This is a genomic window from Tateyamaria sp. Alg231-49, from assembly GCF_900143535.1.
Classification (GTDB): Bacteria; Pseudomonadota; Alphaproteobacteria; order Rhodobacterales; family Rhodobacteraceae; genus Tateyamaria.
Window position 1 is genome coordinate 1 of the sequence record NZ_FRFA01000021.1, and the last position, 57,671, is coordinate 57,671.

Genomic DNA, 57,671 nt, shown 5'->3' on the forward strand with positions numbered 1-57,671 from the left:
GGACAAAGGCATGAAGCACTCTCGCGGCGCTCCATATCATCCTCAAACCCAAGGCAAGATCGAAAGGTGGCATCAGACCCTGAAGAACCGCATCCTGCTAGAAAACTACTTCTTACCGGGTGATCTCGAAGCCCAGATCGAAACCTTCGTCGATCATTACAATCACCAACGCTACCATGAAAGCTTGAACAACGTCACGCCCGCCAACGTCTACTTCGGCAGGGACAAAGCCATTCTACAGGAAAGAGAAAGGATCAAACGAAAGACACTCGAAGCGCGGCGCTTGCATCACGGACAACGCGCCGCATAATGCAACCAACCAGATGAGCCAAACTCTCTCTTAGTTCAAGCCGCCATTGGTTCCAAAAACCCTGACGACGGACACACCCTCGCAGCGAACGGCCGATAAAGGGAAATCGACAAAACCAAGGCCAGGATTCCGCCCCGGAGCAGCCTGCCTTACCGAAAGCGCGTGACGGTGGGCTGTTGAACTGCTTAAACTGATGCAACTCAGTCAATGAGGCAGTTCAAGAGAAAGGGAGATTTCAATGAAATTCCGAACTACGATTTCCACGCTCGCGTTGATCACAACCGCGAACACAGCATTTGCAGCCTGTGAAGAGGTCCGCTTTTCCGATGTCGGATGGACAGACATCACGGCGACCACCGCCGCAACTTCCATCGTACTCGGAGCACTGGGGTATGACGCATCGACCGATATTCTGTCCGTGCCTGTGACCTATGCTTCCATGGCAGAGGGTGACATTGACATCTTCCTAGGCAACTGGATGCCCACAATGGAAGGCGATATCGCCACTTACCGCGAAGCTGGCACAGTAGATACTGTGCGCACAAACCTTACAGGCGCCAAGTACACCCTTGCCACCAATGCCGCAGGTGTTGCTGCTGGAATCACGGATTTCGCCTCAATTGCGACCGCTGCTGACGCCCTTGATGGTAAGATCTATGGGATTGAAGCAGGCAATGACGGCAACCGTCTCATCCAAGACATGATCGACGGCGGTGTTTTCGGCCTGTCGGATTTTGAAGTTGTTGAGTCCTCAGAGCAAGGCATGTTGGCCCAAGTTGAACGCGCCGTTGATCGCGAAGAACCCATTGTCTTTCTTGGCTGGGAACCGCACCCGATGAACGCAAACTTTGATCTGACCTACTTGCCCGGTGGAGATGATTTCTTCGGCCCAGACTTGGGCGGCGCTACGGTTGCAACAAACACGCGGGCCGGTTACGTGAGCGAATGCCCGAATGTTGGCAAGCTGTTGACGAACCTCGAATTCACGCTCGCGATGGAGAATGAGATCATGGGCGCAATCCTAAATGACGGTGTTGATCCAGAGGATGCCGCCAAAGCTTGGCTGGCCGCCAATACCGATACATGGATGGCATGGGTCGAAGGAGTAACAACGCTGGATGGCGGCGATGCTGCCAGTGCCGTCAAGGCCGCGTTGAGCAACTAAAAGTAACGGGCGCGCATGGACTGGTTAGAATCATATAGAATCCCGATGGACGACATATCAGAGGCCATCGTGGATTGGCTCAAGTCCAATGCGCGCCCGTTCTTTGACACACTCTCGGACGGTTTAGAGTGGATGATCGACTGCATTGTCTGGGCACTGCAGTCGCCGCCTGCCTTCCTCATCGTCCTACTGTTTGTTGCTTTGACCTGGGTGTTGCAACGCTCGTGGAAGGTCTGCCTTCTAGTCACGTTGTGCCTGCTTTTCATCATCAACCAGGGGTATTGGGAGGAAACGACCGATAGCCTTGCGCTCGTCCTGTCCTCCTGCGTGGTTTGCATGGGACTGGGTGTGCCGATCGGCATATTCCTCGCGCACCGCCCCCGCGCCTATCAGTTCGTCAGCCCTGTTCTGGACCTGATGCAAACGCTGCCCACTTTCGTCTACCTGATACCTGCGATCGTCTTTTTTGGCCTCGGCATGGTGCCGGGCCTGTTTGCAACGGTGATCTTCGTTATCCCTGCCCCAATCCGGCTGACATACCTTGGCGTTTCCAAAACGCCCACCGCACTGACCGAGGCGGCCGAGGCTTTTGGAGCAACCCCGACCCAACTGCTCTGGAAGGTCGAACTGCCCTATGCAGTGCCGCAGATTATGGCTGGCTTGAATCAGGTGATTATGCTGTCCCTGTCGATGGTTGTCATTGCCGCCTATGTTGGTGCGGATGGGCTTGGAAAGCCTGTAGTGCAGGCGCTTGGGCGCAATGACCCGGGATTGGGTTTTGAGTCTGGTTTTGTCATCGTCGCAGTCGCGATCATGCTCGACCGCATGCTGCGGGTGAAAAGATAATGAACGCCGTCGAGTTTGATAATGTGAGCATCGTCTTTGGGGATCATCCCGCCAGTGCGTTACCCCTGATGGACGCTGGGCAAGAAAGGGCTGAAATAAGAGCCGCCTGTAACCAGATTCTAGGAGTGCACAACTGCTCGCTCGTTGTGGAAGAAGGCGAGATTCTGGTGCTGATGGGCCTGTCCGGCTCTGGCAAGTCTACATTGCTGCGGGCCGTGAATGGCTTGAACCCTGTGGTCCGCGGCGAAGTACGGGTCAGGACCGGCGACGAGATGACGAGTGTCTCTGCGGCCAACCGTCAGGCACTGCGAGACCTGCGCCTGCGTACAGTTGCGATGGTTTTCCAGCAATTTGGCCTGCTGCCTTGGCGAACGGTGCGTGACAACGTTGGGCTGGGGTTAGAGCTGGGTGGCCAATCTGCCGCCACGCGCCGCGCCCGTGTCGACGAGGAGTTGGACGGCGTCGGCCTGCTAGACCGCGCCGACGCATTGGTCGGCGAACTCTCTGGCGGGATGCAGCAAAGAGTTGGGCTTGCCCGTGCCTTTGCCACAGATGCACCGATCCTGTTGATGGATGAACCATTCTCTGCCCTCGACCCCCTTATCCGCACCCGACTGCAAGGCGAATTGCTGGAACTGCAAGCCAAGCGCGGGCGTACGATCATCTTCGTTTCTCATGATCTGGACGAAGCTTTCAAACTGGGCAACCGTATCGCAATAATGGAGGGGGGGCGGATCGTACAATGCGGCACGCCTCAAGACATCTATTCGAATCCGGTTAACGGCTATGTTGGCGATTTCGTCGCTCATATGAACCCACTTGGCGTGCTTTGTGCACGCGATGTCATGGAGCCTGTGACTCAGACACCTACAACGACCGTACCGCCCGAGACGAGCATCCGCGATGTGATGGGCCAGATCGGGGAAGACGGGGCGACGATTGGCGTCATGGAAGGCGAAACCATGATCGGACAGATTTCAACCGACCTCATACTCGCAAAACTCCGCGATCCACGGAGCTAATGGGCAGGACGAGGGCAAGTGGCGGCTTGGTCCGCACAGCGGTCGTTCAGCCTGAGTGCCGCGAATGGTCTTGTCAAAAAGTCTCAAGTTAAGACGGGCAGGGCGGCCTCGTAGCGTCTGAACATGACCAAACCTAACCCTTTCAATGGCTTCAAAGCAGCCCGGAAATCATTCGCCTGGCGGTGATGTTGCACATTCGGTTCCCGCTGTCTCTCCGCAACGTTGAGGATTTGTCGCACGAACGCGGCGTCGAAATCAGCCTTGAAACAGTTCGGTCTTGGTGGCGCCATTTCGGCCCGATGTTTGCATCGGAGATCCGAAAGCGCCGGATTGAGGGGCTACGATCCAGTCGATTGAGATGGCACCTCGACGAGATGTTCGTGAAGATCAATGGTGAGAGACACCACCTTTGCCGGGCGGTCGATCATGAAGGCGAGGTGTTGGAATGCTATGTGACGAAGACGCGCGATAAGAAAGCGGAATCAAAATTCCTCAAGAGAGCAATCAGAAAGCATGGCCTCCCCGAAGTGATCGTGACTGACAAGCTGCGCTCTTATGGTGCTGCGCTCAAAGAGATTGGTGCTGCAAGCAGGTGGAAACGAGGCGTTGTTATTGGGACATCCGGTTCGGTAAGCAAAACCATTAGATTCCGGGTTGATATGGACACGCTTCCGATCCCCAACTGTAAGTCGGTCTCAGGATCCGCGCAGTTCCAGAATAAGTTGGCGGACCAAACGTGCCAGAAAAAAGACAAACAGTACCAAGCCGCAAGCCAAGGTGGCCGCTTCGGCTCGAAACACTGCGGTCTCAGTCGTTGGGGAGGACGCGAGAATAATCCCGGCCGACATTAGAGCAGGTGATACAGAGCGGGCTGACGGTAGATAACGCAGGCCAATCAAGAAGAACGCAACTGCCACAACTCTGTACCAAACGAGAGTTATGGGAAGCATCACCAGAACAGAGGCGACACCGGCGCCGAGCACCATAGCAAGCCCTCTGCGTCCGGCCTGCTTGGCGTGGCTTCCGGGGGGATCCAAAGCGCGTGCTGCAAACAACAGTGCAATCCAGTGAGAGTTTGCGTTGTCGAATTGACTTGCGATGAGGTGCGCCAGCACAAGCCCAAGTGCCAACGCGCAGCCATGTGCGATCGCGTAACCACGCTCGACGTGCGTGCTGGGAACACGTCCCTCAACTTTCAACACAACCGCCATGGCTGTCCCCAACGCGGCCGATGTTGAAAACGCGAGTAGTAGGGGAATAAGGTCTCCACCAGACGCTGCGGGACCGTTAAGCAGAATCCATGACATGATCGCAAAAACGCTGACACGGGTTCCGAAGCGCGCGAGTTCTGTTCCCGCAAGCATCGCAAAGGCCGGCGCCAAAGCATAGAAACTGACCCAACTTGGGATAATCGTGCTCGCAACGCTTGCTAGTACTACGCTTGCAATGGCGCAGATCGTTTTGGTGCGCCCGCCAAACACCGTGCCAAAAAACCCTAGGATCAATCCCGAGATCGCGCCCGGAACGTATTGCGAACCTGCGCTCACAGCCGCCAACCCACCGGCAAGACACACAGCGACGAACAGCAAAGCAACCAACCGCCAGGGCAAAAGAAATACCGCTCGCGGTTTGGTACTGGCCGGTCCACTCATGATTGGACCGTGTGCGGGTAAAACAGGTCTGGTGCAAACTGAGATTGGCTTGAATTGGTGCTGACAGAGCCCGCCCCGGTGCTGCGACACTGTGGTTGCCTGTGATACTGGGTGGCATGGTCAGAAGAAATTGATTTGAGGTGCCCGACGTCAGAGACGATTGTTCCTGCGGCTAAACAATTGGCTTGCCCTGCCGAAGACACTGGATCCAATAGCCGAGTGGACGACGAAGACATTTGCCGCTCACCCGACAGCGCGCCGATCACTGATTTGCCCTGCAGGCTGAAGCGATGATGGGCGCCAGATTGCGCAAACCCCATTCGCGGTAAATCAATCGCGACGACGTGAAGTTCCTTTGCCAGAAGACCGCTCATATATGTGAAATAGTGCGTTGGATCGCCAGAGCCTTGCAATAACGAAATTGTCTTGGCCCGGCCGACCTTTTGCTTCTGTCAACTCCTTTCTGGCCCCTGCACGCGGTGCGACAGGCCTGAGATCATTGAAAAAATGATGATTTGGGCCCGGTCCATCTTAACCGTCCAGAGCGGCGTTCACGGCGCACTACAACATGAATGCGTCAGCACTCGAAAACAGAGGCGTTGGGTTCGCCCAAGATGCCGCTGAGCATGGACAGTACCGGGTGTGGGTGGGTTCGACATATAGATGGCAAGATTGGCCGTCCCGGATGCGCGCTGTCCTTGGGCGATGTCGATTGCGTCAGTACCCGCGTGCAGCCTGTTCGAGGTTCTGGACCTGCTCTGGTCACCTTGGAAATGCGAGAAGCCTTTGTCTCAACCCTGATGAAATCGTCGATCACGTCCCGAGTGCCATCAGATTAACAAGTGATAGCCAGGCCGCATGGATCGCGCATTGCGGTGGGCTCCGGGACCTCAGATTGGGTGTTTGGCGGCAAACCGGCGCACGTGATTGGCCACGTGATCCGGCGCATCCCAGTGGATCGAATGCCCGGCCCCTTCGACCAAATGATGTGGCAGGTGCCCCAGCACGGCAAGGGCGTGGTCAGGTGGGATGATCAGATCAAGTGCTCCGACCAGCGCCTGTGTGGGACAGGTCGGCGAGGCGAGGTCGGTGCCGTCGAAATTGCGCAAAGCCTCAAGCTGGTGTGCCATGGCGTCTGTTGATTGAGCGTGGGGATAGGCGAGGCTGTCGGCGAGGGCTTGTTCTATCGCTGAAGGGTCCGCAAAAACGCGCGGGTTGAACAGCCACGGGAAGAGCGCCCGCAGCCACGTGTCAGCTGGTGCGTTAGAACGGCGGATCGTGATGAGCGCCTCAAAGAGAGCGGTGTTACGCGCCAACCGGATCGGAGCAGAGGCCGCGACATGGGCGGACGCCATCCGCTCGGATGCTTCCTTGGCCATATGCAATGTGATGATGCCGCCCATCGAGTGCCCTATGACGTGAAAACGCGCGTGCCCGAGGTGATCCATCACAGCGAGTGCGTCTGCACACATCAATTCGATCGAAACGGGCGCGTTCCACGGGGTTGTTTGACCCGTGGTCCGATTGTCGATGCGGATGCAGGTAAACTGGTCTTCCAGCAGCGAAACGAGCGGCGTCCAGCTGGCATGGTCGGACATGAACCCGGCGAGCATGAGGAGAGGCGGGCCCGACCCGCTGATCTCGTAGTGCAGGGACACATCACCGTGTTCATGTTTTGGCATTGAGGCATCCCCAAGTCGGCAAGAGATCATTTGGGGCAGGGACAGCTGCGTGCACGCCGCGCGCGATTGCCCGGGTCAGGCAGAGGGCAGCGGCATGTCCGATCACGCCAAGTTCGCTCGCGGCGGACATCTGTTTCGCTCCGGTTGCAACGCTGAATACCAGATCACCGTCGCCGGGGCTGTGTGCAGGCACGCACGCGCGGGCGATCCCGTCATGTGCGGCAATCGCGACGCGCTGGCATTGTGCTTTGTCCAACGCGGCGTCTGTGGCGACGATGGCAATAGTCGTGTTGGCCCGCTCCAGCATGGCTGTAAGCTTGCGGCTGGCGAGGCTGCGTCCGAGGCCGGTATTCGGGTCTGGTCCAAGCCCTCCAAACTCACTTTCGATCTCGTAGGGCGCGGCCCAAAAGTGTTTTTCCCCCGGTGTAGTGACGCTGCCCATTGGATTTACTGCGACCAGCGCTGCAACGGTGATTCCACTGTCGAGCACAAGTGAGGCGGTTCCAAGCCCGCCCTTCATCATTGCAGTCATCGCCCCGGTACCTGCACCGACCGTACCAATTGGGGTTGATGTAGTCGCGGCTTCATATGCGGCGCGCCCAAGGGCGGGGTAGGGGGATGAAACCCAATCCTTGTCGCCGCCCGACAGCAGATCGAAGATAATTGCGCCGGGCACGAGCGGGATGACGGCCTCTCCAACGCGGTAGCCGCGCCCCGCAGCGCGCAATCCTTCGACGACGCCGGAACACGCATCCAGCCCGTAGGCAGAGCCGCCTGACAGCACCAGCGCGTCGACCGCGGCCACTGATTTATCTGGGGCCAGTAAGTCGGTCTCTCTCGTTCCCGGTGCGCCGCCCAGAACTGAAACCGCGGCGGTAAACGGCGCATCACCTGTCACTACGGTCACGCCGGACTTGAGTGTATCGTCTTGTGCGTTGCCGACCTTAAGGCCCGAGATATCCGTGATCGAATTTTGCGGGCCTGGGATCATTTTGATTTTGCGCCTCCGGCGGTGGTATTTTTGGTCAGAAGAAGATCAGATGCGTGGCTTGGACGCTGCAGTTTCTGGATCGCCCGTGTTCGGCACGCCTTTGGGTTCGATCAGCAGCACTTTGCAATCCGTTTCGGCGCGGGGCCGGTGCGTCACGCCTTTGGGCACTATGAACAACTCACCCGCTTTGACGGTGTGTGATGCGTCCTCGATATCCATGACCATTTCGCCATCGAGAACCAGAAAAAAGTCATCAGTATCTTCGTGCAAATGGAACGGGAATTCGCCTTGGAATTTGACAACCATCACGTCGTTGTCGTTGTAATCGGCCACAACATGTGGGTCCCAATGCGTATGGAACTGGGCCAGTTTGGCACAGAGGTTGACGGACCTCATATGCACCGCCCTCCATCCACTTCCATCGCGACACCTGTAATCATTGAGGCCCCGTCAGAGCACAGGAAAGTGGCCGCAGCGCCCATGTCTTCGGGCGTGGAAAAGCGACCCAGCGGGATGGTGGAGAGGAACTTGGCCCGGATTTCTAGGGTGTCTTCGCCCATGAAGGATTTGAGCAGAGGTGTTTCACCCGCCACCGGGTTCAGCGCATTGACCCGAACGCCATGGGGCGCAAGTTCGACGGCCATCGCTTTGGTGGCTGTGATCATCCACCCTTTGGAGGCGTTGTACCAGTTGAGGTTGGGCCGAGGAGAAACGCCCGCAGTCGAGGCGATGTTGAGAATTGCACCCGCCTTGCGTGCCTTGAAGTGCGGCACAAAGCTGCGCGCGCTGAGGTAGACCGATTTGGCGTTGACGGCGAACACGCGGTCGAACTCATCTTCGCTGACCTCTTCCATGGCTTGAGGCAGGTGGGTGATCCCTGCGTTGTTCACGAGAATGTCGAGATGGCCGAAGGCGTCAAGCGTGTGGTCTGCCATGGCCTGAACTGAAGTGCTGTTGGAGACATCCACCTGAACGCTGTGCCCGCCCAACTCCTTGGCTACATCCTTGGCACCATCTCCGTTAATGTCAGCGACCATAACCGTGGCCCCTGCGGCCACGAACGCCTTCGCGATCCCTGCTCCGAACCCGCTCGCAGCCCCCGTGACAAGGGCAGTTTTTCCGCTCAGTTGCATTGCGTTCTCCTGTGTCCGTGGTGCGTCATGCTTTCCCAGATGGGCGCGCTTTTCAAGGCGCGCTTTAGGCCGTGGCGCGGCCGCCCGATTGGTCAAAGCAGAAGCCGGTGGAAAAGCTTGCCTCGTCACTGGCCAGCCAGCAGGCCATGGCAGCGATTTCCTCAACCGTGCCGAAGCGGCCCATGGGAATTTTGGATTGCATGAAGTCAATGTGTTCTTGTGTCATCTGATCGAAAATCGCCGTGTGCACGGCGGCAGGTGCGATGGCGTTGCAGGTAACGCCTGTGGTGGCCAGTTCCTTGCCCAGCGATTTGGTAAGGCCGATCACTCCGGCCTTGGATGCTGAATAAGCGGGTGCGTTTGGGTTGCCCTCTTTGCCTGCGATTGAGGCGATGTTGACAATGCGCCCCCAGCCTTTGGCCTTCATCAAGGGCGCGGCAGCACGGCAGCAGTAAAACACCGCGTTCAGGTTCAGATTGTGCACCGCCAGCCAATCGTCCACTGCATAATCCCATGTGGTTGTGTTGGGCCCTGTGATCCCAGCCGAACACACAAGGATGTCTGGATTTGCGTCTTTCATTGCCTGCGCGACAGCATCCGCGTCGGTTACGTCGATTTGACGGGTGGCGTGGTCCGTGATCCCGGCCAGAGCGTCGCCGTCGATGTCCCAGACTTCGACAGAACCGCCTTCGGCCTTGATGCGCGCAGCGATCCCTTCGCCAAGACCTGCGGCCCCTCCCGTGACGACAGCATGGCGGCCCTTAAAACGGTTTTCAAAGATCATGAGTAGTCCTCTTCAAAGCGGTAGGCGGTGGACATGGCGCAACTGCCCGTCTCCGCCGGTGGTTGATTTTTCGTGTGCAAAATTCAGGCGATGCCAAAAGTTGCGCGCACGCGGATTGCTGTCCAAAACAGCGATCCGCAGGCAAGTGGCCGCGTCGCTGCGCGCCTGATCGATGACGTGTTGTGCCATGCGTTTGCCAAGGCCTGTGTTGCGGGCCGATTTGGCAACCAGCAACAGACCGAGATACCATTCATTTGGGGCATAAAACCCTTTGAGGCATGTCGCCATCGCGTCGAGCGATTTGTCTGCCGCGCTATGTCCCCAGCACCAGACATGATCGGGTGAGACGTTTGGTGGTGCGTCGGTCATGTTTTCCCGAACGTAGTTGCCGTCAGGATCTTTACCGGTTTCAAGACGCACATAATCGTTCGCGCGTTGGCACAGATCCAACACTCGGGCACTGTCCTCTGGGTATGCCAATGCTGTGATCTCAGCCATGATGTGCTGCCACAGTTTTGAGGGTCGAAAAGCCGTAGAGTGCTTCGAACCCTTTTTCCCGGCCATGCCCCGATTTGCCGACTCCGCCAAAGGGAAGTTCGACCCCACCGCCTGCACCGTAATTGTTGATGAACACTTGCCCGGCGCGCAGCTTCTTGGCCAACCTCATCTGGCGCGCGCCATTGGCCGTCCAGATGCTGGCCACAAGGCCGTAGTCAGTGCCGTTGGCGATGTTGATTGCCTGTTCCTCCGTGTCAAAGGGGATGAGTACCTGCACGGGGCCAAAGATTTCGTCGCGTGCCAGAGAGTGATCGGCGAGGACATCATCAAACAGGGTCGGCAGGACATAGGCGCCGGTGTCTGGTGCGATTTGCAGTTTCCCTTGGGCTGCGATGTTCAGGTCGGCCCCTTTGGCAAGAAAACCCTCAACGATCTGCTTTTGTCGGGTCGAAATCAGGGGGCCGACGCGCAAATCGTCCATCGCAGGGCCAACCGTCAGGGAGCGATAGGCCTCTGCCATACGCTCTCGAACATCTTTGTAAACGCTCCGCTGGACGAGGATGCGTGAGGATGCGGAACATGTTTGCCCCGCGTTTTGGATGCCGGCATTCACAAGAAATGGCAGGGCTGCGTCCAGATCGGCATCCTCGAATACGACCTGTGGGGACTTGCCTCCCAATTCGAGCGTGACCGGGACAACATTGGCCCCGGCGGCCTGCTGCACCAGCGCGCCAGTGCGCACTGATCCCGTAAAACTGATGTGCTGTACGCCCGGATGGGCGGCGAGGGCGGCCCCTGCCTCTGGCCCGCGTCCCGGCACCACGTTCAGGGCGCCGTCCGGCAAACCTGCTTCCCGCGCGATATGAGCAAAGGCCAGTGCGGTTAGGCAAGCCTCTTCCGCTGGTTTCAGCACGCAAGCATTGCCCATGGCCAGTGCGGCCCCCACGGAGCGTCCAATGATCTGCATAGGGTAGTTCCAGGGAACAATGTGGCCCGTAACGCCATGAGGTTCACGCAAAGTGTAGACCGTATAGCCATCAAGGTACGGGATCGTTTCACCCATGACCTTGTCCGCCGCACCACCGTAAAACTCCATGTAACGCGCAAGCGCTAGAGCGTCAGCACGGGCCTGACTCAGCGGTTTTCCGACATCATGTGCTTCTATCTCGGCCAGCTCATCGACACGCTCCAGAACAGCGCGGCCGATATCTGTCAGGATACGGCCCCGTTCGGTCGCACTCATCCGCCCCCATTCACCGTCCAGCGCGGACTGGGCGGCACACACGGCGTCGTCAATGTCGCCCGATTGTCCCGCCGCGATGTCGGCCAGCGGAGATCCGTCCGAAGGGTTGACCAGCGTCAGAGTGTTTTGCGCGGCCCGCCACGTATCTCCGATCAGCATGAGGGAAGGGTCGAACCAGATGGCGTTTGTCATGTGTTGTCTCGGATCGTGAAGGTGTAACTGTGTGACTGATAAGGGGTCAGAGCGGGGCCACGCGCAAGCCCCTCAATTCCTGGCAAGCTGGGCAGAAGGCGATCCCAAAAGCGCGCCGTGCCGGGTAAAGCAGAGGCCACCCCAAGGGACCACGGCCCAGGAAACCTCTCTAAACATACGGTTGCCGCTTTGGTTCCGACGCCAGCATCGCGCCGATTGGGCAAGACACAGAGTTCGGCCAGTTCATGGCCTTCTTCGCCCCTATCGATCAGGGAAAAACCTGCGCGCTCGGTTTCGACAGAAATCAAGAGAACGTAACAATCCGGGTCTTCAAACCAGTGATCAATTTCTTGCATTGGGGGACCGGGCACATCTGGAACCAGTTCGGCAAAGTAGTCTAGGGCGACTCCGTGCAACCACGCCGCTTCGCATCGCGGGAGAGGGGTCACTGATACGTCTGGCCTCATGATCCGGTTCTTGGCAGTTTTGGCGCCGCCTCGATCAGAGTTTGGGTATAGGGGTGTTTGGGCGCATCAAAGACATCGTTTGTGTCGCCCTGTTCCACGATCATTCCGTGCTGCATGACCATCACCTGATCCGTGATCCCGCGCACGACACTCAGATCGTGTGAAATAAACAAGTAGGTCAGATCGTACTGCCCGCACAGATCGGCGATCAGATCGAGGATCTGGGCGCGCACTGACACATCGAGCGCGCTCACGGCCTCGTCAAACACGATCAGTTCGGGGCGGATGATCAGCGCGCGCGCGATTGCGAGGCGTTGGCGTTGTCCTCCGGAAAACTGATGTGGATACTTGTGGGCATCATCGGGTGACAAGCCAACGGCGCTCAGGGCCTCTGCAATCCGCGCGGCACGATCTGCCGGGGGTGTTTCCAGCAAATGGAATGGCTCGGTGATCAGGCGGGACACGCGGTGGCGGGGATTGAAACTGCCATAGGGGTCCTGAAACACCACTTGCATCTTGCGCCGCACGGAAAGGTTGGGCGCGCCACTTGCAAATACTGGTTGGCCGTCCAAGAGTATTTCGCCGGCCTGTACCGGCTCCAGTCCCAGTATGGCGCGGGTGAGGGTGGACTTGCCACACCCCGACTCTCCAACCAGCCCGACCCGTCCCCCGCGTGGGATGTCAAAGCTGACGTTGTCCACCGCGCGGTGGGTTCCCGGAGGTGCAAACAGTCGTGTGCGGGGCAGAGTGTAGTCGCGCACCACGCCGCGCACCTGAAGCAGAGGTTGATGTGCCGTCTGATCTGGCAGAGTGGCTTGATGCGCTGAGGCGGCAAAGAGCGCCTTGGTATAGGGATGTTTTGGCGCCTTCAGTAATGCAGGGGTGTCCCCGGCCTCGACCACGGCACCATTTTGCATCACGACGATGCGGTGGGCCATGTTTGCCACCACGGCCAGATCGTGGGTGATCATCAGCAGGCCCATCCCGTCCTCCTGGGCCAATTGCACCAACAGGTCTAGGATTTGCGCTTGGGTTGTAACATCCAGAGCTGTCGTTGGCTCGTCCGCGATCAGCAGCTTTGGTCCGCAGGCGATTGCAATGGCAATGACAACGCGCTGACGTTGCCCGCCCGAAAGTTCATGGGGATAGCGGCGGGGTGATATGCCCGCCAGTCCAACCCGCTCTAGTACCTCTACCGTGCGAGTCTCGGCGTCCAGATCGGGGCGATGCAACTGAACTGTTTCGCCCACTTGGGCGCCGATGGTTTGCACGGGGTTCAGGGCCGTCATCGGCTCTTGAAACACCATGCCGATGTTGTTGCCTCGCAGCGCGCACATACGCGCCTCGGTTGATCGCGTGACATCCTCACTGTCAAAGTCGACCGCGCCGGTCGTCTCGCTGCCATCGGGGAGCAGTTGCATGATCGCCAGAGCCGTCATCGATTTGCCCGATCCGCTTTCGCCAGTAACGGCCACGACTTCTCCCGGCGCTACTGTCAATGAAACATCCTGTAGGATCGGTGTGCCTTGGATCGACAGCGACAGGTTTTTGACCTCAAGCAGGCTCATGCTCGGGCCACCCGCAAGCGTGGATCCAAAGCGTCACGCAGGCCATCGCCCAACAGGTTCAGACCCAAAACAGTGATTATGATGGCAAAGCCGGGCACCAAAGCCATGTGCGGAGCGATACTGACCAAAGTTTGTGCATCTGCCAGCATCCTCCCCCAGCTTGGGGTAGGAGGTTGCGCGCCAAGACCAACATAGGACAGTGCCGCCTCGGCCAGAATGCCGAGAGAGAATTGGATTGTTGCCTGAACAATCAGCAGGTTGGCGATGTTGGGCAAAATATGTTCAACGCTGATCCGCGCCGGTCCTTTTCCGGCCACACGCGCGGCCATGATGAACTCGCGCGCCCAAAGGGGCAGGGCCCCACCGCGCGTCACACGGGCAAAGACAGGAATATTGAAGATACCGATGGCGATGATGGCGTTGATTGCCCCTGCGCCAAAGATGGCGGTGATCAGGATTGCAATGACAAGGCTGGGAAAGGCAAAAATCAGATCATTGCCCCGCATGATCACCTCGTCCACCCAACCACCCTGCCGGGCTGCTGCCCAAAGGCCCAAAGGCACACCAAGCCCGATCCCGATGCCAACAGCGACGAAAGCAACGGCGATTGAGGTGCGTGCACCGACCATGATCATCGAAAACATGTCCCGCCCAAAATGGTCTGTGCCGAACCAGTGCACCGCATTTGGGGTCTGCAACTTGGCCGGAATATTCATCGCGGTGTGATCAAACGGCGTCCAGACAAAGGACACCAGCGCGGCCAGCACCATCAGTGCCGATAACGCCCCGCCAAGGATCAAAGTCCGGCTCATGTGCGCGCCCTCAGCCGTGGGTCAACGGCCGCATAGGCCAGATCAACGGCGAAATTGACAACGATCACCGCAAACACCAGCAGCATTGTCACGCTTTCAACCACAATCAGATCACGCGCCGAGATGCTTTGGAAAATCAGTCGCCCCAAGCCGGGAAGGTAAAACACCTGTTCAATGATGATCCCACCGGCAAGCAGGAAGGAAAATTGCAAACCAAGGATCGTCAGCACTGGGATCATCGCATTGCGAAGCCCATGTCGGCGCAGGGCCTGACCACGGCTCAATCCCTTTGCCCGCGCTGTGCGCATGAAGTCCTCTCCCAGCACATCCAAAAGGGCCGAGCGCATCACCCGTGCCAATATCGCGGCTTGCGGCAAGGCCAGCGCAATCGCAGGCAAGGTCAGAGATTTGAGTGCTGCGAAGATGCCCTCATCCCAACCTGCAAAGCCCCCTGCGCTGAACCAACGCAGATTGATCGCAAACACCAACACCAGCATCATTGCAAACCAGAAATTCGGGATCGCAACCCCTATTTGGGTCGCGCCCATCACTCCGATGTCACCTGCCTTTCCACGACGAGAGGCGGCATAGATGCCAGCTGGAAAGGCGATTAGCGTGGACAGGATCAGCGCATAAAGTGCGAGCGGCAGCGACACCCAAAGCCGGTCACCGATCATCTCGGCAACTGGTGTACGGTATTGATACGAGGTGCCAAAGTCGCCCTGCACCATCCCGCCGACCCAAGCGAGGTAACGCTGTACTTTTGTCTGATCGAGGCCCAATTCAGTGCGCAAGGCCGCGAGCGTGTCTTCTTGCGCGTTGATCCCGAGCATGAACGACGCCGGATCACCTGGTGCCACCTCAATCACAGTGAAAATCACCAACGACGCAATCGCGAGGCTGATCAGCAAAGAGAGCAGACGTTTCAGGGCATAGCGCAGCATCATGGCGACGTTAGGCGCGGCCTTCAGTGTGCGCAAGCATGTCAGTGAGCGCGCTGGTGTCTAGAGTCTGAGCGGCCACATCCAATCCGTAGATCGTGTCGAGGTTACAGTCCTGTCTCCAACCGCAGGTCTGGATTAGCTATTCCCAGATGCGCACGAACAACAGGATCCAACCTTCTGGCGACGGAGCATGCCGTACGGTTTGAGGCAAAGGTTGCTTAACCTATCGTCCCGGACCGGAAACCATCTATGTAAGGGCCATGGACAGGCCCCTTTTCATTGGTTCCGAGATTTATCGCGGCTCAAGCTATGGTGGTTGGCATCCGCTTCGGGTCCCGCGCGTTTCTACCGTGATGGACCTCAGCCGTGCCATGGGCTGGCTGCCTCCGGAAGTTTTCATGCCCAGCCCCAGGGTGAAACCCGCAGCCCTTACGATATGGCACACCCCTGAATACGTCGCCGCCTTACATGCCGCCGAGGAGGCGCAAACTGTGAGCGATGCCGTGCGGACGCGCCACGCCCTCGGGACGCCCAACAACCCCGTTTTCCCCGAAATGTACCGCCGCCCGGCAACGGCTGCGGGTGGGTCATTGCTGGCCGGTGAGTTGCTCGCCATGGGCGGGGTTGTTTATCATCCGGCGGGTGGAACACATCACGGCATGCCGGATAGGGCGGGGGGGTTTTGCTATCTCAACGACCCGGTACTCGCCATCCTGTCTTTGCGCAGGAATGGGGCCAAGCGTATTGTTTATATCGACATCGACGCACACCACCCCGATGGGGTCGAGCACGCCTTCGGCACAGACCCGGATGTGTTGATGATTTCAGTGCACGAAGACGGGCTCTGGCCACGCACAGGGGCCTTGGGCGCAACAGATAACCTGATCAACCTGCCGGTTCCACGCGGCCTCAATGATGACGAGATGGCGTTGATCCGGGACGATGTGATCCTGCCACGCACCACCGCTTTCCGCCCGGATGCTATCGTGTTGCAGTGCGGCGCTGACGGGGTCGAAGAAGACCCTCAGGCCCATTTGTCGCTGTCCAACCAAGCCCATTGGGCCATCGTGGACAGTCTGATGGGCCTTGCGCCGCGGCTGTTGGTTATGGGGGGAGGCGGGTACAACCCTTGGTCTGTGGGGCGTTTGTGGACAGGCGTTTGGGCCACGCTTAATGGCTTTGAGGTGCCCACCCGTGTCACTCCAAAGGCTGAAGAAACGCTGCGCGCGCTCCGTTTTGACGGGAACCGGAGAGGGAAAAACCCGCCGGAACACTGGTTCACAACCTTAGCTGATGAACCACGCCATGGCCCGATCCGAGACGGCCTGCGATCAATGGTCACTACCCTTTGATCCCGCCCTATTACCTCGCGAAATGAACTGTGAGGGGGCGGCGCCTCTACGTCGGTTCCATCCCGTAATCCGCATCACTCACATGCTCCAGCCAAGTGGCGGCTGATCCATCCTGCATTTCCTGCATCGCGATATGGGTCATTGTCGTGTCTGGCCCGGCGCCGTGCCAATGTTCCGCATCCGCCGGAATCCAAACAGTGTCTCCGGCCCGGATGACGCGCGGTGGTTCACCGCGCAGACACACCAGCCCGGCACCCTGTGTGACATGCAATGTTTGACCAAAGGGATGCGTGTGCCATGCGGTGCGTGCGCCGGGTTCAAAATGCACGCAGAGAGCATGCAAGCGGGCAGGAGCCTCGGTTGAGATGATCGGATCCTGCCAGACCGTACCCGTAAAGTAGTCGGAATTGGCACGCATCGACGGGCGCGTTCCGGCAGCAAAAATCTGCATCAAGTTCTCCTGCAATTGCGAAGAAACGTAAGGCGCACCGGACGGTGCGCCCCACACTCCTCACTCAGCCCAGCTTACGCCTGTGAGGTCCGTGGCTTGGGTCGGGGCATTGGTCCACAAACCCTGAACATCTGCTTTTGCGACGGACAATTGCGCCAACTGAAACAGGTAACCATTTACCGCATCGCCCGCGATGATCTGCTGGGCTTCGGCCATCAGACTGTTGCGCGCCTCCGGGTCCGTGGTCGCGTTCAGGGTGCTCATCAGCTCTTGGAACGCAGGATTGTCATATTGAAAGTAGTAGTCAGGATTGGCGTAGATACCGATGTCCATCGGTTCGGTATGGCTGACGATGGTCAGGCCAAAGTTCTTGCCTCGGAACACAGTCTCGAGCCACTGGGCCCATTCTACATTGATGATTTCTGCTGTGATGCCAACCTCGGCCAGTTGAGCGGCGATAATCTCGCCCCCACGCCGGGCATAAGATGGGGGTGGCAAATGCAGCGTGGTTTCAAATCCATCTGGCATACCCGCCTCGGCCAAAAGTGCACGTGCCTTGTCCGGATCAAAAGCGGACTCACCGGTGAGATCCACATAGGCGGGATTGTGAGGCGCGAAATGCGTTCCAATCGGTGTGCCGTAACCAAACATGGCACCGTCAATGATCGCCTGACGGTCAATGGCGTGCGCCAATGCCTGACGCACACGCACATCATCAAAAGGGGCCTGTTTGTTGTTGGTCGACAGGATCGTTTCCCCCTCGGTCGAACCAATTAGAACCTGAAAGCGGGGATCAGCGTCAAATTGAGGCAGGTTTTCAGGTGCAGGGAAGCCAGTGAAAACGTCCACGTCTTCGGCCATCATGGCCGCAAAGGCCGCCGTGGGGTCAGAGATAAATTTGAACGTCGCTTCGGTCAGCGCGGGCTGTTCGCCCCAATAATCGCCGTACTGGCTGATCTCGATGCTGTCACCTTGTGTCCAGCTGTCAAACTTGAACGGGCCGGTGCCGATGGGTTGTTGTTTGATGTTTTCAATCGACTCCGGGGCGACAATGACGGCATCCCCCCAAGCGAGGTTGAACAGCATGTTGCCGTTAGGCTCGGATAGAGTGACGCGCACAGTCGAGGGGTCAACAACCTCAACACCGCTGATTGCGGCATAAAGCGCCTTTTGGGCATTCGCGCTCTCTTCGTCGAGGATACGATCAAGGGTGAACTTCACATCCTCTGCGTCCATTGTGGTGCCATCGTGAAACGTCACGCCCTCGCGCAGCGAAAAGGTGTAGGTCAACCCATTGTCCGAGATTTCCCAGCTTTCGGCCAGTCCCGGCACAACCGATCCGTCGCCCATGAACCGGGTCAGTCCCTCAAACACGTTGGAGTAAAGGACCGAATCGATCGCCCCAGCGGCTGCAGATGTTGGATCAAGATGCGGGGGCTCGAGCTGCATGGCGACGGTGATGTCGGTTTTGGCGTTGGCCATGCCAGCCAATAGCACAGCACTTGCCGCAGCGATGAACAGGGGGCGAATATGAGTCATAGGTGTCTCCCTCAGATGACAGTTGGGAAAAGGCTAGCCAAATCTGCGCAACTTTGCCAGCGCACAACCCTTGGCACGCCCGTAACGCTGCGATAGGCGGGCAGCTTTCAGCGCAAGGGGCAGGGTCATGGCAGTTTTGGGTGTGGATTTCGGCACGTCGAATTCGGCGGTCGGGATATGTGTGGATGGGGCCGCTCAGTTGATCCCAATTGAGAGCGGTGCAACCACTCTGCCGACGGCCGTTTTTTTGGATTTCGAAGCGCGGCGCGCAATCTACGGAAGCCCGGCAAACGCAGCTTTGATCGCGGGGGACGAGGGGCGTTATATGCGCGCGCTCAAATCCTTGCTTGGGACATCGCTGATGCGAGAGCGGCGCACCTTTCTCAATGAATCCGTCGACTTCATCACCATCGTCGGCCGCTTTTTGGCCGAACTGAAGTCCCGTGCAGAGCGTGCAACCAACCTCGAATTCGATACTGCGCTGTCAGGGCGCCCCGTCCTGTTTCATTCGGCCGATCCAAAACGAAATGCACAGGCGCTGGTGGATTTAACCGACTGCTATCATGCCGCCGGGTTCAAAGATGTGACCTTCATGCCCGAACCAGAGGCCGCCGCTCTGGCCAACCGGTCCGTTCTGCACCCGGGCGACCTTGGCCTGGTTGTGGACATTGGTGGGGGTACATCGGATTTTACCCTGTTCCGCCAAGGTCCTGACAGCGGCATTGATATTCTGGCCAGCCACGGTGTGCGGCTGGGGGGCACCGATTTTGACCGCGCGCTTAACTTGGCTTTTGTGATGCCTGAACTGGGCATGGGATCGGCCATTCGCCACGCATTCGGGGATCAGACTCATGTCGCACCAAACGCAATCTTCCACGAACTTGCCACGTGGCAGAAGATTCCGTTCCTCTATACCCATGAGACACGCCGGGCAGCACGCGAGTTGACCCAATATGCCGTCGATCCCGCACCTCTGAACCGGCTTGTGCAGGTACTTGAGCAGGAGGTCGGCCACGACATCGCCTTTGCCGTCGAGACTGCAAAAATCGCCGCCAATATGCAGACATCAGCCCTACCGGATATTGACCTCAATATGATTGAAAAGGGCCTGTGCGCGCCTCTCTATCCTGTGGCGATGACTGCAACCCTTGCACAGATGGCAGAGCGTGTTGGCGAGGCCGCATCGGACACCATGACCCAAGCAGGCGTCGATCCTGATGCCGTGGATCGCCTGATATTTGTTGGCGGATCAAGCCTTATGCAGGTGATTGAGGCCGCCTTGACGCGTCGGTTTGCGCGCGCTCAGGTGCATCAGGGTGCCGCCCTAACGGCGATTGTGGAGGGGCTCGCATTGGCCACGGGTCAATCAGACAGATAGCCTAGGTCGGCAACAACAGTTTTTGCAGCGCCGCCGCCATCACTTTGGCGCTGTCTAGCATATCCGTGATCCCAATCCATTCGTCAGGTTTGTGCGCCAGTTCCAATTCGCCCGGGCCATAGGCGATGCAATTGCGCAATTGCCCGATGCGGTCGATGTGTTTTTGGTCGTACGAACCAGGCGAGGCCACGTAGGTCGGCTCGACCCCGAGCACATCTTGAATAGCTGCGTCTATGGTCTCAACAACAGGAGCCGATTTGTCAGTCATGGATGGCAAGACGACGTTCAACTCTCGCATATCATAGTCGAACTTGTCCCGCGACGCTTTGAGCCCTTCTAGAAGAGCCACGACTTCTCCCCGCACGTCTTCAACGTTTTCCTCAACCAGAAACCGACGGTCGATCACGATGCGGCAGCTGTCCGGCACACAATGGGCGGGCAAACCGTCGTAGTCATCACTTGGCTCAGCCTGTCCGCCATGGATCGAATTGATATTCATTGTGGATTGGCGCGCACCGTCTGGCACCACTGGCATTTCCGTGCGGCGGGCGGCCATGGCGGGGAACAGCTCCGCCTCGAATGTCTCAAGTACCGCCCCCATGTGCCGCACAGCACAATCGCCCAAGAAAGGCATGGATCCGTGCGCGATTTCGCCCTTTGTCTCAATCTCGGCCCACCAACCACCACGATGGCCCAGACAAATTCGGTCTTTGTTCAGCGGTTCGGGGATAATCACATGTTGTACGCGGGATGGCGCGAAAAAGCCCTGTTCAGCAAGGTACGCCACGCCGCCATAGCCACCAGATTCTTCATCTGCCGTGGCGCTGATCTCGATCGCGCCGGAAAACTCTGGGTGTTCTTCGATGAACGCCTCAGCCGCGATGATGGAGGCAGCAAGACCCCCTTTCATGTCGCACGCGCCCCGCCCGTAGATTTTGTCGCCTTCAATCTCGGCACCAAACGGATCGCGTGTCCAACCTTGACCAACTTCGACTACGTCGTGGTGGCTGTTGAAATGCACACAATCGCCTGCGTTTGTCCCAGCGCGCCGCGCCACGAGATTCCAACGGGGATAGGTGTCGCTGTCACCCGGTGTACCAGTGGCGCGGATCATCTGGGTTTCAAACCCATGCGCTTTCAGCCGCGAATCCACCAGCGCACAAACATCGTGATAGTGTCGCCCGGGTGGGTTTAACGTGGGGATGCGGATCAACGCTTGGGTCAGCGCGATCAGGTCATCTCGTTTGTCATCAATGCGAGTGAACAGTGTCATGACCTGAGTGTTGAGTGATCAAGCCTCATTGGCAAGGGCATGCTTGGTCCCGTCTGACCGTTCGCGGCAAATTCTTCGAGATTATCGAAGAACGACCTAAAGTTTGCCCAAAGGCACCTTCAAGGCCATGTCACCCTCGGTGTCACGCGGGATTTCGCCAGCCCGCATGTTGACCTGTAGCGCCGGGATGATCAACGAAGGCATAGCGAGTTGCGCGTCCCGCTCTGTGCGGAACTTGATGAAATCCTCGCGCGTTTTGCCGCCACCGACATGGATGTTCTTTTCCCGCTCTTCAGCTACGGTTGTTTCCCACGCAATCGCCCGCCCACCAGGGCCGTAATCATGGCAGATAAACAAACGCATCTCATCTGGCAGCGCCAGCACACGCATGATGCTGTCATACAACTCGCCCGCATCACCACCGGGAAAATCCGCGCGGGCCGAGCCGCCATCCGGCATGAACAGTGTGTCCCCGACAAAAGCTGCATCGCCCATCACATGCACCATGCAGGCAGGTGTATGCCCGGGCGTGTGCATCGCAAAACATGTCATTGCCCCGACCGCATACGTGTCATTGTCCTCAAACAGCGCATCAAATTGCGAACCATCGCGCTGAAACTCCGTGCCCTCGTTAAACACTTTGCCAAAGGTATCTTGGACTTCGGTAATCTTGGCCCCGATGCCAATTTTGCCGCCCAGTGCCTCCTGAATGTAGGGCGCGCCTGAAAGGTGATCAGCGTGGACATGCGTTTCAATGATCCAGTCGAGCCTGAGCTTGTTTGCTTTGATATGTGCGATAATGGCATCGGCGCCATCAAAGTTGAGCTGTCCCGCTGCATAATCGATGTCCATCACTGCATCGATCACGGCGCATCCGGGTCCGTCTGGTTCCCGCACTACATATGAGATGGTGTTGGACCGTTTGTCGAAGAACGGTGTAACCGTCGGCGTTTTTGTCATGTCAGGTGTCATGTTTGGCTCCCTGTTTTTGCACGCTGTGCCCCGCTTTCGTTTGGGGTTCGTCGGTGCAAGATCGGCATTCCGTGCCCGATTGTGGCAGGGCGTAACTGGCGGGACAAGTCTTTATGCTTTGTTGCCCGGTTGGCTTACATTGGATGCAATAACACGCTGGCATACCCGCGCATGAGATTGAGCGCAGGCGAACTTGAACAGCGCCAAAAACTCACATAACCAAAATCATAAGTCGCATAAGCCCGACTTATACCCCAATTGGAGCGAGCCTACACGGCTTGGGTTGCGGCCACTGCGCGCTGCCAACGGGCATAGGATTCTTCCCGCTCCGCCTCTGCCAAGGCAGGTTCAAACCGGGCCTCGCGGGCCCAAGTGGCCGCGAACCCTGCTGCATCCGGATAAACACCCGCACGCATACCAGCCAGCCACGCCGCGCCAAGGGCTGTGGTTTCCAGACCTTGTGGCCGATCCACCGGTGCACCCAGCATATCCGACAGGAACTGCATCGCCCAGTTGTTCGCACTCAAACCCCCATCGACACGCAAAACAGCGGCGTCCCCATCCGGCCAATCGGCGCGCATCGCTTCCCACAAATCCCGCGTTTGGAAACCAATGCTTTCCAATGCAGCACGCGCCATATCAGCCGGCCCTGTGTCCCGGGTCAGCCCGTAGACCGCGCCCCGACAGTCAGGGTTCCAATATGGCGCGCCAAGACCTGTAAAGGCAGGCACCAGTGTGACATCGCCTCGGCCTTGCTCGGCCAGCCCTTGGGTTTCTGATGCAGACCCAATGATGCCAAGCCCGTCCCGCAGCCATTGGACGACCGCACCTGCAATAAAGATTGACCCTTCCAGCGCATAGGTCGGCGTACCGTCCAGTTGATAGGCAACCGTGGTCAGCAAACGGTTGTTGGACGTCACAGGAGCAGACCCTGTGTTGAGCAACGCAAAGCACCCCGTGCCATAGGTCGATTTCAACATACCCGGTTCAAAGCAAGCCTGCCCGATGGTCGCCGCCTGTTGATCGCCGGCCACGCCATAAATGGGCGTTTCACCGCCAAGGATATCAGTTATTCCAAAATCAGAGGCACAATCGCGGACCTCAGGCAGCATCTGCATGGGGATATCCAGCATAGTGCACATCTCAGCGCTCCACGCGCCTTTGTGAATGTCATAAAGCATTGTGCGGGCGGCATTTGTCGCGTCCGTGACGTGCGCACGACCCCCAGTCATATGCCAGATCAAAAAGCTGTCGACGGTCCCAAACAGCAGTTTGCCAGCCGCAGCCTTCTCCCTTGATCCGGCGTTTTGATCCAGGATCCATTTGACTTTGGTCGCCGAAAAATAGGGATCTAACAGCAACCCAGTGATCGCAGTCACTTGATCGCCGTATCCCTGACCACGCAGGGTTTCGCACATCTGTGCGGTGCGGCGGTCCTGCCATACGATAGCGTTGTGCAAAGGTTCACCGGTTTCAGCGTCCCAGATCACCGTCGTTTCGCGTTGGTTGGTGATGCCGATGGCGGCAATGTCAGACGGGCCAAGCCCGGTCGTTTCCATCACCTCTTTGCACGTGGATTGCACGGTGGCCCACAGGTCGCTTGGGTCGTGTTCCACCCACCCGCTGGCGGGGAAGTGCTGGGGAAACTCCTGCTGCGCACTGGCCACTGGCGTCATATCCGGCCCAAAAACAATGGCCCGAGACGATGTTGTGCCCTGATCGATTGCCAGAATATGAGTCATGTCCGTCAGTCCTTGGTTCAGTTGCGCCGTGCAAAGATCTGAACAGGTGTAGGGCATGCAACGGGCTGCATCAATCGCCAGAGTTACCGTTCCGGCGCGATATCCTTGAAGCCCAAAAGGACTGCCGCGCCAATCATGAGCCCTCCGCTGATCCGATTAATAACCGTCAGCGACATGTTCTTGAGGCGGGCAGCGACGCGCTCTCCGGCCCACCCCCACAGCACAAGCGTCACCCCGTCCACAACAAGATAGGTAACTCCGAGGATCACCAACTGCGGTAAAATGGCGGCGGTAGGGTCGATGAACTGCGGAAAGAGGGCCGCAAAAAAGACCACGGCATATGGGTTCGTCATCGACGTGACAAAACCCATACGGAACAGTCCAGACCGGCGCGGTTCCGGTATCGCCTGTTCTGACTCCAGCCCCCCGCGCGACATCATAAGCTGCACCCCAATCCATACCAGGTACGCAACTCCGATCCACTTGATCCATCCAAACGCTTGGGCCGACGTCGCGATGATCGCGGCCAGACCAAAAGCGGCTGCCGTCATCTGCAAAACATTGGCGCTCAGGTCCCCGCAGATGACCCAAAGGCTACGCCGCAACCCATGTTTCATCGCATTCGACACGATCAGCAATTGGCTTGTATCCGGCGGCGTCGCAAAAAAGACCGCGACGGCGGCCAGATAGAGCAGATAGGTTTCTGCGCTCACACGCGCGCTGCCTGCGCTAGATCAGCGCCAAAGATCGTGTTCGCATGATCCGCAAGGTAAATGCGCAGCCATGGCGTAAATCGGTCTGGCTTACGACGCACCAAGGCGATCAAATCGTAGTAATCCATCCACTCAACCGCCATGACCTCTTCGGGGTTGGGGGCAACCACCAAACTGTCCGTGGCGCGGCCAAGATAGACATCGACCACCTCGTGTTCGATCAAGCCATTTCCAACATCAGCGCGGTATTCCAAATGGTGACGATGTTCGAGTGGCAGGCCCGTGATCCCAAGCTCTTCCTCAAGGCGACGCACGGCACACACAGATGGCGCCTCATCCCAGTCGGGATGGGTACAGCACGTGTTCGCCCAAAGGCCCGGCGTGTGATACTTGCCCATCGCGCGCTGCTGCATCAGCACTTCGGTCCCGCGCACGATAAACACTGACACCGCCTTGTGACGCAGACCGCGCTTGTGCGCGTCCAGTTTTTCAACCGGGGTCAGTGTGCCATCGACCCATGCAGGGATCATAATGCTCATACGTGGTTTACCTTCACGAGGCCGGTCAGGTGGGCCATGTTCTTAATACCGGTTTTCGGGTGGGCCATGGGACGGGCGCGCACCAGTTTCTTGTTCATACACGCTTAAAAGGTCAGGCGTTGCACGTTGACATCATGACACAGGGATACAAAGCGTTCGCGCCACATTAAGCAGTTATAGTACACGTTTTGCGGCGAGGCGAGAACCCGGAACACCATCTTGTGTTCGCGCATGAACAGCTTGCGGGCCGGTTTCAAGCCTCTCACGAGACCGGAAGCCAATGTCGCCGCACGGGCCCGCCCCCAACCATTGCTTAGCAGACGCCGTTGCCCCAAGAGGGAGCGACGACGACAGCTCTTTTTCGGGATCACGTCCCGACCGCACTGGGCAGCAAAATAGGGTGCGATGGGCCGGCAAGTGCAGCCCCGGATGAATTCGAACGGCACACAAGCCCAGATCGGCGGGACCCTCGCGATGGCTTTGATTGAATGTGGGACTGCCGTAGGCTCGAGCAGGCTGCGCCAAGTCAGGGAGAGGTCGTCAATGGCCGGTATATTGAGTTGGCTTAGATATCAGGGCTGCATGACGCGAATGCTCAACCGTCCTTGTCAAGAAGACCGAATTTGCGAAGCTTTACGTAAAGTGACTGGCGGGACAGGCCTAGCATCTTGGCAGCGGCCAATCGATTATTTCGCGTGAGGTTCACGGCCGTCTCAATACACATCTTTTCAACGACATCCGTGGTTTGGCCTACTATCTCCTTGAGCGAGGTTGATCCAACCAAATCCATCACATTGCGACCCGGCTCAGGTAGGTTATTCGACGGGCCTTCGACTTCGCGAACAGTCTCCAGACGACTGACATCACGCAGGATCAGCGCAATGGCTGGGTTTTCAGGATCTTCCAGATGCGCAGCCGAAACTTCGACAGGGACGCGCGCGCCAAAATTATTGATCAGTCGGGTGGCATAAGCGCGTATCTGTCCGGTCTTGGCCACATTGCCCAGCAGCACGCCCATATCGACCTGTCCACGCGACATGAACTCCGCAAGAGAGGCACCCACAACATCACTCAGATGTGCTGCGCCGACCAGATCAAGAAACGCGTCATTCACGGACAGCACACTACCTTGCATGCTAAGGAAAACGATTGAATCTGTCGTCGACCGGAAAAGCGCCGAAGCATGTTGTGCGGACGTATCAGGCTTTACAGACTTTAAGTCACTGCCGAGCAACCGACACATCAAAACCCGCTGACCGCCGGCCCGAAACACGGCCGGGTGAATCTCTAGCATTTGGCGGGTGCGAGTAGCGCGCACTGAAATCGAACCGGGCTCCTCGGAAAGGACCACATTCATCAGGCTTTCAATCAGTTCCGCACCAGAGCGGTCCGAGAACAGGCTGGCAAAGGTCGCACCTGGCAGCGTCTCGGCTTTCAAACCCAACAGGACCGCAGCATGATTGTTTGCGTCCTCAATAAGCCCCGTCTGAACAGAAACAAACACAACAGCATCATCCACGTTGCCCATGACTGCGTGGTAACGGATTTCAATTTCGCGTTGCGCCTCATATCCCTGTTCAAGGGCAATCTGCGCACGCACAAGCTGCTGCTGGGCCTCTACCGTTGGGCGTAAATCGCGACCCAAAAGCAGTACAGCATTTTCTGGGCCAAACCGGTGGACCGTATAACGAACCAGGTATTGGCAAGTCGCATTTTCCCGATGGGTTAGTTCGAGAGACTTCTTGGGCAATGTCCCGGACAAGTATGCGCCATGTGCCGCCTGAAACTTTTCGATGCTTTCCTCAGTCAGGAAATCAACGATTGCACGCCCTTCCTAATGGTCCAGCTTGCCAAAGCTGTCATCCTGAGTGTTGACGAGCACAGACAAGACCGTGCCTTCAGCGGATACCACAAGTGCTATGTCGGACGCTGCCGCGATTATGCTGCTGATGAACTGAGGCTCGAACAATGGCACCGCGCCGCTTGACCAGAAATTACCGTCGCCCGTTTTCATGGCAGGCCCAACAGCCTTTGACGCTTAGCACAAAACCCGACTACGTCGGCTTCTAGTTTTGCTGCGAGCTCACCGTCTGTTTGCCACCTTATCTCGTTCGATGTTCTTGGCAAGAACACGTCGGTGGCAATCACTGGGGCAGGGTTTGACGCCTCTGCCAACAACGGCTGGAAGTGCAGGGAAATCACCTGACCGATCAATGGCTCAATCCCGGCGTGGCCCTCTTGGAAAGCTGCGTTCATGCCAAATGTATCGTCTTGTGCCATGAATGACGTCGATCCGTTCAAACGTAGTGAACAACTCTGGCGCGTCAGAGACGCGTGTACGCCGAGGAAGCGTGTGCTTTGACACTCACGATGTCAACTCTGTTGGACAGTTTGTGGCGCCTGAGCTCGTGAAGTTCTGCCCATTGGCACGAATTTCTGCATAAAACGGCTGTTCTGAGCACTGCTAGCGGGGTTGCGGATGCATGTATGATCGGCGTTGCCGCTACTCCAGAATGTAATATTTAGTCGACACTTTTCCACACAAGCCAAAAGCTTCGAGGAGTTGAATTCAAGTCAAAGTTACTGTTGACTTGATCCTCAAGCCGCTAGGTTCATCGCCATAGGCATAAGTGAAGGAGATTCCTATGTTCCGTACGCTAACAATTCTGGCCGTGTCTACGTTGGCCCTGCCAGCATTCGCAGATGGTCACGCGGCATCTGGTGATGTTGCTGCTGGCGAAAAGGCATTTCGCCAATGCGTTTCTTGCCACGTTGTCCAGAACGAGGATGGGGATATCCTTGCCGGTAAGAGAGCCAAAACGGGCCCGAACCTTTATGGCATCGTCGGAAACAATTTTGGCACAGTGGACGGGTTCCGCTATTCCGACATCAACCAATTGGCCGGGACCATGACAGACATCGTTGTAACCGAAGAGGTGTTTGCAGCCTACGTGCAAGACCCAACCGCGTATTTGCGCGAAGCCACCGGTGACAAGGGTCGCAGCAAAATGACCTACAAGGTGCGCAAGCAAGAGGACGCGATCAACCTGTATGCTTATCTGGCATCTTTGTCGCCCGAACCGACGAATTAATACCGGCGCTTTGAAGGGCACTGTCAGAAGAAACCGGCTTGAGCCGGGCAGACTCGAAGCTTCTCTAGATGACAAAACGATCCCCCTCTCGGTACTTTGCCACCGGCCCGGAGATCATCCGGCTGGTGGTGAAGCTGTCGAGAGGTTTCCATTGTCGCTTAGAAACGCCGAAGATCTTCTGTACGAACGCGGCATCGACGCTGGCCACGAAACGGTGCGGTTTTGGTGGAACCGCTTTGGCTTGATGTTCGCCGCCGTCCATTCCTAGGTCCACAACCACTTCAACTAGGAACGACATCTTCAATCACGAGACAACTTCGTGATCAGCCCAAGTGCTGCTCTTGCCGAGTGCCGCCAGTTTTGTTCCAGACAGGTTCACGTATTCCGCAGTAAGCTGAGACAGGGTCGAATTGGTCTGGCGACACCGCCAGATCGTCACTGATGGAGGGTCAGGTTAGGCGCACGGCGCGGGACGCGCTTTCGATACCCTTCATCTCAATTTCTACCACGTCATCTTCCGGCAAAGCCCCCTCAGCATCGTAATAGGTCGACGGGCTAATCAGCGCTTCGCGCGCTTTGGCGTGTGCTGCCAAACGTGCAACGAAATTGACATCCTGCCCAAAAATACTGACGCCTTGCATGTTGCCGCCCGCTGCGGTGACCGTGCAAATGTAGACGGGGCCGGTGTGAACACCCACGCCGATCGCGAGGGCTTCTTCACTGCCTTCAACCTTAAGGGACTGCTTCAGGATCCCGCGGGCCGCCGAAATACCCTTAGCGGCGTGATCCTGGCCCGTGAATCCCGGCGGGAAAACGGCAACTACGGAATCTCCCTGAAACTCCAGAATGAAGCCTTTGTTTTCAGCTATAACCGCACTTGTGATTTCGCGCATCTTGTTCACGGTTTTGGCGTATTCCTTCGGAGAGATGCGCCCCGACAAATCGACTGATCCACGAATATCAAGGATCAGTACGGTCATCTCCACTTCGGCCCCACCCGGGAAAGCCTGAAGGAACCCGTCACATTTGTTGCAGTAATGTGGGTTGCGATCAGATGGCATCAGACCAGTTAGGCGGACCATAAACCCACCGAACCCGGCAAATGGCGCATAGCAAAGTTTGCATCGTGGATCGTTGGGCCACCGGATAAAGCGGCGTTGTTTTTTGACAAGTACAGGGTGGCCTTCGCCGAAAACCTGTTTCCAGAGCTCTTCGTGCCCGGTCTCAATGTCGGCATCAGTCATCGTTAGTTTCGTCCTTCACATTTGTCGTCAGGCGCTGTTCGGCCCAGTATTCTTTGGGTGCCGGGGCCATGAACAGGGTCAGTTCCGGGTTTTCGTTTTTTGGGTCAGACGGATCTGGCACAGGCATGACTGCAGGGCTGGTCGAAACCTGCGGCCCGAACACAAAGGTATGGCCGGCTTTGACTTCGTAGGGCTGGCCGATGCCGCGATAGAGTACCTCAAATTTCTTGTTGTAGTGGAACGGGCGGGTCGACGGGATCTCGACCTTGCGCTTTTTGCCGGGCACGCGGAGGCGGATCGAGGGTACACTGACGGTTATACCGGCGCGCAGCAGGGATGGGTTCACCCAGTCCGGAGCGTATTTCAGCGACATAATGTGATCATAGTCCGGCCCATAGGCTGGGGCGTTATACTTGTCACTGGTTCTATGCGCGGTCTGCCAGTGCGTCATGTGCGCCTCAGACCCTTCACCCCAGATAATGTAGTTGGCGTATTCCGGTAGCAGTTCCTGGTGATTGAACGGGCGGAAAAGCACGACGCGCTTCACGATGACTTTGAACATTTCGTCCATCACCGGCTTCATGATATCCGCCGACCAAGGGAAAAAGTGCATGCTCTCTTCTTCCTCGGGCTTGAGTAAATCAAGAGGGAACAGGCCCACGAAAAAATTTGCATCGAAGTTGCGGCATGTCCCACCGCCCAGGTCCGGCACCATAAGAGGGTCACCGATGTCGTTGCACAGAATGATCGGCATCTCAGGCCAGGTCTTTCGGATTTCCTGGTAGCGGGTTTTCACATGATCCGGCAAGTCGAGTTCCAGGATCATCTGATACTTGTGTTCTTCATGGTGATACTGGGTCATATGGACGCCATAGACCGTTTCGTAGCCGACAAGTATGAGCGCATGCTGGTGAGGCATGTTTGTGACATACTTGGGCTTGTTCATGTTCAGACTGGACTTTTTATAGTACTCAGTGGCCTTGGGGTCGTGTTTGCTTTCCAATGTTCTTTCCTCCTGAAGCCCCGCCGGGTCAGCCCGGCATACTCAGTCCGTGTCTTTTGATTACTTTTGCTGCCGCTTTTTCAGCAGCGCGTGCCAGTGCCTTCATCACTTCGGGCAGCATGTTGCCGTTTTCCGATTTGTGGTTGTGCACCGTCTCGGTCAGCCAGGGGTTCTGGGTTGTCGAAATGAGATAGAACAGGCTTTTGCCCGCTTCCGGGACAACACCACAGCGCTCGGCGTAGTGATCGACGAACTCCTGACCAAAAGTGGCGGGGCCGAACTCCGAAGAGGTGACAAACATTTCTGCATTCGGAACATGCCCGCCATTGAAGGACTGGAGGCTGAGTTGGGCAAAGATGTCTGCGTTCATTTCATTCATCAGATCGAGGCTGGTATTCAGACCTTCTGCGGTGCGGAAGTTGAGCGCGTAGGTGACGATACTCTGATCGGAGCCTGCTTCTCGGAAGAGTTCGAAGACCTCGGGGCGGCTTTCAAAAATCTTGAGCAGCTGCTCATTGGAACGTGGGGCCACGCGGCGGGCTAGGATACGTTTCTGTTCCTCAATCTCGGATTTCGATCCCCCGGCTTTTTCAGCTGGCAAACGTTGCAGTGGGGTAACCGTGACCGTTGGATGATCTGCCGCCAGCTCGAAAAGGGCTGCATAAAGCCTTTTGCTATTGAAAATGCACCGACCCAGCAGACGCCCATAGCCCGACTGGTCAGTGCGGATTATGCTGTGCGATAACCAAACAGCCGCTGCCGCCGCGCCTGGTTTGGAGCCTTCGATGCCATAGACACCTGTCGTAGGGTCCATTCCACCGTGATAGACAACTGGTGCGGTAAAGGCGATCAGATCACGCATGGCACCGTTGCGGTAGCACAAGGCGCCCGCCGGGTAGGGGATAAAACCAGCCTTGTGCGGATCCACCGTGATCGTATCGGCACGGCCAAGTGCGCGGTACTGGCGCATCACATAGTCATTCATATGCATACCGGCCGCGATACCGTCGTAGGTAAAGATATCCTCGCGGACCAGACGACGGACATTATCCCGCAAGGTTTGACTCTCATCGTCCTCGGCCTTGTCGCACTCCGTAAATTCAGCCACATCGGTGTCTTCTTCAAACACTTCTGGTTCATGCAGCATCGAGGCAAAGTACCCGCCCCATGCCGCATCCGCGTGCACTGAAAATTCCATGCCCAGCTGGCGATACTCTTCGCGAATTTCGAGGATATCGTGCAGCGGATCGACTGCGCTTTCTTCGGTGGTGCCGATAACAGCGACAACTTCCATGACCGGTTGGCCTGCCGCAAGGCACGCGTCGAGGTTCTTGCGCAGATCAACCATGCACATGCGTGCGTCCAAATCCACGCGTATGAGCTGCATCGCATTCCGTCCAGAGCCGACCAGAGCAAGTCCCTTGGGCCATGAGTAATGTGCAGGCGATGGCGCCATCAAGACAGGCGCCGGTGTGTTAGGCAGAAAGCGGCGATGGAAATCCACCAAACCGATTGATTGCACGGAGTAGCTGGCCAGTACGTTCGTGATCTCATCAGCGGTGATCCCTGTCGCCTTGGTTATGCGCGGGGTCAGACCGATGACCTCATCCAACGGCAGGTTCAGCAATTGCCAACTGTCGAGGTCAAGAAAACGGCGACGCTTGCCGTCGAGCATCTTGACGGTCAGGTTGTGTGCATTTGCCATGATCGGCTCGATGCGGATGGCTTCAGCCAAAGCGACGGGCAGGTATTTGGCGTTGCGCGCGGCCCAGATGCTCTCGGCATTCGCGACAGATCCGTCGCAGGTAATGTGACCCCAAGGCTTCAGAGCCCCGTCTTTGATTTCAGCCTGTTTGGGGATTGTGTAGCCGAGCATACGGCACAGATCGTCGCAGACCTTGATCTCGAGCATGGTCGTGACCGGAGAGGCCTCGGCCGCGACGTTGTTTTGATTATAAAGCAGCGCGGCGATATAGCCTACGACTCCGGGTAATGAGATATCCCAATACATGTGCGATTGGTTGCGATAGCTCGCCAAAGGTATGGAGCCCTGCAAATGCTGCGTTAACTCGTCTAAACGTTCATGTAATAATTCGCGCGAGCAAACATAGGCCTCGGCCTTTTTCTTGTCTTTGGCATTATTTGGGTCAATGTCTTCGGGGTTGAAAATCGGCGGGTCTTCGGGCTCATAATCTCTCCGGAATGAGTAATTGCCTTTCAAAGCCTTCGTGATGAGCTCTGTCATCATACTCTCGTTCTCGGCTTTAGGCCCTAAGAACCAAGTCTCTGGTACATTCGATCCCGGACGGTTCAATCCAAGTTCGCGGGATTTGTCTTTTAGATGAAATTGGCCAAGTTCACGCAAAAGGGCGTCACTTAAGGGGGCTCTTGTCATAGGAATTGGCCTGCCAAAATTGGTTAACAATTGTCAACTGACGGTAGTAATCGAATGTGATCCTGTCCAGAAGTTTCGAGATTTCGGGGTTTTTCGTCTTGGGTTAGGGCTGTCCATCACTTCGTGGTGTTGGTCCCAAAAAGCTCTGGTCTTGCGGCGTCGCCGTGCCGTGGTCATAGTCAGCGGATAGGTAAGCGGCGCGACACAGCCCAAATGCCCGAAATAGAAACTTCCGGAGCGCGCTATGGCAGATCAAATCTACACCCCTTACGGCTCTTGGGACTCCCCGATCTCGGCAGGTGCAGTGGCTGCGGGCGCACGAGGGTTTGAACAGGTACTGATCGACCGCGACACGATCTTCTGGGTGGAAGCACGGCCAGAAGAAAATGGTCGCTCGGTTCTGATGAGTAGCGAAGGAGGTTCGCCTGCGTCCGACGTCACACCTGTGGGCTTTTCGGTTCGGACACTGGTCAACTCCTACGGAGGCGCTGCGGCCGCGGTGGGCGATGGACACATCTGCTTCAGCAACTTTGCACCACCAGACTTTCCAGGCTCCAAAGACCAACGCATTTTTTCGCAAAGGCCCGGTATGCAACCGCGCCCAATCACGCCACAAGTGCGAACGCGTTACGCCGATGGGGTCATCCGGCGAGGCACGGACACCGGCGTTTGGATATGCGAACAGTCAGATGTAACGCTGCATGGTCAGGACAAGCAAAGTCTCGTGCTTATTGATCTTTCGGGCGAGAGGTTGCCCGTCACACTTGTTGAAGGTGGTGATTTTTACGCCTGTCCGAGGCTTAGCGATGATGGGTCAAAACTGTGTTGGATCACATGGGATTATCCCTCAATGCCTTGGGAGGGAACGCGGCTTTTTATCGCCGACATCGACGCAAATGGTCAGCTGCATGACATAATGAAAGTGGCCGGTGATCCAACGCCTGAAGACGAGATCGCCACAGACCTGAACCCAGTTCTGCAGGACGCGCTGCGATATTCTTCCGAGTCTATTCTGGATCCGAAATGGGCTCCGGACGGCACGCTTTACTTTGTATCTGATCGCGTCGAGGTTGACGGCACCCGCTACTGGAATGTTTGTCGTTACCGCAACGGGCAAGTGGAAGTTGTCACCAAGATTGCAGGAGAGTGTGCCAAGCCACTATGGCGTTTGGGGACGTCTGGCTATGGCTTTATCTCTCGTTCGGAAATGCTGCTGAGCTATAGTGTTGAGGGGGAAGGTCGGCTCGCACGTGTTGACCTTGCAACGGGCAACCTGCGTGATCTCGAATTGCCTTATTCGGACATATCGCATCTGCAAGTGGGCAATGGTTTTGCTGCCTTCGTTGGCGGGCGGCCCGATGCACCCAGCGCGCTTGTGCGCCTCGATCTGAAGTCTTTCGAAACGCGCGAATTGCGTGTCTCCAGCGATGACTTCTCAAAGGAAATTCGTGGTTTGGTCTCACGACCTGAGAAGATCACCGTGCCGACCGGTGATGGTTGTAAGGAAGCGACGCATGCGTTCTTCTACCCGCCCTGTAATCCCGCATTTCAAGCCGATCCGAAGGATCAACCACCCTTGCTGATTTTTGTCCATGGGGGACCAACAGCGGCGACGGCAACATCGCTGAATCTGGAAATTCAGTACTTCACTTCACGCGGATTTGCGGTGGTGGATATGAACTACCGGGGCAGCACAGGCTTTGGGCGTGCCTACCGGCAAAAGATGTATGGAGCATGGGGCGTCGTGGACACACAAGACTGCGTTGCCGCCGCCCAGTACCTGATCGATCAAGGTCGTGCGGATCGCTACCGGATCGCTAGCCGCGGTGGCAGTTCAGGTGGCTATACGACGCTTGCACTTGCGACCTTCACCGATCTTTTGACGGCTGCCGCGAGCTATTACGGGATATCCAATCTAGAGATGATAGCCACCGACACTGATAAGCTTGAGGCGCATTATGCGGAGATGCTTGTTGGGCCGTGGCCGCGTGCCAACAAGGTTTTCAAGGAGCGCTCCCCGCTCTTTCATGTGCAAGACATCAAATGTCCTATGATCATCTTTCAGGGCTTAGACGATCCGGTCGTGCCGCCCGATCAAGCCCAGGTTATGATCGATGCGCTTTTGACGGCGGGGTTGCCCGTTTCGTGGACCTTCTTTGCCGGAGAAAGCCATGGCTTTAAAATGCGCAAGAACATAGTCGCTGCACTGGAACAAGAACTTGTGTTTTATGGCTCCGTTATGGGTTTCACGCCCGCAGGCGACCTGACACAGCCAGAGATCAAAAACTGGCCGTAGTCCTGCGGTGGTGATGGTCGACGAAGTTCGATTGTGACGGGCAGGGGGGACGGCGAGTAGGTTGGCGGTGTACGACACCCGAACACTTCCGATTCAATGTCCAGCCCTGATAGCCCTTTGCAAAACGTCTGATCGATGCCCGGTTGGTCGTGATCAGAGCGCCCCTCGTGTTACCTCTTATTGGGCCTATTCACGCGACAAATTCAAATTGAACCGAAGCGCTGCTCTGTCGGAGTGGCGCCAGCTTTGTTCCGGGTAAATTCACGCAATCCGTGGCAAACTGAGACCGGTTCAAATTGGCGCGCTGCAAGCATTTTGGTGTTGTCGTCCAAACGTCCTCAAGTGGATTGCAAACGTTTGTAAAGAGATGACGTATCCCAGCGACCGCCGCCCAGTTTTTGGACATCCTTATAAAACTGATCAACCAGTGCCGTGACCGGCAGACTGGCACCGTTCTCATCTGCGGTATCAAGGCAAATGCCTAGATCCTTTCGCATCCAGTCGACCGCGAACCCGTGGTCAAAGTGATCGTCAAGCATCGTTTCATAGCGGTTTGCCATCTGCCACGATCCCGCAGCACCCTGGCTGATCACTTCGACGACGTCGCGCCCATCAAGCCCGGCGCGCGTTGCAAAGTGAAGCGCCTCGGACAGGCCCTGCACCAGACCTGCAATGGCAATCTGGTTGGCCATTTTGGTCAATTGGCCTGCGCCACTGTCACCGATGCGTCGGCACAGCTTGGCATAGACATTCATTACCGGTTCAGCCTGATCATAATCTGTCTGGTCTCCGCCGCACATGATTGACAGTTGCCCGTTTTCAGCACCGGCCTGCCCCCCCGACACCGGTGCGTCGACGAAGCCAAACCCATGCGACTTGGCCGATGCATAGAGTTCATGCGTGACTTTGGATGACACGGTCGTGTGGTCGACAAAGAGGCTTCCGCCATCCATACCGGCAAAGGCGCCTTCATCGCCAAGGCAAACGCTGCGCAAATCGTCATCATTGCCCACACAGGCCATGATCAGTTCGGCCCCTTTGGCGGCTCTTGCAGGGGTCAGCGCGCTTTTCCCACCATGCTGTTCGACCCAGGCGTCGGCCTTGGCCGCTGTACGATTGTAGACGGTCACGTCGTGCCCTGCGGCCTGTAAGTGGCCTGCCATCGGATGACCCATCACTCCAAGGCCCAAGAAAGCAATTTTTGTCATCGTGAGAGTCCCTTTGAAGGCTAAAGTAGATCGCCGGGCGTTTTCCCAGCAAAGAAAGCATCCACGTTGTCAAGCGCGCGAAACCCCATGGCGTCACGCGTCGAACGCGTGGCGCTTCCGATATGGGGCAGCATAAAGATGTTGTCATGCTCCGAAAATGCGGGGTTGCCACCCGGCTCGACTTGAAAACAGTCAAGGCCCGCAGCAGCGAGGTGTTTCCGTGTCAGGGTTTCCAACAGCGCGGTTTCGTCCACCAGCGCTCCGCGTGCGGTGTTCACCATCACTGCGCCTTGGGGCAGCAGGGAAAAACGTTCCGAGTTCATCAGATTTGTCGTTTCGGGTGTGGCCGGGCAATGCAATGAAAGGAAATCCGCGACGCTCAACAGGCTTTCGACACTGCCGTGGTAGGTCGCGCCTTGTGCCTGATCAGCGGGCAGTTCGGTGCGGTTGTAGTAGTGGATTTCCATGTCAAAGCCGCGCGCTTTTGCAGCGAACGCGCGGCCCACACGGCCCATCCCGATGATACCAAGCCGCGCGCCGGTAACTTGCTTGCCGACCATAAATGCAGGCGACCAGCTATCCCACGCACCGGTGCGCACGATCCGATCACCGGCCACTGCGTGCCGGGCCGCGCCCAGCATCAAGAGCATCGCGAGTTCCGCCGTAGCATCTGACAGAACATCTGGCGTGTTCGTTACCGCGATGCCACGTGTCTTGAGCGCCGGTAGATCGCAGTGATCGACACCGACAGAGTGGTTGGCCACGATCCGCAGCCGATCTGAAAACTGCGCCACCACATCTGCGCTGAAATGTTCGGAATGGCATGGAATGATGGCATCGAAATCGGCGCTGGCTGCAATCAATTCGTCTGCTGTGCCAGGAGTATCTTCGTGGTTGATGACCACGTCATAGTCGCGCGCTGCACGCTCTAGTGTGGCGTCCGAAAGCCGGCGGGTGATCCATAGGCGTTTACGGGTCATTTTTTGCGCACGCATTCATCCCAGAAATCATAGATCGCCATGCCGCAGACTACGATGGCGATGATCATGAACGGCAAACCTCCGTAGAACCCAGCAAAGCCACTCGAGATACTTTGCGACAATCCTCCAATGAAGATGCACAGGAACGCCGTTCCAATCAGCCCGACAATCAGTTTCACGGTGTATGACATGCTATGTCCTCTCTATGCGTCAGCCGCTTGGGCCAGTTCGGTCTGCAACCAGCGCGCGGTGCGCAGCAACCGGTCGTCTTTTTCCGCCGGTCCGATCAGCTGTACCCCGATGGGCAAATCTGTTTCACCCACAAGCAGGGGCAGCGTGACGCACGGCAAACCAGCCAACGTCCACAGTGTACAGAATATCGGATCGCCGGTGCCACTGCCAAACAGGGGTGCTTCACCTGCTGCCGAGGGCGCTATGATCGCATCAAACTCGACAAAGAAATCCGCAAAGAAAGCCTCCGCAGATGCTTTGACGGCAAGCGCGTCCTCGTATTCGGTTTGGGTGATTTGGCGGCCACGAGTGATGACCGGTTTCAGCGTCTCGCTTATCTGGTCCCAGTGTTGATCGAACACCTCGGCCTGATGCAAACAGATTTCGTATTCGTGGATGCGTGCTTGCACCGCGACAAGGTTCGACAATGTGTCGGCGGGCTGCATAGGTGTTACCTGCGGCCCCAGAATATCCAGAACGGCATCAAGCCCTGTGCGCGCATCTTCTGAAAGCCTGTCGTTAAACGGTAGATCGAACCACGCAAGGTCAGGTGGCACAGGCACGTCTGCCCCCGCCCCTGCCAACATATCCGGACGAGGTCGAGCAAAACTGGCTGGGTCATGTTGGTCATAACCGCTAATGGCGTCAGTTAGCAGTGCTGTGTCCGCCAAAGTGCGGCCAAAGCAACCCACCTGATCCAGAGATACAGAGGTTTGCAACAGCCCTGTGCGTGAGATCACTCCACGTGTGGGTTTGAACCCGAACGTGCCGCAAAACGACGCTGGTCGGATCACCGACCCATTTGTCTGTGTGCCGACGGCCAACGGCACATGGCACGCCGCGACTGCCGCCGCAGATCCGCTAGAGGATCCGCCCGGGCTGTGGTCCGGATTGTGCGGATTGCGGGTTTCATTTGCATGGACGAAGGCTAATTCAGTCGTGACTGTTTTGCCCATGATGACCGCGCCCGCTTCGCGCAGATGTTCGACCAACCGGGCCACATGCTTGGTCTCGCGACCTGAAAAGATCGGAGTTCCGCGCTGCGTCGGCATTTTGGCTGTGTCAATGATGTCCTTCAGACCAACCGGAATGCCATGCAAAGCCCCCAACGCCATTCCTGCTTTGCGCAACCGGTCGCATTCGGCAGCTTGTGCCAGTGCCGCGTCCGGATCCAGAAACGCCCAAGCTTTTATGGCATCGTCTGTAGCATTGATCCGATCAAGGCACGATTGGACCAATGCCACAGATGTCAGTCGCCCTGCCGCCATTGCGGCAAGGGCCTCTGTTGCCGAAAGAGTGTAGGCATCCTTGATCACGGGATGTAGGGCCCAAAGAGGTAGTCAGGGAACCACAACGCGATGCCTGGGAATTGGTACATGAGCACCATCGTGAAAATCACGATGCCCAAGTACGGCATGATCCCGCGGAAGATTTCCATCAACTCGATTTGCTTTTTCAGTACGCCCTTTAGGTAATAGGCCGACATGGCCATGGGCGGAGTCAGGAAAGAAGTTTGCAGGTTCAGCGCAACGAGCATCGCAAAGAAATAGGGGTTCACGCCGAAGACTTCGAGCAGAGGCAAGAAGATCGGCACGAAGATGATCAGGATTTCCGACCACTCCAGCGGCCAGCCCAACAGGAAGATAATGATTTGCGCGAGGATCAAGAATTCCCACGGCTCAAGGTCCATGCCGCCCACCCAATGGGCGATGATGTCATGGCCACCGAGATAGGAAAATACGGACGCAAACGTCCACGACCCGACAAACAACCAGCAGACCATTGCTGTGGCTTTTGCCGTCAGGAACACGCTTTCCTTTAGTTTGGTCCAAGTCATGGAACGATAGAGCACCGCCAGAACCATCCCCCCAAGGGCACCCATGGCAGCGGCCTCTGCCGGCGTCGCCAAGCCGCCCAAGATGGATCCAAGAACAAGCGCGATCAGGACGGTCAACGGTACGAAGCTGACGAGTAGGTCCCAATAAATCTCCCGCGGGGGCGGAGGGTTCTCAATCGTGGGCTTGGGGGCCAGCGACGGCGTCAACCAGACCCGAAAAATCACGTAGACGATGTAGAGGCCCGCAAGCAGCATGCCTGGAAAAAGGGCCGCAGCATAAAGGCGCAGCGGAGACAGGTCCGCAATCGCGGCATAGACGATCAGCATGATAGAAGGCGGAATCAGAATGCCCAGCGTACCGCCCGCACAAATGACACCAGAGGCGAAGCTCTTGTTGTAATCAGCCTTGGCCATCGCGGGAAAGGCCAACAATCCCATCAGCGTGACAACCGCTCCAACGATGCCGGATGCAGTTGAGAAAACGGCGCAGGTCACCAGTGCGGCAATGGCAAGGCTGCCGGGCAAATTTCGCGCTGCCATGTAGAGCGAGAAGAACAACTTATCTACGATATTGGCGCGCTCCACCACGTAGCCCATGAACAGGAACAGCGGGATCGCGACAAGTATCGGGTTCTCCATCACCGAATAAGTGTTCTGGTTCAGCAGATAGAAGATGTTGTTGTTGAATATATCACTAAAGCTCTCGATCGAGCCGCCCTGATGGTAGGCGTAGTAGCCAAAGGCGACACCCATCGCCAGCAATGTAAAGGCAATTGGGAAACCCAGCAGGACGAGGACGATAAAGAGCGCAAGCATCAGCAGGGCGACTTCGGGATTTGTCATCTTTTTTGTCTTTCTTGAAGCGCTAAGCGGCTTATCGATTATTCGGAGATATGGCTTCGATCGCCTCAAGATCGGCTTCGCTCAGCAGATCCTCTGTTTCTTTCACATCAGCCAAACGTTCAGGCCAAACACCGGTGCGAATGGCCATCACACATCGCACCAGCTCGGCGATGCCCTGTATCACAAGCAGACCGCCTGCCAGAGGGATAAGAGACTTGAAGAAGTAGATTTGGATTGAGGCGGGGCTGTTAAAGCTGACTTCCTTGTAGCGCCAACTGTCCGAGGCGATTTCATAACCGTACCAGACCAGTGCGATGATGCCGGGAAAGAAGAACAGAAAGTAGAGCAGGAAATCCAAGGCTGCCTGCACCCGGACCGGAAACAGGCGATAGACGACGTCGGCCCTTACATGCGTGTCCTGCGCCAGTGCGTACGCTCCGCACATAAGGAACAACGCGCCATACATCTGGATCATCATGTCAAACGCCCAGACGGTCGGCGAATTCAGCACGTAGCGCACAAAGACCTCGTAAGACACCGACAGCGTCAGGATCAGAATGCACCATCCAAAAGCCCGCCCCGTCCAAAGGCTGAGGCCCTCGATCGCGTGAACAAATCTCATCTTTTTGCTTCTCCCCACAGATCCGCTGGGCTTACTGTGTAACCCGCGGACAAGATGTCCGGACACCGAAACGGTGCCCGGACATCTCAGTCTTGTACTGAAATCAACCGAAGTAGTGGTTGTAGGCCAGTTTATAGTCAGGCTGGTTCAGGTTGAGATAGTTCATCACATCCTTCGCATACGCTTTCTGCGATTCCATCACCTTGGCAAAGAACGGGTCGTCCTCTGCGATACGCGCTGTGACTTTGTCCCATGCTTCAAGCTGTGCGGCCATCACCGAATCCGGCGTCCGGTATACGTTCACGCCGTCAGATTCCTGCAGCTTCAGCAGGTCGTCTGAATAGCGCTTGGTGTTGCCCCAGTAGAAGCCGGAATTTTCAGCCATCGACGCGTTCTTGATGATCGCTTTATGCTCATCCGACAGTGCGTTGAACTTGTCTTTGTTGATCGTGACCTCAAAGAACTCCTGGCTCTGGTGGTAAGACGCGAGGTGGTAGTGCTTGGACACGTCCTGCATACCAAAGTCGCGGTCAGAAGTGGGGTTGTTGAATTCAGCCGCGTCAATCAGACCTGATTTCATCGCAGGCTGGATTTCGCCGCCCGGAAGCTGAACAACCGACATACCCATTTCGAGCAGAACGTCAGCAGCCAGACCAACGGTACGGTACTTGAGGCCGTCCATTTGCGAAGCGTCTGTGATCTGCTCTTGGAACCAGCCCAGAGGCTGAGCAGGCATTGGCGAGTTGAAGAAGGACACGACGTTGAGACGCAGTGTATCCATCAGCTCGTCAAAGAGTTCCTGACCGCCACCTGCGTGGACCCATCCCAGAACTTCCTGGCTAGACCAACCAAAGCAAGGGCCTGTGCCGAAGAGCGAAGCCGCTTTTGATTTGCCGTACCAATACGCCGGAACGTAGTGTGCCGCGTCCAGAACGCCGCGGTGTACCGCGTCTTGCATCTGGCTGGTTTTCACAACGGCGTCGACCGAAAGCACTTCGATTGTCAGAGAGCCGCCCGACATTTCGTTTACGCGAGCCGCAAAGGATTGTGCGTTCTCGAGGAAAATGCCGCCGCCCCAGGCTGCCTGCATTTTGAGTGTTGTTCCATGACCGTCCGCAATCGCGGGCGTCGCCAAAGCTGCGGCACCGGCCACAGCGGAACCGCGCAGAAAGTTTCTGCGGTTAACTGTATCTTTCATGTTCCCTCCCTAGGAATCTGACGCAGCCAAAAATTTAGAGAAATCGACCACGCCTAATAGTTCAGACCGAGGTTTACCGTTGTTTTTTCCTCCCAGGGCTCCTCAACCCGGCGGCAGGACAACCGGCATCCTTATGCCCAGAGGTAGGGTAAGTCAAATTTGGACGGTGGCAAGTGCTGAAAACTTGGGCTGCGTTTCCCAAGGGTCTCTGCATGAGCAGTTCTTCTCGTCGCTTCGCCGTTTGCTACTGTGATGCATACACTGAATTGAGCGGCCGAATGATCCTTGTTTACCTGAGCTGGTAGCGCCACCATGCCACAAGTTTAGCGGCCCAAAGCAAATGGCGAGCACGAACGTGTTCGCCAAACCCGCCGAGGTGAACCCGCGACAAGAATAATTTTGAAATCGCGCAAGTAGGCAATTCCGCAAGCAATTGAGGTCGGTTTCAAGAACTTTCGATTAAGCCGCCACGCTTGCAGCGGATCATGCGCTCAACTCTACACTTTCTGTTCACGCTACCAAAAATCTGCAAACCGAGAGGTAAAGGCGACGGGTCACAACCTCAGCCAATTCGACAGAGCCAATCTTGATATCTGCCCATTGGGCATTTCCCAGCAACCGCGATTATTGGGGTTTTGTGACCTCAAGAGTTTCATTAGCGTTCTAGGTCAGATCGCAAACAGAAAAGAGACAGACGGCATGCCCGACCCAACGACCGAGATTATTTTGCACAACTATCCGCAATCCCCCGTGGCGGAAAAAGTGCGTGTGGCCTTTGGTATCAAGCAGCTGACCTGGCGCGATGTCGAAATACCGCGGCTGCCGCCGAAGCCAATGCTGACAGCGCTTACTGGCGGCTACCGACGTACCCCGGTCATGCAAATCGGGGCGGATATCTACTGCGACAGCCAATGCATTCTTCGCGAGCTTGAGCGTCGTCACCCTACGCCGACGTTCATGCCAACCTCTGAGGCCGGCTTGATGTGGTGTCTCAGCCGTTACACCGATGGTGATCTGTTCTCGCTTGCGGTGAAAATCGTTCTTGGATCAGCCGGTGATAATCTGCCAAGTGAGTTTGCCGAGGACCGAGGACGTTTATACATTGGCAAAGATTGGGCCGAAGGCCTTAAACGCGCCAATGAACAGCTTCCACATCTTGTCGCACAGATGCGTGCGCCTCTGTCTTGGATGAATTCACAGTTGAGCGACGGGCGCTCGTTCTTGCTCGGCTCTGATCCTGCGGTTATCGATGCCCAAATGTACCATCTCATTTGGTTTATTCGTGGGCGGTGGGCCGGTGGCCCCGAGATGCTATCCGAATTTCCTGATCTGATACGGTGGGAAGAAAATGTCCGCACACTTGGGCATGGGGCATCACAGGCGATGCGCGCGCAAGACGCAATTGGTCGCGCAAAGAATACCGAACCCGCGTCAGAAATTGGTGTAGCCCCTCACGATCCACAGGATCTTCAAGTCGATACTTTGGTATCGGTCAGCCCTGATGTTGAAGGTGGCGAGCAACCCGTCGAAGGCAAAGTGCGCTACGCAGATGCTGAAACCATTGCGATCGTGCGCACGAGCGACGAGGTGGGAACTGTCTGCGTACATTTTCCGCGTACTGGCTATCGCATTGCCATAGCATAAAGGAAAATTCATGCCGGTTATCCGCATAGAAGTACCAGAAGGCACACCGCAAGAGTCCAAGAAGAGAATTCGCGAAGGCGTTAAACAAGCCGTTATCGATACGCTTGCGCCCAAGGAAGTCAAATAAGACTACGTCGGTGTGCGCGAGGTCTTTGGCATTTTGGGCGATGGCCTCCCACTGGTTACAGTTGACCTACGCCCGGGTCGCGACGCCGGGCGCAAGAAGGCTTTAACCGATGCGATTGCGACGCTCCTGCAAAAGGAACTCAACTCAGACCCGACCGATCTATACGTTCTTTTCCGTGAAAACCCTGCCGAGAACCATTATACCGGTGGCGTTCCGCTACCTGATTGGGTGCCTGCGGATCAGTAGAAAAGACATTTTCCAAAAGGGGTACCGAGGAAAACGTCGTGTGAAGCCGACATTCGAATAAATCACGCCATCAGGCACTTTTTGCTCAGAGCAGCCACTCGCATTGTCAGAAAAAACCGGCTTGAGCCGGGCAGGGCGGTTTAGCAGCCTGCCGTGATGACAAAACCACTCTTTTTCGGTACTCTACAACCAGTCCTGATGTCATCAATTTGGTGGCCATGATCTATGTGCAAGTGCCTCTGTAACTGAGAAACCCAGAAGGTCTTTTGCACGAAAGTGGTCGTGACATCAGCAACGAAACGGTTAGGTTTAATAAATCGTTTCAGCGAATAAAGGAGCGCAAACAAAATTCCTGATCATGGACATTCGGCCAAAGAAATAGCTGAGCGTATTGGGTCGCCGCCCGGCAGAGGAGTTCTGCGCGACGCCATTTATGGAGCAATTGACGGCGCAGTCACGACATTTGCAATTGTTGCGGGTGTTTCCGGCGCGGGTCTGTCGCCCTTTGTTATCGTTGCCCTTGGTGTAGCCAATGTTCTCGCGGATGGATTTTCGATGGCTGCGGCAAACTATTCTGGCACCAAGGCGGAGCTCGAAAACATGCGTCGCATTCGCGCAATCGAAGAGCGTCACATCGACGAGCATCCCGATGGTGAAAAACGTGAGGTACGTGAAATTTTGTATCAAAAAGGGCTGTCTGGCAAAGTACTCTCTCAAGCTACAGACGCCATAACCCAAGACCGCGAAAACTGGATTTCACTCATGATGGAGGGCGAGTACGGATTGGGTGGGGTGGATCCGCATCCCATGAAATCTGCGATTACCACATTCATGGCATTTTTGGCTGCTGGCGTTGTTCCACTTTTCCCGTTTCTGTTGGGATTGGAGGACGCTTTGGCGCTTTCAGTGGCAATGACGCTCATAACCTTCTTTGGCATTGGTGCGCTAAAGAGCCATTGGTCATTGAACCATTGGTGGAGGTCTGGGTTTGAAACTCTTTTGATTGGTGGCGGAGCAGCCGCAATCGCCTATTTTGTTGGAACATTATTCCATGTGTAACGTCTGACCAAAAGCCATGGTGTATAAAGTGGAGATCAAACAGCGACCTTTCGCAAGGGTTCTTGAGCCACCAGCTTCTTGAAGTCTCACTGTGTAAGAACAAGCAAAACTGTAGCTAAGGCCTGTCGAGGATGTAGTCCGGACAAATTCCAGACATTTTGATCGGGCCTTCGACTTCATGACCAGCAAAGAACCCGTATCCGGAGATCAAAGCAGGTTTAATGCCGGCTGCCTGCCCGCCAAGAATATCGGTGTGCAGACTGTCGCCAACCATAACAGTGCGATTGGGGTCGAAGTCGCCTAATCTTGCAAATGCCAGATCAAAAATGCTCTGGAAAGGTTTGCCAAAAAAGTGAGGTTCTACACCTGTGGCATCGCCCAATCGATGCGCATAGCTGCCGGGTTCAGTCGAAAACCCGTCTTCGCGGGGCGCCACGATGTCGGGATTGCCGACGATAACAGGGCGCGGATTTCTGATCAGCGAGGCCTCAAGAAGTATTTGTCGCTGCTCGGTCCATACGGCACTGCCCATCAGGATAAACCCTTCGGCCGCATCGTAGGCGGATGCGTCTTCGGCCAGATAGGTGATATCGAGGCGGTCCAGGTCTTCGCGGCCAAGGCTTTCTTTGGCCATAAGGCCCCAGCGTGTCTCTGCCCATCGCTCCAAGCATCACATTCGCGGCTGCATGCAAATCGGGTGCGCTGTGGATCAGCGTGCCGTCCAAATCGAATAGGATTGCTCTCGGGTATGTCATTCGCGATCCGCTAACTTATGGAATTTAAATAAACAATGTGGAGTAATGACGCTCCGGGGCGGCACCATAAGCCTTTCGCGGGGCGCGTCTCAGCACGTCACCGCAAAAACGTCGTTCATTGAAGCTGTAAGATATCTGGCACGCATATCTTGCGTCGGTCTGGCATCGTCGATGCACCGTCTGATCGGCGCAACTTGCGAGGACCATCCTTCACTTTGACTTTGGGTTTCTTCAACGACCCGGACAGCGTAAACGGCCAAGGGCTGCGCGCCAGTGGCTTGCCAATACGGCGAGGTTGGCCAACGACATCGAGGGTTTGATTTTTGACATCTACATTGCCCAACACAACAATCTGCACTTGATCAGTCTCTATGACAGCCTGTTTGGTCGAGATGCTGCCGCCGGAGATGTGGAACGGCGCATTCACACATACGATGGATGCCGTTGGACCCGGTGATTTGGAAAACAGCCACGGGACGACGCCCAGCCCTGCCAAGTCCAACAACTGCGTGTCGATGCTGCCATTGTGCATTGAAAGGGTTGCGGATCCTTCGAGCGAGCTTAGAAAATCCTCGGTCGAGGATGGGCTGCCCGAGACGTCGAAACTGGCGTTCAGGGTTCCACTGGCGCGTTTCTTGAAGTTGATCGCTTGCATGATTTTGCCAAAATCCCATCCTCCGGTGGAGCCGGAGAACTCTATCCTGTCGGGTGTTTCGTCCAGATCCATCGCCGCACTGACTTCAATATGGCCACCGCCATATTCGAGTTTCACGGGGCCCAGTCGTGCCTTTTTGCCTGTCAATTCAAGGTCGGTAACAAGACTGGTTGTGCCATGCGCACCTTCGATTTTGCGCAGGTCAATCCCAACATCGAGGTCCATACCCGACAACAACAGCGCCCGGCCCAGAGGTAACAGGGTGACGTCGCGGAGCTGATTAGGCGGTTCGTCCGTATTTTCGTTGGTTTCGGTTTCCTGGTTCAGGACAAGTGGCTGTATCTCGACCTCGTCGGCTGAGTTGGGTTCGGTCGTTGGCGTCTGCCCCACATTGTCGAACCTCGCCAGTTCTACTGCTGCGGATATCACGTCACGCAATTCGTCGATCTGGATCAGATCGCTTTCTATCGACCCCTTCACAATCGAAGACGAGTCTTCGGCATCTAAAGAGCCTTGAATCTCAAGCTCAGACGTCGATACGCCCATACGCACGTTTGCGTCCCACTGCGTGCCTTCGCTGATTAGGTTGGCGTCAAACTCCAGCGGCCCGGCCTCGACCCGTGCAAGCCCAAGGGTCTCGAGCAGATCCGCAGTCGACGGAACATCGGCGACGACATTCAGCGCGACATCGCCGAAATTCAGCGCATTGCGGACCGAACCTGTGACGTCGAGATGCCAAAGGTCGGTATCTTGCGAGGAGGCGTTCAAATCGGAAATCCCAAGAACTTGTGCATTTCCACTGAGCCGGAATTCACCAGTAATCCTGCCCAACCCATCGGAGTCCTGGAACAGTTCCGCGCCGAACAGTGCCGCGGCTGGTAAAGTGATGTCTGCATCAAAATCGGCGCCTTCCAGTCGCAGCGCATCCTCGACCGCGCCTTCGACCACTAGGATTGGCGCGTCAGGCGGACCGATCCGAAGCACCACATTGCCAAGCCGCACAAGGCCGTCCTGAGTACGTGAGACGCCGGAAACGGCAATGGGCGGAGGGCCAACGCCGCTGGTGTCGAGAACGAAGCCGTTGGTTTCGATCACCATGCTCCTTTGAGGCACCCCGTCGGGTTGCGCAGCAAGGCTCATGTCTACACTGATCAGTTTTAGGTTTCGCCGCGTGGTGGTTGGCTCTGGTTCCTGATCTTCGGGGTAGAGCCGGATGAGTGTGTCAATGCTGACGTCTGAAGGATCGCCGAGAACGCCGATATCCCCCTCGACCAGAAAACTTTGTCCGGTGTCCAGATCAATGTCGACCACCAGATCGTCGATGCGAGCCGTTCCGGCGGAAGCTTCAAAAGCTGCGGTGATAGAGCCGGTGCCAGCGACAGTTTTTTGCAGTTTGAGTGCATCCAGCAACTGTCCCAGTTCGGCAATTTCGAGCGAAAGGTTCGCGGACAACCCATTTGCATAGCCCGCGCTGTCCGGCTGGCCGTTAATGAGGACGGACATTTGGTCGAATGCAGCTTCAATCTGAAACGGTTGATCTGGCGGCAGCTCAGCCGTCAGAGTCAGAGCCTCACCGTTCAATGCTCCATCACCATTCACAACGAGGGGGGCTGAGGTGTCCGCGCGGCTGATCTCCAGCGTAGACAGGACGAGATCGAGGTCGAGCCCGTTTTGTGCACTGCGGTAAGTCAGGCTGGAATTTGTAGCAGTGATCTTTCGCTCAGCCAGAAATTCGAGCGGGTCCTGTCGTGTCTCGGTGTTCGTGGGCGCTGCGGCAGCCTTTGGACTGCTATCGTTGGCAGCCCAGGAGGTCGTGCCATCCTCGTCCGTCAGAAGCGTTGCGCGAAGGCCGTCCACCAAGGGCTCAAGAACGTTGATACGCCGGTCCAGCAGGTCCGATATCGCCAATCCAAACTCAAGGCGGTCGATTTGGACCAAGTTTACATCGGTCATGGTGGCGCTGGGCAAGGTGACTTCGGCAACTGCCACGCGCAGTACCGAGCCCAATGCGATCCGCAGCCCGCCCTGAATCTCAATGTCCTGACCCAGTTCCTTGCTGAGATAACGTGCGGCAAAGTCCCCTCTAGGCTGAGATAGGAACGGCGAGGCGAGCGCCAGCCAACCGAGGAACAGAAATACACCGATCACCCCAGTGACCCAGATCGCGGAAAGTTTCACCCATTTCGGCATTTATTAGTCCTATGACGAATAACCAATTCTTAGCATTGCACCTTTTACTTCACAGGCCACAAGGGAATACCTTCGCATTGATAGCGAAGAGTGCCTTGGCAATCCACTTTTCAGAAGGAAAGTCCTGCGTCAAAGTCGGTCGCTTGAAGAGCAGATGGTGCATTGCCTGCCATATCTGCTTGAGGCGGGCAGGGCGTTCACCTGACATTTCAGGATGAGGAAACGCCCCCAATTCGTGAATTTAGAACCAGTTTTGAGTGTGTACGCCGTGGTGTGGTGATGTACTTCTGCTGCGCGACGTTGAGGATTTTCTGCATGAACGCAGTATCAAAATCAGCCGCGAAACTGTTCGGCATTGGTCCAGCCTGTTCGCCCCCATGTTTGCCGCCGAAACAGCACCAGCCGCCCTCAGTCTTTGAACCTTGCGACCACTCTCCCGATGAACACGGCTATGTAGATCGTGCCAGTAGCCGCCTGAAGGCCAGCCAACAACCGAGAGACCGGAGCCGCTGGGGTGATGTCTCCGTACCCGAGAGATGTCAGGGTAACCAAACTAAAATAAATGAATTCTGACGATGTTTTGTGATCAGACGGAGAGTTGAAAGAGCCGGGGGCCCCTAATTCGATCTGTACGTAAAGAAGCGACCAGCTCACGCCTATTAGGATGTAGCCAAAGACGGCTCCCATTATCGGATCAAGGCCGGCCTGTTTGTTGTGTGCCAATTCGGACAACGTCACCATAAGGCAGCCGAGCAATATGCATGCGGTTACGAGCATGAACACTGGCCCAAAGTTGTTGGAAGGATCAAGAACCCCGGCCACTCCAAGCAGTAGCCATAAAGCGACGAGACCAAGCCCGACATTTTTAAGCAGCGGCAGCAAGATCGCCGCCCGAAGGGTTCCGACGAAAACGAGCGTAAAAGCCGAAATAGTGATGATGTCGCTATGAACGCTGCTATCAGAGGTCGCGGACAAGAACATGGCCCCGAGCAGCAAAACCAGAAGGCTTGTCCAACGCCAGTTTTTCAGAGCGGCTATCAAGCTCACGTTTTCCATCGGATGCCCTACTGTCTTTGTTTCATGCACTGGAATTTAGAAGCTTGGTACAAACAAGCCAATCTGACTGTGCTTGTAGGCAATCGCACAGACTTTTTAAACAGCGTCACACCGTCTCATTTAGCTCTGGCTTGGGGCATCGGGCATTCACACCTCGACGCAACAAGATGGGGTTGATGAAATTGTCGGCCATGCTGCCAGCTCCTTCAAGCTGACACGACTTGCCGCGCTTGCAGGGTGGCGTTCACATTGCTCCGAACATGTTCACACATTTGACGGAGAGCTGAGACTGGTACGAATTGGTCTGACAAGACCCGACCCCCTCTTCAACCTGAGCGATTTTGCGCGACAAGCAGGCATTGGAAACTTGTAGCGCGGGCGTCGCGTGTCGAAAGCCAAGCGTTTCAAGGTGTTTTGAAAAAGCGTCAGATCATTTTCGTTCACTCTGCGCTCCTTCAGTTTCACGTGGTGACTTTTAAATTCCAAAAAGTGTAATTTAAGTAAACCGTCGTTGTGGCCAGCTACCCACGCGACGTAAAATCGTTGTAAGCGGGGCCGGAGAGCATATCGCTTGAAACACTCAGGAGAGCAGCGCATGCGCAAAGCCCAATCCATCTTATTTTCAGTGACAACCGCCTTTGCCGTCGTTGGCACCATGACGGTGTCTGCCATGGCGGATACCGATCAGCCAAACATTCTGGTCATCATGGCTGACGATGTGGGGTGGGCCAGTTTGGGTAGCTATCATGGTGGTGTAAAAAGCATTCAGACACCTAACCTTGATCAGTTGGCGGCGGAGGGCATGCGCCTGACCGACTATTATGCGCAACCAAGTTGTACCGCTGGCCGGTCTGCATTCATCACCGGGCAGTACCCGGTGCGCACTGGCATGCACACTGTTGGTCTTCCTGGAGACCCTGACAAAGGATTGAGCGACGAAGACCCGACTCTGGCAAACATGCTGAAAGCGCTGGGCTATACGACAGGTCAGTTTGGGAAAAACCACTTGGGCGATCTCAACAAATTTCTACCTACGGTCAAAGGCTTTGATGAATATTGGGGCTGGCTGTACCACCTGAATGCGATGGAATACACTTCTGATCCCGACTGGCCGAAAGACCCGGAATTCGGCGCTGTCTTTGGGCCGCGCAATATCATCCATGCTTATGCGACAGATACAGTTGATGAAACTGTTGAACCTCGTTGGGGTATGGTTGGCAAGCAGCGCATTATCGATGATGGACCCGCTCCGCCTGTTCGGCAAGAAACGCTGGACGATGAAGTGACCAAACACACCCTCGACTTCATTGACCGTGCGGTAGAAAGCGATACTCCGTTTTTTGTCTGGATGGCTCCGGCTCGGGCTCATGTGTGGACACACCTCAGCCCCGAATATGAGGCGATGCTTGGTGACGGCCGTGGCCTGCAAGACGTTGTCATGAAAGAGCTGGACAACAATGTCGGCAAGGTCATGGCGCATCTGGACACGCTTGGAATAACCGACAATACGATTGTTGTGTTTACGTCCGACAATGGACCAGAAACGATGACGTGGCCCGACGGCGGAACCACACCGTTCCACGGCGAAAAAGGAACGACCTGGGAGGGCGGTTTCCGTGTGCCAGCCATCATCCGCTGGCCGGGACAAATTCCTGAGGGACAGGTCAACAACGGTATCTTTGACGGTCTTGACTGGATGCCAACGCTGGTTGCCGCAGCAGGCGGCCCGGACAATCTGCCCGAGGCTCTTTTAGAAGGGTATGAGGGCTATCAGGTGCATCTGGATGGCTACAATCAGTTGTCATTCCTGACCGGCGAAACTGAAAGCAACCGTAAGGAAATCGTCTATTATGAAGGTCCTGATCTTCAGGCCGTGCGGTATGGCGATTGGAAGGCACATTTCACAGTCCAAACCCATGGATGGGCAGGTCCGAAAGACGAGCTAAACGCTCCTCTCCTGTTCAACTTGCGGCGCGATCCCTACGAAAAGGCTGCGGACGAGTCTGGGATGTACACCCGCTGGATGGGCGACAAAATGTGGGCGTTTGGCCCAGCGGCGCGCCTCGTTAAGAAACACCTGTCAACCTTTGCCGAGTTCCCCCCGCGTGGCTCTCAGGTGACAAACCAAGCGCATGTGGAAGAACAGATTTCCACTGAAGGCGGAATGTCACAGTAGTTGATTAATTAGTGAGGGCGGTGCATGCCGCCCTCATTGTTTGAAGTGGGATTCTCTTTTGCCAGAGACGCGCATCAAATGTTGAACAAAGATATGGGAAATCCCTAATGCACTACCTCCGGGCTATCGCAGTACTCATCATAATTTCGCTGACAAGTTTTGCAGCACAGGCTCAGACGGAGCCTGTGAGTGTCTTGGAAGTGCAAAACACAGTGAACAATCTTCACTCCCAATTGAATGAAGAACAATTCAATGCACTGGCCAGCTTTCTTGACGTGATGTCCACGGGGCAACCGATCGAAGCAACCAGCCCTGAGGCCGAAAGCCCTGGATTAATAGTGATGATCCGCGGGGCGCTTACAAATTTCGCACACTCGGCTGGAAGAAATATCAGCAACATTCCTGTGGTTATTAGCAGTGCCGTTGCCGCAGGTGTTGGATTCTTCGAAACGCGCGGATTTGGCGGAGCGCTCATGTTCCTTGGTGCCTTGGCCATTACCATAGCCGTTGGCTTTGGGGCAGGGCGCCTGGTGTCCACAACTATCGGAAAACTCAGGCCATATGACACAGGCCATGTGACCGACAATCTGGGCTCTCAAGTCAAGGCACTGGTCTCACGTTTGGCTGCGGACGCCATTGGATTGATTGCATTCATCATCGTGTCTCTTGTGATTGCAAATTTTGTATTTTCAGAGGGGCCTGACAGAAAAATTGCGGTGGCATTCATATCGGTCGTGCTGGCCATTCCCTTGATAGCACGGGTCGTATTCCGCTTTCTGTTGGCGCCTCATAGGCCTGATCTGCGGACTGTCACGACCGATGACTGGACCGCGCAGTTCATCTATCGAAACTTTGTCTTGTTCGGGGGCGTCACTGGACTTGCCTTTTTCTTAAACACCCAGCTTGGCGATGGGCCGTCGGACGCAAAAGACAGCCTGCGGTTTTGTGTTGGCCTCTTGCTCCATGCATGGATCGTTTACATCACATGGCGCGCACGTGGCGGTTTGACTTCCATACTGCTGGGGGATGACGAAGCGCAAACCGCTGGCCTTGCGCGCATGGCGAGTTGGTGGCCGAAGGTTTCAATGATCCTCGTGTCTCTGAACTGGGTTACGCAGCAACTGTTGCTGTCCAATGGTATTACTTCGATCCCCCCTTCGAGAAGTATGGCAGGGCTTGTTCTGATCGTCGCGGCACCGTTCCTCGATACTATGCTCAGAGGTCTGGTCAGGCATCTTGTACCAAAACCAAATGGTACAAGCGAAATTGCGTTGAATGCGATCGAGGAGATCAAGCAAAGCTATATTCGGGTCGGGCGGGTTGTACTGGCTGCGGTCCTTGTTCTTGCCATTGGCAAGCTTTGGGGACTTTCCTTGGGGGATTTCAAAGAAGGCAGCTTGGGGCAGAACATTGCCGCAAATGGCGTGCAGTTCCTACTGGTTGTCGCGTTTGGGTACATCGTGTGGGAGTTTGTGAACCTCTGGGTCAACAGAAAGCTGTCAGAGGAACAACCGGCAGCGGAACAAGGCGAAGAGGTCGAGGCAGGCGGCGCGGGGAAAAGCCGTTTGGCTTCTGTATTGCCGCTCATTCACATCGCGCTGCAGGCTACAATTGTGACGATCACCATATTGTTGGCGATCTCGCAGCTTGGCGTGAATATCGCCCCATTGTTGGCAGGCGCCGGGGTTCTTGGTCTGGCCATCGGGTTTGGTGCCCAAACCTTGGTGAAGGACGTTGTCTCTGGCGTGTTCTTTTTGCTGGATGATGCCTTCCGAGTCGGAGAGTTCGTCGACGTGGGTGGAACGCTGGGTTCTATTGAAAGCATCTCTATCCGGTCATTGCGCCTTCGTGATGCGACTGGCCCGGTCCATATCGTGCCCTACGGTGAGATTGCCAAGCTAACAAACCACAGTCGTGACTGGGTGATCATGAAGCTCAAGTTCACTGTGCCTTTTGATACGGATCTTGAAAAAGTACGCAAAATTTTCAAACGCATTGGGCAGGAATTGATGGATGATCCGGCCCATGCGGGTAACATGCTGGCGCCGTTCAAATCTCAGGGCGTGGCCGATGTGAACGATGTTGGTATTGTTTTGCGGGGCAAGTTCACCACCAAACCCGGAACCCAGTTTACGATCCGCAAAGACATCTACAACAAGGTGCAAAAAGCTTTTGACGAAAACGGCATCCAGTTCGCCCGCAAGGAAGTGCGTGTCAACGTGTCAGGCACCAACGAGGGTGACCAACTGAGTGAGCAGGAAAAACAAGTGGTTTCTGCTGCAGCGAGTGAAGCTGCTGAGACGAGCGATGGTCAAAAATAGTTTTGGTTCTAGTGGCAGCACCTGTGAGGGTGCTGCTGCAAAACCATCGTCGGACCGAGACCTGTCATTTTCGCCAGAGAAAACGCAACGTCGGCGAAGCTGAGCAATGCTTGGTCCGATAAAAGAGTGACTGCAAAGGTGATCGCCCGGAATGTCTATTTTGGACACAGGGCTGCAAGACATGCCGTGCGTACAAAGCTGAATGAGGGCTTGATGTTGAAAACCTTGTCTCTGGAACGTGTGGCGGCGGGCGCCATGATGATGGCCTTGATCACGAATGTGGCGACCGCATCGCCGCAACAGACGGCGGTCGATGACAGCCATGCGGTGCTAGAAAGTGTCATAGAAACGGCCGGGTTCGACATAGTTGCTTCGATTGATCACGCACGCCTGGCTGCCGCCGAAAGCGTTGAGATGCCGCCGTCTAGGGTTCTGATATTCTCTGACGCAGACGTGAGTGCGCCCATTCTGCGCGACAATATTCGTGCGGGACTCGATCTGCCATTTCGTGTGCTGTCTTATGCCGACAAAGGCTCTGCAAAGGTCGTCTACACAGGCGCAGAATTTCTTCAAGTACGTCACGGGCTCACGAACACCGCCGCACTTGAAGACTTTGACGACAAACTCAATGAGGTAACAAAAAATGTCAGCGCCATTGCCGCGCCGATAGAGGGGCTAACCCGTAACTACGGCATCATAGAGTTAGAATCCAAGCTGAGTGTTTCCGAAGCCGTTGCCAGTCTAACTAAAACTGTCAGAGGTCAGGATGACACGATCTGGTTTGGAGAGGTCCGTTTTTCCGAGGCAGCTTCTGAAGCTGGAGAACAAGTGCCCGAGGCCGTTTTGTTGCTGTTTGGCGGTCCGGCTCCGGGCGGGGTGGCAATGGCGGATTTCCCGGCAATCGGGCTTGATGCCTTTTGTCAAAAGCTGTTGGTCTACGCTGGTGATAACGGAGGTTCCGTTGTGATATTCAACGATATCGCAGCATTTGCTGAACTCCATTACGGTGCATCGGCCAAACCCCATCACGCGTTAAACGAACGTTTGACCGCGACATTCACTCAGGCGCTCCAGTAGCCGCGTTGACTAAACGGCAAGTCAGAGAAAGTTGGGTCTAGACTGGCCAGCGCCTGATCGAACGCCCTAATTTGGTACCGACAACCTAAGACCTCACTTAGTGGGTGATGCCCATATGGTTGCATCTAACGAACGGCAATTGTCGCGGGACGTCCCTATGCCGATCAGTGGCATTGTAAGAAGAAACCAGCTTGAGACGGAGAGCGCGGTTACATCGCTTTGCCCGATAACAAAACGCTCTGCCTTCCAGACGAACCCGTTTGTTGCCGATGTCGCGAAACATGGTAACGAACTTTAAACGAGTGGTGAAATCCAAGCGGTCTTCTGCGGCGATTTCGCCAAAACAGCCGTCGAAACAAACAACTCAGTCCGGTACCAGATCGCCAAACAGAACAGAGTTGGCGCCGGTGCCTTGGGGGTTTGGCCGGTTTGAATTTCCAGCCAAAAAGGGACCTCGGAATAAAATTCGTAGCGTTCGATGACCTAGTCGACTTATGATTTGGCTACGTTTGTGGGCGGCCCTTCGATCATGATTGGGTGGAGGGGCCAAAAAAGCGCCTTCGACTGAGGGCCAACAAGGTACGAGAACCCATGGACACAGATAAAGACTAGGAAAGCTCGAATGAATTTTAAACAATGGATTGCAGCACTTATTCTCGTTCCAGTGACAGGGCTTGCCCAGGACGCCATTAACCCCGAAGGTCTGCCAGGCCAGGCGGGCAGGCCCTACTCCCCTTACGCCGACCGTGGTTATCCCACACAGGTTTATTTTGGCGATACCCATGTACATACTGGCCTATCTGGGGACGCAGGCGGCGGAGGCACACGGCTCATGCCCCGCGACGCCTATCGTTTCGCCCGCGGTGATCAGGTGACATCAAACACCGGTCAGCCTGTAAAGCTTTCGCGTCCGCTCGACTTCTTCATGATCACCGATCATTCCGATGCGATGGGTGCGATCACCGACATCATTGGTGGTGCTCCCAACATCATGGCAGACGAACAAGGGCGATACTTCAACGAAAAGTTCAACGCTGGCGGAGAGACCGCGATGCGCGCTGCGCAGGAACTCGTTGCGGCCTTTGCGCAGGGCAAGGTCTCTGAGGCGCTAAACTACCAGCCCGGCAATCCTGCCTATGCTCGTGTTTGGGATGACATCATCGCCGCCGCTGAAGAGTTCAATGACCCTGGACGCTTCACCACCTTCATCGCCTACGAGTGGACCTCGCTGGTGAAGGGCAACAATTTGCACCGCAATGTCATCTTCCGTGACGGGCCCGAGCGTACCGGGCAGATCGTACCTTATACGACGACACCACCTTTGGGTTCGCCGAACCCGCGTGATCTCTGGACTTGGATGGAGAATTACGAGGCGCAAACCGGTGGAGACGTATTGGCCATTCCTCATAACGGAAATCTTTCGAATGGCTGGATGTTCTCGCAGAAGGACGACTTTGCCGATGGTGCCCAATTGGACGCCGCCTACGCTGAAGCGCGCCAGAAATGGGAGCCGCTCTACGAGGCGACCCAGATCAAGGGTGACGGCGAAGCTCATCCCATGCTCTCGCCGGAAGATGAGTTCGCCGATTTTGAGACTTGGGACTACGGCAACCTTGACGCATCGGAACTAAAAACACCGGAGATGATACCAGCTGAATACGTTCGCTCTGGTCTCCAGCGCGGTCTTGCAATGGAGGCTGAACTTGGCGTGAATCCCTTCAAATTCGGTCTTGTTGGCGCGTCGGATACCCATACAGGCCTTACTCCACCGGACAATGACAATTTCTACGGCAAGTTTACGGCTTATGAGCCGAGCCCGCATCGGGCCGAGCATGTGTCGAAGACCTTTGCCGATGGGTCGGTTGCGCTCATGTCGCACCAGTACATTACTGGCGGGCTAACTGCAGTCTGGGCTGAGAACAACACCCGAGGCGAGATCTGGGATGGCATGAAACGTCGCGAGACCTACGCCACCACTGGCCCGCGCATGCGGGTGCGCTTCTTTGGTGGCTATGGCTTCGAGCCGGCGGACGTCCTGCGCCGGGACCTCGCCCTGGTGGGCTACAGCAAGGGCGTGCCCATGGGGGCCGACCTGCCTGCTGGAGAAGGCCCACCTTCATTTCTTGTCTATGCGCTGCGTGACCCGAT

At 56.2% G+C, this 57,671-nt stretch carries 52 protein-coding genes and 3 pseudogenes (1 of these 55 running past the window's edge); 18 read left to right on the forward strand and 37 right to left on the reverse strand.

Annotated features, from left to right (window positions below; genetic code table 11):
• The 5 genes and pseudogenes from DHN60_RS19950 to DHN60_RS19970 all read left to right on the forward strand — a co-directional run.
• A partial coding sequence (locus DHN60_RS19950) for an integrase core domain-containing protein (RefSeq protein ID WP_159089304.1) occupies positions 1 to 310 on the forward strand: 310 nt, incomplete at its 5' end.
• Between the two features lie 238 nt (positions 311 to 548).
• A complete protein-coding gene (choX, locus tag DHN60_RS19955; RefSeq protein WP_108839080.1) occupies positions 549 to 1,475 on the forward strand; it encodes a choline ABC transporter substrate-binding protein in 927 nt (308 codons plus the stop codon).
• A gap of 15 nt (positions 1,476 to 1,490) precedes the next feature.
• Positions 1,491 to 2,321, forward strand: coding sequence for a choline ABC transporter permease subunit (gene choW, locus DHN60_RS19960; RefSeq protein ID WP_108839081.1), 831 nt, complete (start codon positions 1,491 to 1,493; stop codon positions 2,319 to 2,321).
• Positions 2,321 to 3,343, forward strand: coding sequence for a choline ABC transporter ATP-binding protein (gene choV / locus DHN60_RS19965; RefSeq protein ID WP_108839082.1), 1,023 nt, complete (start codon positions 2,321 to 2,323; stop codon positions 3,341 to 3,343). Before choW ends, choV begins: the two co-directional genes overlap by 1 nt.
• A 167-nt stretch (positions 3,344 to 3,510) precedes the next feature.
• Positions 3,511 to 3,948, forward strand: a pseudogene (locus DHN60_RS19970) (IS6 family transposase); the annotation flags it as partial.
• Positions 3,949 to 4,038: 90 nt separating this feature from the next.
• Here the strand turns inward: DHN60_RS19970 and DHN60_RS22415 are convergent.
• The 12 genes from DHN60_RS22415 to DHN60_RS20030 all read right to left on the reverse strand — a co-directional run bounded on the left by DHN60_RS22415 (position 4,039) and on the right by DHN60_RS20030 (position 15,309).
• The gene (locus DHN60_RS22415; RefSeq protein WP_159089305.1) at positions 4,039 to 4,995 is read right to left on the reverse strand and encodes a hypothetical protein; all 957 of its coding nucleotides are present in this window, start codon (positions 4,993 to 4,995) and stop codon (positions 4,039 to 4,041) included.
• Positions 4,996 to 5,885: 890 nt separating this feature from the next.
• Complete coding sequence (locus DHN60_RS19980; protein ID WP_108839084.1) at positions 5,886 to 6,677, reverse strand: alpha/beta fold hydrolase; 792 nt, start codon at positions 6,675 to 6,677, stop codon at positions 5,886 to 5,888.
• Positions 6,664 to 7,668 carry a P1 family peptidase gene (locus DHN60_RS19985; RefSeq protein WP_108839085.1) on the reverse strand — a complete coding sequence of 335 codons (1,005 nt, stop codon included), beginning with the start codon at positions 7,666 to 7,668 and terminating at the stop codon, positions 6,664 to 6,666. Before DHN60_RS19985 ends, DHN60_RS19980 begins: the two co-directional genes overlap by 14 nt.
• Positions 7,669 to 7,713: 45 nt before the next feature.
• Positions 7,714 to 8,064: a cupin domain-containing protein gene (locus DHN60_RS19990; RefSeq protein ID WP_108839086.1), complete on the reverse strand. Its 351-nt coding sequence runs from the start codon at positions 8,062 to 8,064 to the stop codon at positions 7,714 to 7,716.
• Entirely contained in the window at positions 8,061 to 8,801 is a 741-nt protein-coding gene (locus DHN60_RS19995) for an SDR family oxidoreductase (RefSeq protein ID WP_108839126.1), read from the reverse strand. The genes DHN60_RS19990 and DHN60_RS19995 overlap by 4 nt, the downstream gene beginning before the upstream one ends.
• Positions 8,802 to 8,865: 64 nt before the next feature.
• Positions 8,866 to 9,585: an SDR family NAD(P)-dependent oxidoreductase gene (locus DHN60_RS20000; RefSeq protein WP_108839087.1), complete on the reverse strand. Its 720-nt coding sequence runs from the start codon at positions 9,583 to 9,585 to the stop codon at positions 8,866 to 8,868.
• Between the two features lie 12 nt (positions 9,586 to 9,597).
• Complete coding sequence (locus tag DHN60_RS20005; RefSeq protein ID WP_159089306.1) at positions 9,598 to 10,083, reverse strand: N-acetyltransferase; 486 nt, start codon at positions 10,081 to 10,083, stop codon at positions 9,598 to 9,600.
• Positions 10,076 to 11,518, reverse strand: coding sequence for an aldehyde dehydrogenase family protein (locus tag DHN60_RS20010; protein ID WP_108839089.1), 1,443 nt, complete (start codon positions 11,516 to 11,518; stop codon positions 10,076 to 10,078). The genes DHN60_RS20005 and DHN60_RS20010 overlap by 8 nt, the downstream gene beginning before the upstream one ends.
• Positions 11,515 to 11,967 carry a GNAT family N-acetyltransferase gene (locus DHN60_RS20015; RefSeq protein ID WP_159089307.1) on the reverse strand — a complete coding sequence of 151 codons (453 nt, stop codon included), beginning with the start codon at positions 11,965 to 11,967 and terminating at the stop codon, positions 11,515 to 11,517. The genes DHN60_RS20010 and DHN60_RS20015 overlap by 4 nt, the downstream gene beginning before the upstream one ends.
• Positions 11,968 to 11,981: 14 nt before the next feature.
• A complete protein-coding gene (locus DHN60_RS20020; RefSeq protein WP_108839091.1) occupies positions 11,982 to 13,553 on the reverse strand; it encodes an ABC transporter ATP-binding protein in 1,572 nt (523 codons plus the stop codon).
• Entirely contained in the window at positions 13,550 to 14,365 is an 816-nt protein-coding gene (locus tag DHN60_RS20025; RefSeq protein WP_108839092.1) for an ABC transporter permease, read from the reverse strand. Before DHN60_RS20025 ends, DHN60_RS20020 begins: the two co-directional genes overlap by 4 nt.
• Positions 14,362 to 15,309: an ABC transporter permease gene (locus tag DHN60_RS20030; protein WP_108839127.1), complete on the reverse strand. Its 948-nt coding sequence runs from the start codon at positions 15,307 to 15,309 to the stop codon at positions 14,362 to 14,364. The genes DHN60_RS20025 and DHN60_RS20030 overlap by 4 nt, the downstream gene beginning before the upstream one ends.
• A gap of 260 nt (positions 15,310 to 15,569) precedes the next feature.
• On the opposite strand from DHN60_RS20030, the gene DHN60_RS20035 reads away from it, so the two are divergent.
• Complete coding sequence (locus DHN60_RS20035) at positions 15,570 to 16,661, forward strand: acetoin utilization protein AcuC (RefSeq protein WP_108839093.1); 1,092 nt, start codon at positions 15,570 to 15,572, stop codon at positions 16,659 to 16,661.
• Positions 16,662 to 16,707: 46 nt separating this feature from the next.
• Here the strand turns inward: DHN60_RS20035 and DHN60_RS20040 are convergent, their stop codons facing one another.
• Together DHN60_RS20040 and DHN60_RS20045 are read right to left on the reverse strand one after the other, a co-directional pair.
• On the reverse strand, positions 16,708 to 17,112 hold the full coding sequence (locus DHN60_RS20040; RefSeq protein ID WP_108839094.1) for a cupin domain-containing protein: 405 nt from the start codon (positions 17,110 to 17,112) through the stop codon (positions 16,708 to 16,710).
• Between the two features lie 60 nt (positions 17,113 to 17,172).
• A complete protein-coding gene (locus DHN60_RS20045) occupies positions 17,173 to 18,651 on the reverse strand; it encodes an ABC transporter substrate-binding protein (protein WP_108839095.1) in 1,479 nt (492 codons plus the stop codon).
• 127 nt (positions 18,652 to 18,778) lie between these two features.
• Here DHN60_RS20045 and DHN60_RS20050 point away from each other — a divergent pair, with 127 nt between their 5' ends.
• Entirely contained in the window at positions 18,779 to 20,029 is a 1,251-nt protein-coding gene (locus DHN60_RS20050) for an Hsp70 family protein (protein WP_108839096.1), read from the forward strand.
• 1 nt (position 20,030) lies between these two features.
• Here DHN60_RS20050 and DHN60_RS20055 read toward each other — a convergent pair whose 3' ends face one another.
• The 9 genes and pseudogenes from DHN60_RS20055 to DHN60_RS20090 all read right to left on the reverse strand — a co-directional run bounded on the left by DHN60_RS20055 (position 20,031) and on the right by DHN60_RS20090 (position 27,548).
• Positions 20,031 to 21,302, reverse strand: a complete 1,272-nt coding sequence (locus DHN60_RS20055; protein ID WP_108839097.1) for an acetylornithine deacetylase/succinyl-diaminopimelate desuccinylase family protein — start codon at positions 21,300 to 21,302, stop codon at positions 20,031 to 20,033.
• A gap of 96 nt (positions 21,303 to 21,398) precedes the next feature.
• Positions 21,399 to 22,274: an MBL fold metallo-hydrolase gene (locus DHN60_RS20060; protein WP_108839098.1), complete on the reverse strand. Its 876-nt coding sequence runs from the start codon at positions 22,272 to 22,274 to the stop codon at positions 21,399 to 21,401.
• Between the two features lie 269 nt (positions 22,275 to 22,543).
• Positions 22,544 to 24,016: a glycerol kinase GlpK gene (glpK, locus tag DHN60_RS20065; RefSeq protein WP_108839128.1), complete on the reverse strand. Its 1,473-nt coding sequence runs from the start codon at positions 24,014 to 24,016 to the stop codon at positions 22,544 to 22,546.
• A gap of 83 nt (positions 24,017 to 24,099) precedes the next feature.
• Positions 24,100 to 24,729, reverse strand: coding sequence for a LysE family translocator (locus tag DHN60_RS20070; protein WP_108839099.1), 630 nt, complete (start codon positions 24,727 to 24,729; stop codon positions 24,100 to 24,102).
• Complete coding sequence (gene idi, locus DHN60_RS20075; protein ID WP_108839100.1) at positions 24,726 to 25,268, reverse strand: isopentenyl-diphosphate delta-isomerase; 543 nt, start codon at positions 25,266 to 25,268, stop codon at positions 24,726 to 24,728. The genes DHN60_RS20070 and idi overlap by 4 nt, the downstream gene beginning before the upstream one ends.
• Positions 25,265 to 25,617: pseudogene (locus DHN60_RS22725) on the reverse strand (geranylgeranyl diphosphate reductase); the annotation flags it as partial. The gene idi and the pseudogene DHN60_RS22725, both read right to left, overlap by 4 nt.
• Before the next feature lie 246 nt (positions 25,618 to 25,863).
• The gene (gene ppsR / locus DHN60_RS20085) at positions 25,864 to 27,090 is read right to left on the reverse strand and encodes a transcriptional regulator PpsR (RefSeq protein WP_255415594.1); all 1,227 of its coding nucleotides are present in this window, start codon (positions 27,088 to 27,090) and stop codon (positions 25,864 to 25,866) included.
• Positions 27,091 to 27,102: 12 nt separating this feature from the next.
• Positions 27,103 to 27,282, reverse strand: coding sequence for a hypothetical protein (locus DHN60_RS22730; RefSeq protein WP_234423723.1), 180 nt, complete (start codon positions 27,280 to 27,282; stop codon positions 27,103 to 27,105).
• A complete protein-coding gene (locus DHN60_RS20090) occupies positions 27,279 to 27,548 on the reverse strand; it encodes a hypothetical protein (protein ID WP_108839101.1) in 270 nt (89 codons plus the stop codon). The genes DHN60_RS22730 and DHN60_RS20090 overlap by 4 nt, the downstream gene beginning before the upstream one ends.
• A gap of 365 nt (positions 27,549 to 27,913) precedes the next feature.
• On the opposite strand from DHN60_RS20090, the gene DHN60_RS20095 reads away from it, so the two are divergent.
• Complete coding sequence (locus DHN60_RS20095) at positions 27,914 to 28,360, forward strand: cytochrome c family protein (protein ID WP_108839102.1); 447 nt, start codon at positions 27,914 to 27,916, stop codon at positions 28,358 to 28,360.
• Positions 28,361 to 28,502: 142 nt separating this feature from the next.
• Positions 28,503 to 28,613, forward strand: a pseudogene (locus tag DHN60_RS22735) (IS6 family transposase); the annotation flags it as partial.
• Positions 28,614 to 28,664: 51 nt separating this feature from the next.
• On the opposite strand, the gene DHN60_RS22865 reads toward DHN60_RS22735, so the two are convergent.
• From DHN60_RS22865 to DHN60_RS20115, 4 genes are read right to left on the reverse strand one after another with little or no spacing between them, the layout of a single operon-like run.
• Entirely contained in the window at positions 28,665 to 28,799 is a 135-nt protein-coding gene (locus tag DHN60_RS22865) for a hypothetical protein (RefSeq protein WP_255415593.1), read from the reverse strand.
• 10 nt (positions 28,800 to 28,809) lie between these two features.
• Complete coding sequence (locus DHN60_RS20105) at positions 28,810 to 29,604, reverse strand: adenylate/guanylate cyclase domain-containing protein (RefSeq protein ID WP_108839103.1); 795 nt, start codon at positions 29,602 to 29,604, stop codon at positions 28,810 to 28,812.
• Positions 29,597 to 30,607: a hypothetical protein gene (locus DHN60_RS20110; protein WP_234423724.1), complete on the reverse strand. Its 1,011-nt coding sequence runs from the start codon at positions 30,605 to 30,607 to the stop codon at positions 29,597 to 29,599. The genes DHN60_RS20105 and DHN60_RS20110 overlap by 8 nt, the downstream gene beginning before the upstream one ends.
• Positions 30,608 to 30,635: 28 nt before the next feature.
• The gene (locus tag DHN60_RS20115; protein ID WP_159089308.1) at positions 30,636 to 32,855 is read right to left on the reverse strand and encodes a pyridoxal-dependent decarboxylase; all 2,220 of its coding nucleotides are present in this window, start codon (positions 32,853 to 32,855) and stop codon (positions 30,636 to 30,638) included.
• Between the two features lie 391 nt (positions 32,856 to 33,246).
• Here DHN60_RS20115 and DHN60_RS20120 point away from each other — a divergent pair, with 391 nt between their 5' ends.
• The gene (locus tag DHN60_RS20120; RefSeq protein WP_108839106.1) at positions 33,247 to 35,298 is read left to right on the forward strand and encodes a prolyl oligopeptidase family serine peptidase; all 2,052 of its coding nucleotides are present in this window, start codon (positions 33,247 to 33,249) and stop codon (positions 35,296 to 35,298) included.
• A 338-nt stretch (positions 35,299 to 35,636) separates the two neighbouring features.
• Here the strand turns inward: DHN60_RS20120 and DHN60_RS20125 are convergent, their stop codons facing one another.
• From DHN60_RS20125 to DHN60_RS20155, 7 genes are all read right to left on the reverse strand, one after another.
• Positions 35,637 to 36,506 carry an NAD(P)-dependent oxidoreductase gene (locus DHN60_RS20125; RefSeq protein ID WP_108839107.1) on the reverse strand — a complete coding sequence of 290 codons (870 nt, stop codon included), beginning with the start codon at positions 36,504 to 36,506 and terminating at the stop codon, positions 35,637 to 35,639.
• 20 nt (positions 36,507 to 36,526) lie between these two features.
• The gene (locus DHN60_RS20130; RefSeq protein ID WP_108839108.1) at positions 36,527 to 37,486 is read right to left on the reverse strand and encodes a D-glycerate dehydrogenase; all 960 of its coding nucleotides are present in this window, start codon (positions 37,484 to 37,486) and stop codon (positions 36,527 to 36,529) included.
• The gene (locus tag DHN60_RS20135) at positions 37,483 to 37,677 is read right to left on the reverse strand and encodes a hypothetical protein (protein WP_108839109.1); all 195 of its coding nucleotides are present in this window, start codon (positions 37,675 to 37,677) and stop codon (positions 37,483 to 37,485) included. Before DHN60_RS20135 ends, DHN60_RS20130 begins: the two co-directional genes overlap by 4 nt.
• A gap of 12 nt (positions 37,678 to 37,689) precedes the next feature.
• Positions 37,690 to 39,033, reverse strand: a complete 1,344-nt coding sequence (locus DHN60_RS20140) for an amidase (RefSeq protein WP_108839110.1) — start codon at positions 39,031 to 39,033, stop codon at positions 37,690 to 37,692.
• Positions 39,030 to 40,397 (reverse strand): TRAP transporter large permease subunit, encoded by a 1,368-nt coding sequence (locus DHN60_RS20145; RefSeq protein ID WP_108839111.1) that lies wholly within the window; start codon positions 40,395 to 40,397, stop codon positions 39,030 to 39,032. Before DHN60_RS20145 ends, DHN60_RS20140 begins: the two co-directional genes overlap by 4 nt.
• A 31-nt stretch (positions 40,398 to 40,428) precedes the next feature.
• Positions 40,429 to 41,019: a TRAP transporter small permease subunit gene (locus DHN60_RS20150; RefSeq protein WP_108839112.1), complete on the reverse strand. Its 591-nt coding sequence runs from the start codon at positions 41,017 to 41,019 to the stop codon at positions 40,429 to 40,431.
• A 103-nt stretch (positions 41,020 to 41,122) separates the two neighbouring features.
• On the reverse strand, positions 41,123 to 42,217 hold the full coding sequence (locus tag DHN60_RS20155; RefSeq protein ID WP_108839113.1) for a TRAP transporter substrate-binding protein: 1,095 nt from the start codon (positions 42,215 to 42,217) through the stop codon (positions 41,123 to 41,125).
• A 699-nt stretch (positions 42,218 to 42,916) separates the two neighbouring features.
• Between DHN60_RS20155 and DHN60_RS20160 the strand changes: the two genes are divergently transcribed.
• The 4 genes from DHN60_RS20160 to DHN60_RS20175 all read left to right on the forward strand — a co-directional run bounded on the left by DHN60_RS20160 (position 42,917) and on the right by DHN60_RS20175 (position 45,293).
• Positions 42,917 to 43,861 carry a glutathione S-transferase family protein gene (locus DHN60_RS20160; protein WP_108839114.1) on the forward strand — a complete coding sequence of 315 codons (945 nt, stop codon included), beginning with the start codon at positions 42,917 to 42,919 and terminating at the stop codon, positions 43,859 to 43,861.
• A gap of 10 nt (positions 43,862 to 43,871) precedes the next feature.
• Positions 43,872 to 43,988 carry a tautomerase family protein gene (locus DHN60_RS20165; RefSeq protein ID WP_108839115.1) on the forward strand — a complete coding sequence of 39 codons (117 nt, stop codon included), beginning with the start codon at positions 43,872 to 43,874 and terminating at the stop codon, positions 43,986 to 43,988.
• 12 nt (positions 43,989 to 44,000) lie between these two features.
• Positions 44,001 to 44,234, forward strand: coding sequence for a tautomerase family protein (locus tag DHN60_RS20170; RefSeq protein ID WP_108839116.1), 234 nt, complete (start codon positions 44,001 to 44,003; stop codon positions 44,232 to 44,234).
• Between the two features lie 348 nt (positions 44,235 to 44,582).
• Positions 44,583 to 45,293, forward strand: a complete 711-nt coding sequence (locus tag DHN60_RS20175) for a VIT1/CCC1 transporter family protein (protein ID WP_108839117.1) — start codon at positions 44,583 to 44,585, stop codon at positions 45,291 to 45,293.
• Between the two features lie 115 nt (positions 45,294 to 45,408).
• On the opposite strand, the gene DHN60_RS20180 is transcribed toward DHN60_RS20175, so the two are convergent.
• The 3 genes from DHN60_RS20180 to DHN60_RS20195 form a co-directional block, all read right to left on the reverse strand.
• Positions 45,409 to 45,927 (reverse strand): HAD-IIA family hydrolase, encoded by a 519-nt coding sequence (locus tag DHN60_RS20180; protein ID WP_108839118.1) that lies wholly within the window; start codon positions 45,925 to 45,927, stop codon positions 45,409 to 45,411.
• 236 nt (positions 45,928 to 46,163) lie between these two features.
• On the reverse strand, positions 46,164 to 48,893 hold the full coding sequence (locus DHN60_RS20190) for an AsmA family protein (protein WP_108839119.1): 2,730 nt from the start codon (positions 48,891 to 48,893) through the stop codon (positions 46,164 to 46,166).
• Between the two features lie 408 nt (positions 48,894 to 49,301).
• Positions 49,302 to 49,940 carry a potassium channel family protein gene (locus DHN60_RS20195; protein WP_159089309.1) on the reverse strand — a complete coding sequence of 213 codons (639 nt, stop codon included), beginning with the start codon at positions 49,938 to 49,940 and terminating at the stop codon, positions 49,302 to 49,304.
• 604 nt (positions 49,941 to 50,544) lie between these two features.
• On the opposite strand from DHN60_RS20195, the gene DHN60_RS20200 reads away from it, so the two are divergent.
• The 4 genes from DHN60_RS20200 to DHN60_RS20215 all read left to right on the forward strand — a co-directional run.
• On the forward strand, positions 50,545 to 52,125 hold the full coding sequence (locus tag DHN60_RS20200) for an arylsulfatase (RefSeq protein WP_108839121.1): 1,581 nt from the start codon (positions 50,545 to 50,547) through the stop codon (positions 52,123 to 52,125).
• A gap of 212 nt (positions 52,126 to 52,337) precedes the next feature.
• The gene (locus tag DHN60_RS20205) at positions 52,338 to 54,446 is read left to right on the forward strand and encodes a mechanosensitive ion channel family protein (RefSeq protein ID WP_159089310.1); all 2,109 of its coding nucleotides are present in this window, start codon (positions 52,338 to 52,340) and stop codon (positions 54,444 to 54,446) included.
• Between the two features lie 213 nt (positions 54,447 to 54,659).
• Complete coding sequence (locus DHN60_RS20210) at positions 54,660 to 55,523, forward strand: DUF302 domain-containing protein (RefSeq protein WP_234423725.1); 864 nt, start codon at positions 54,660 to 54,662, stop codon at positions 55,521 to 55,523.
• A gap of 622 nt (positions 55,524 to 56,145) precedes the next feature.
• A protein-coding gene (locus DHN60_RS20215) for a DUF3604 domain-containing protein (protein ID WP_108839123.1) crosses the window boundary here: on the forward strand, positions 56,146 to 57,671 show its 5' portion. Its footprint extends 391 nt past the window's final position; only the first 1,526 of its 1,917 coding nucleotides appear in the window; the start codon lies at positions 56,146 to 56,148; the stop codon falls past the right edge of the window.

Excerpts from the sequence above, each read along its gene's own strand:
- choX (WP_108839080.1), top strand. The coding sequence starts at position 549 with ATGAAATTCCGAACTACGATTTCCACGCTCGCGTTGATCACAACCGCG.
- choW (WP_108839081.1), top strand. The coding sequence starts at position 1,491 with ATGGACTGGTTAGAATCATATAGAATCCCGATGGACGACATATCAGAG.
- choV (WP_108839082.1), top strand. The coding sequence starts at position 2,321 with ATGAACGCCGTCGAGTTTGATAATGTGAGCATCGTCTTTGGGGATCAT.
- DHN60_RS22415 (WP_159089305.1), bottom strand. The coding sequence starts at position 4,995 with ATGAGTGGACCGGCCAGTACCAAACCGCGAGCGGTATTTCTTTTGCCC.
- DHN60_RS19980 (WP_108839084.1), bottom strand. The coding sequence starts at position 6,677 with ATGCCAAAACATGAACACGGTGATGTGTCCCTGCACTACGAGATCAGC.
- DHN60_RS19985 (WP_108839085.1), bottom strand. The coding sequence starts at position 7,668 with ATGATCCCAGGCCCGCAAAATTCGATCACGGATATCTCGGGCCTTAAG.
- DHN60_RS19990 (WP_108839086.1), bottom strand. The coding sequence starts at position 8,064 with ATGAGGTCCGTCAACCTCTGTGCCAAACTGGCCCAGTTCCATACGCAT.
- DHN60_RS19995 (WP_108839126.1), bottom strand. The coding sequence starts at position 8,801 with ATGCAACTGAGCGGAAAAACTGCCCTTGTCACGGGGGCTGCGAGCGGG.
- DHN60_RS20000 (WP_108839087.1), bottom strand. The coding sequence starts at position 9,585 with ATGATCTTTGAAAACCGTTTTAAGGGCCGCCATGCTGTCGTCACGGGA.
- DHN60_RS20005 (WP_159089306.1), bottom strand. The coding sequence starts at position 10,083 with ATGGCTGAGATCACAGCATTGGCATACCCAGAGGACAGTGCCCGAGTG.
- DHN60_RS20010 (WP_108839089.1), bottom strand. The coding sequence starts at position 11,518 with ATGACAAACGCCATCTGGTTCGACCCTTCCCTCATGCTGATCGGAGAT.
- DHN60_RS20020 (WP_108839091.1), bottom strand. The coding sequence starts at position 13,553 with ATGAGCCTGCTTGAGGTCAAAAACCTGTCGCTGTCGATCCAAGGCACA.
- DHN60_RS20025 (WP_108839092.1), bottom strand. The coding sequence starts at position 14,365 with ATGAGCCGGACTTTGATCCTTGGCGGGGCGTTATCGGCACTGATGGTG.
- DHN60_RS20030 (WP_108839127.1), bottom strand. The coding sequence starts at position 15,309 with ATGCTGCGCTATGCCCTGAAACGTCTGCTCTCTTTGCTGATCAGCCTC.
- DHN60_RS20035 (WP_108839093.1), top strand. The coding sequence starts at position 15,570 with ATGGACAGGCCCCTTTTCATTGGTTCCGAGATTTATCGCGGCTCAAGC.
- DHN60_RS20040 (WP_108839094.1), bottom strand. The coding sequence starts at position 17,112 with ATGCAGATTTTTGCTGCCGGAACGCGCCCGTCGATGCGTGCCAATTCC.
- DHN60_RS20045 (WP_108839095.1), bottom strand. The coding sequence starts at position 18,651 with ATGACTCATATTCGCCCCCTGTTCATCGCTGCGGCAAGTGCTGTGCTA.
- DHN60_RS20050 (WP_108839096.1), top strand. The coding sequence starts at position 18,779 with ATGGCAGTTTTGGGTGTGGATTTCGGCACGTCGAATTCGGCGGTCGGG.
- DHN60_RS20055 (WP_108839097.1), bottom strand. The coding sequence starts at position 21,302 with ATGACACTGTTCACTCGCATTGATGACAAACGAGATGACCTGATCGCG.
- DHN60_RS20060 (WP_108839098.1), bottom strand. The coding sequence starts at position 22,274 with ATGACACCTGACATGACAAAAACGCCGACGGTTACACCGTTCTTCGAC.
- glpK (WP_108839128.1), bottom strand. The coding sequence starts at position 24,016 with ATGACTCATATTCTGGCAATCGATCAGGGCACAACATCGTCTCGGGCC.
- idi (WP_108839100.1), bottom strand. The coding sequence starts at position 25,268 with ATGAGCATTATGATCCCTGCATGGGTCGATGGCACACTGACCCCGGTT.
- DHN60_RS22730 (WP_234423723.1), bottom strand. The coding sequence starts at position 27,282 with ATGAAAACGGGCGACGGTAATTTCTGGTCAAGCGGCGCGGTGCCATTG.
- DHN60_RS20090 (WP_108839101.1), bottom strand. The coding sequence starts at position 27,548 with ATGGCACAAGACGATACATTTGGCATGAACGCAGCTTTCCAAGAGGGC.
- DHN60_RS20095 (WP_108839102.1), top strand. The coding sequence starts at position 27,914 with ATGTTCCGTACGCTAACAATTCTGGCCGTGTCTACGTTGGCCCTGCCA.
- DHN60_RS20105 (WP_108839103.1), bottom strand. The coding sequence starts at position 29,604 with ATGACTGATGCCGACATTGAGACCGGGCACGAAGAGCTCTGGAAACAG.
- DHN60_RS20115 (WP_159089308.1), bottom strand. The coding sequence starts at position 32,855 with ATGATGACAGAGCTCATCACGAAGGCTTTGAAAGGCAATTACTCATTC.
- DHN60_RS20120 (WP_108839106.1), top strand. The coding sequence starts at position 33,247 with ATGGCAGATCAAATCTACACCCCTTACGGCTCTTGGGACTCCCCGATC.
- DHN60_RS20125 (WP_108839107.1), bottom strand. The coding sequence starts at position 36,506 with ATGACAAAAATTGCTTTCTTGGGCCTTGGAGTGATGGGTCATCCGATG.
- DHN60_RS20130 (WP_108839108.1), bottom strand. The coding sequence starts at position 37,486 with ATGACCCGTAAACGCCTATGGATCACCCGCCGGCTTTCGGACGCCACA.
- DHN60_RS20135 (WP_108839109.1), bottom strand. The coding sequence starts at position 37,677 with ATGTCATACACCGTGAAACTGATTGTCGGGCTGATTGGAACGGCGTTC.
- DHN60_RS20145 (WP_108839111.1), bottom strand. The coding sequence starts at position 40,397 with ATGACAAATCCCGAAGTCGCCCTGCTGATGCTTGCGCTCTTTATCGTC.
- DHN60_RS20150 (WP_108839112.1), bottom strand. The coding sequence starts at position 41,019 with ATGAGATTTGTTCACGCGATCGAGGGCCTCAGCCTTTGGACGGGGCGG.
- DHN60_RS20155 (WP_108839113.1), bottom strand. The coding sequence starts at position 42,217 with ATGAAAGATACAGTTAACCGCAGAAACTTTCTGCGCGGTTCCGCTGTG.
- DHN60_RS20160 (WP_108839114.1), top strand. The coding sequence starts at position 42,917 with ATGCCCGACCCAACGACCGAGATTATTTTGCACAACTATCCGCAATCC.
- DHN60_RS20165 (WP_108839115.1), top strand. The coding sequence starts at position 43,872 with ATGCCGGTTATCCGCATAGAAGTACCAGAAGGCACACCGCAAGAGTCC.
- DHN60_RS20180 (WP_108839118.1), bottom strand. The coding sequence starts at position 45,927 with ATGGCCAAAGAAAGCCTTGGCCGCGAAGACCTGGACCGCCTCGATATC.
- DHN60_RS20190 (WP_108839119.1), bottom strand. The coding sequence starts at position 48,893 with ATGCCGAAATGGGTGAAACTTTCCGCGATCTGGGTCACTGGGGTGATC.
- DHN60_RS20200 (WP_108839121.1), top strand. The coding sequence starts at position 50,545 with ATGCGCAAAGCCCAATCCATCTTATTTTCAGTGACAACCGCCTTTGCC.
- DHN60_RS20210 (WP_234423725.1), top strand. The coding sequence starts at position 54,660 with ATGTTGAAAACCTTGTCTCTGGAACGTGTGGCGGCGGGCGCCATGATG.